Raw genomic sequence first — 57,671 nt, 5'->3', positions numbered from 1 at the left:
GCGATGGTGTGATTGTTGAGAAGCTGCTCGATTTTAACTGGCGTCAGTTCAGCTTGTTTGGAAATAAAACGATCGTATGAGGTTAGAATACTGATTGATGTTGTCACCGGAACCAGATGCTCAGCCCACTCGGGGTTATCCCACATTGAAATATCAATCCATTTATCTCTAAGTGCTTGTGGTGTTCTTCTAACAGGAACGGTTATCGCTTTAAACTCGAAGTTATCTTGCAGCTTATTGAAAACTTTTATGATTTCAGTGCCCGCACCGCCGCCGTGTTCAAAGTAAAAAGGAGAGTGGACATTCATTCCCACTTTGATCTTGGTTTTTGCTTGTGCAGCAAGCGTGAACAAACTTAGTAGTAAGAACAAAAAAACAGGGCTTTTTAACATCGTTAGCAACCGTATTTACGTACAAATTTTTCTGATAGCGCGTGAGTTATTTCACTTCAGGCTTTTATTTTTAAGTATGTAATAAGTAGATTTAATTTACATGAGTAAAATTTAATCGTTCAATGGAACAATATTTTCTATCAAATAGTCTATTGGTGCGGTGAGATATTTGACGCTAGCCTAGTCGGGGCATAAAATACGCGCCCTTTAGTTAATTCATTACAGTCGAGCGAAGTCTATGCCAAATGAAGTTAGAGCCAGAGCAGTATTAAAAGTTGGCGCTAATAGTGACATTCCTGCAGAAATTGTATCGTTTACCGATTTTGATCGCGATAACGAGCATATTGCTATGGTATTTGGCTCAGCCGATTCTGCGCAAGATGCGCCTTTAGTGCGTATTCACTCAGAATGTTTAACAGGTGATGTTTTTCACTCATCGCGATGTGACTGTGGTGAGCAGTTAGATGAAAGTATTCAGCTAATGAGCCAACAGGGCGGTATTATCTTATACCTACGCCAAGAAGGTCGTGGTATTGGCTTATACAATAAAATTGATGCTTATGTACTACAAAGCCAAGGTATGAATACATACGAAGCTAATGAGCACCTTGGTTTTAAAGATGATGAGCGAAGCTTTGATGATGCAGTGTCTATGCTGCAAGCGATGGGGGTTAAAAAGTTAAAGTTGATGACAAACAACCCACGTAAGATAAAAGCAATGGAAGCTGAATTTGAGCTTATCGAGCACGTTTCAACGAGTATTCATTTGAAAGAAGACAATACTCAGTATCTGAAAACTAAAAAAGAACGCGGTGAGCACAAGCTAAAGCTCTAATAAAAGTGCCGGCTTTATGCCGGCATTTTTATTGGTGTCTTATTTTATTTAAACCAGTGAATTAAAACTGCTATAGGGCCTTCTATTTTTAATAAGTGATAACGCTGGCAGTTTTCTTTATCTTTAATTGAGTGACAAATGTAAACCCAGTTGTTGCGGCTATCGAGTTCAACTCGGCCTTTGGTATCGAGGAAAAAATTGCCGTAGCCAAACCGCTCTGGAATGTAAATACTATTGGCAGTTACTTTCAACTTCGAATAGGTCACAAGCTTCGGGTAGGGAAGCAAACACAAGATCAGAAAAACTAAGCCCAATAAAACCAGCTTAGTTTTGGTAAATCCTGCCTTTTTCTCAACAGCTTGCGCTTTACTTGTATCTTCAAGCTCTTGTAACGCTGCCATTTTTTCTTGAATAACGGCTTGCTGACGGGCGATTTCTGCCTGCTGCTTTTTGCGTTTTAAGTCTTGCTGAAACGCTTCCTTGTTGAGCAATTTTTCTTTAGATGCCACTACTTATCCTGTTGATTTCTAAAGTTGATGTCGCTATTTGCGACCATATAGGCAAAGGTAGCGTAAATGCTAACATTTTGCTGTAGGTTTTTTGGATCGATTTTATCTAAAGTATCTTCTTGGCTGTGATGGTAATCAAAGTAATCACGGCCATCTTGTAACCAGTTAACAACAGGCACGCCTAGCTTTGCTAACACAGATACATCTGGTCCACCTAATGCGCGATTGTGGCCACGCATTACACTTAAATGTCTCACTTTGGCCAATATTTCATCGGTGAAGCTCAGCGCTGAATGTGCTACGCGTGTATCAAAACGCCAGACATCACCTGCACCAAAGTCAGACTCAGCGGCAACAACTATGTTATCTAGTGTTTGTTCGTGTTGTTTAGCAAATGCTTTGGCGCCTTTTAAGCCAAACTCTTCATTAGCGAACAATACCACTCGAATACTGCGCTTTGGTTGCCCCAGTTGTTTTACTGCATGTGCTGCTGCTGTGACGATCGCTACGCCGGCGCCATTATCAAGTGCACCTGTCCCTAAATCCCAAGAATCTAAGTGGGCACCGAGCAATACATATTCATCGGGTGTTGTTGAACCTGTGATTTCACCGATTACGTTATAAGATGTTTTCCAGTTTTGCTCTTGGTTTTGTATGTTAAGTGCAATTTCTACACCTTTGTCGTAACTAAATAAGCGATCGAGTAACTCCGCGCTACTGACACCAATTGCTGCGGCAGGAATTTTTGCAATTTCAGGGTGATAGCGCAATGAACCAGTGTGCGGATTAGCAGAAGATGCTGTTGAAATAGAACGAATGATGACTGCTTTTGCGCCTAGTTTAGCGGCTGCAATTGCACCGTGCGTTCTTGCGCTTACTTGTTTAGCGTACGATTCACCTGTTTTGTCACGTTCCATTTTGCCTGCAAGATAAACAATTTTACCTTCAACATCTTGACGGTTTGCTTGTTGTAAATCGAGTAAGGATTCAAAGCGAACAACTGATGCTTTAATGCCTTGTTCAGGGGTCGAGATTGAGCCACCTAAAGCGCTAACATTTAACTCATGTTGATAAGGGCTGCTTACTTGTAAAGACGCTGAAACGCGTTGCCAATCTCGAACCTGGACGGGCTGTTTGTAAATTTTATCAAAGCCCAGTTCCGTCATCTTCTGATGCGCCCAATCAACGGCTTTTAAGTCATTTTCGCTACCCGCTAACCTCGGACCAATTTCTGTTGTCAGTGATGCGACGAGTTCATATGCCAAGTCTGATTGTTGGCTGTTTTGTTGCAGTTGCTTTATCGCTTTGTCATTAAATTTAGGTGCGGCAAGACAAAAAGATGAAAAGAGTAAGGTTGAGATGCCTAACAAAAGCGTTTTTTTCATATGAATCATTGATCATTATCACAGTAAGTTGACCGACATTTTATGTTGCCAAGCTAACTTTGTCTCGCCTAATTAGGTGTTTAAAGAAAATTAAATAATCTTGCACATCACATTTGAGGAGGGAGTCACGCTTAATTGATAAATTGACTCATGCCCTGTCAAAGCTGAGGTTTACTCATTTATCGCGTTTTCAAAATAAAGTTTATGACTGGTGGTCAACTTTGCACTGGTCTAATCTGTCATTTGTTTGACTTATTTCTACCATTTTTCTTTCATTTTGCCTGAATAAATTAGCTGCGTTTTTACAAACTAGCCACGAGAAATATAATGAATAACAAAAAACTTAAACTTTCTGTTTTAGCTACGGCTATTACTTTAGCGCTAACTGCTTGTGATGGTGATGACGGTGCAACGGGTGCTGTAGGCCCACAAGGTGCTCAAGGTCCACAAGGCGAACCAGCAACGGTTTCTGATACGGTTAAAGCGGTTAAAGAAGACCCATCGGTCAATAACCCAAACGCTGGTAAATTAACGCGTTTAGCAACGGTTCCTACTGGTGCAGAAGTGACAGGTATCTTCTTAACGGATGAAGGTGATTTATTCTTCAACGCTCAGCACCCAAGTGATGCAAACGTTGAAACAGATAGCTTAAACAACGTTGCCTACAACACGGGTACAGTAGGTGTTTTAGCTGGTGTTAACTTCAACGACTTACCAGAAACATTGATTGAATCACCTGTTCCTAGCAGTGAAATGGAACGTCAAACAGTTATTTCTGCTTATGGTCAATACCAAGTATTAGGTCAAACTGGCGACACATACGACGGCATGTTAGCTAAAGGTTTAGGCCATATCTATGCTATCAACAACCCTGATGAACTTTTACTAGAAAACGATATGCCTGACTTTAACGGCTATGTATCTATGGGTGAAGGTAAAGGTTATTTATTTACTAACTGGGAAATGTATCCAGGCGGTATGAGCCGTTTGATGGTTGAAAAAGATGCTATGGGTTACTGGTCAGTTACTGATGCTGAAATGATTGATTTCAGTGCGGTAAACGGTACTGCAGCAAACTGTTTTGGTTCAGTTACGCCTTGGAATACACCATTAACATCTGAAGAGTGGATTGTTAGCTCAAAGGTTGATACGACTCAATCTGCATCTTGGAATAACCCTGAAGTAGTTAATGATGCGGGTCAAATCTTAGGTAACATGTGGGCATTAACTGCACCAGCTGCACCAAACCCTTATGACTATGGCTACATTGTTGAAATTAAAGATGCAGTTGGTGAAACACCAATGCCTGTGAAGCACTTTACTTTAGGTCGTTACGAGCACGAGAATGCAACAGTAATGCCTGATGGCAAAACAGTTTACTTATCACAAGATGATACGGGGGGCGTTTTATTCAAGTTCGTTGCTGACACGGCTGAAGATTTAAGTGCTGGTACGTTATACGGTGCTAAATTGACTCAAGACGCAGGTCAAAACGACCCTGCAACAACGGGTTTTGGTGTGTCTTGGATTGAGTTAGCACACGGTGACAATGCAACAATTGAAGGTTGGATTGATGAATTCGACGGTATTGGCACAGACCAATACGTTGATGGCGAAACAAGCTACATGACAGTTGCTGATGTTGAAGCATGGGCAACAGGTGCTGCAACTTACCCTACTGTTGAAAATGGCGGTGGTAAAGTGACAGCCGGTCAACCAATGGATGATCGAGTGGCATTCTTAGAGTCTCGTCAAGCTGCTCGCCAATTAGGTGCGACAGCTGAATGGCGTAAGCTTGAAGGTATTTCTATTAACACCAAACGCGCACAAGAAGCGGTTGAGGGTGTTGATACCATTGCTGGTGAAGATGTTGAAGCGGCTTACTTATATTTAGCTATTGCGGATATCGACAAAACTCTTATCGACGGTGAAGGTGATGTTCAATTATCTAGCCGTGTTAAAGATTGTGGTGGTGTATATCGTGCAATGTTAAACGAAAACTATGACATCTCTCGCATTGAACCTGTTGTTATGGGCTCTACTTACCGTTCTAGCCTAGATGGTGCAGCGCGTTGTGATGTTGATCAGTTATCACAACCAGATAACGTGATTGTAATGGACGACGGTCGCATCATTATTGGTGAAGACGGCTTCCAAGAAAACAATACGTTATGGTTATACGAGCCAGTTGCTAAGTAACTGACGCTTTGAGTAAGGCACGAAAGACGCTTTTGGCTTTCGTGCCTATTCTCAACTGATAAAGAATAACCATTCTTTGACCTGCTTTACACGAAATAAACGAAGTCCATCATGTCTAATATGCCACGCACTCACTTATCAATGGCGTTTTCGCTATTGGCTACCTTCATCGCTTTTGGTTTGCACAATGTTGCTATTGCTAGCCAAGCTGCCGTTAACTCAATAAAAGCGCTTGATTACATTAAGCACAATGAAAAATACAACCCAGAAGCGGTTATTCCTCCTCAGTGTTACACCCGTACCGAAGGTAAAAATAATCCGTGTTATGTGTGTCATCAAACTTACTCACAAACCGAACAAAGAAGTAACTTAATGGCAGATGGCGGGTTACAAGGCGAATATGAATTTTCTGATCTTGGGATGGAAAATAGCTGGGTTAACTTGTTTACCGACCGAACAGAACAAATAAAATCACTTAGCGATGAAATGATTCAACGCTGGGTTGAGCAAGATAACTATCAAGTATTTATTGATGCAAAAGCTAAAGATACGCAATGGCGAGGTGAATACACACCGATTGAGAACTTAGCTTATCCTGACAAAGCCTTTGATGAAAAAGGCTTAGCGAAAGACGGTAGTGCTTGGGTGGCTTATAATTACAAACCTTTCCCAAGTACTTTTTGGCCAACAAATGGTTCAACTGGTGATGCGATGATCCGTCTGCCAGAGGCATTTCGTCAGCTAAACGGTCAATACAATGAAGCTGTTTATTTTGCCAACTTAGCGTTAGTTGAGATGGCAATTAAAGATAGCGAACAATTATCAACATTAACCATTGATGAAAAGCAACTTGGCCAAGACTTAAACAAAGATGGCAAACACAGTCTTGTTAATCACATTGTCAAACAGTCGCATTACCTGGGCGATGCAAAAAACGTCAAAATTGAGAAGATGTTGTACCCGCAAGGGACTGAGTTTTTACATACGGTACGTTATCTAGGCATTAATTCCCAAGGCGAGATTTACAATGCGCCACGTATGAAAGAAGTGCGCTACATGAAAAAGCATATGTTTAAGAGTGTAGCCAAACTAAAAAGTGCTTATTTTACTGAGTTTAAAGAAAAGGAATTTGAACAATTACCTAAAACGAATCACTTAGGTGATCGCGGTATTGGCAACGGCTTTGGTTGGACCATCAATGCTTATATCGAAGATGAAGCGGGAGCACTTCGTCAACAGCACGATCAAGAAATGGAATTTTGCAACGGTTGCCATAAAACTGTGGGTAGTACTATCGACCAAACGTTCTCTTTTGCCCGTAAGTTAGACGGCTTAGCTGGTTGGGGTTACATTGATCTTAAAGCCCAAAAGGATGTACCTACTATAGGTGAAGAGCAGGGGGAGTTTCTAACCTATTTACAACGTGTAGGTGGAGGTGATGAGTTTAGACAAAACCAAGAAATGTTAGATAACTGGTTCACTTCAGATGGTCAGGTTAACAAACAAAAAGTATTGGCACTTGATAACGTCTATCAACTTATTATGCCATCAAAGCAACGCGCGCTTGATTTAAATAAAGCCTACTTCACGTTAGTTAAAGAGCAGAGTTACCTTTTTGGCCGCGATGCTGTAATTGGCAAAGCTAAAAATGTATTACAACAAGTTGACGATTCACAGGCTCCGCTAGATGAAGCGAATCGTTACCAATACGATATCCGCCTTAATTGGCAACATTCGGCCTTAAATACCGCTAACGCTATCAAAGCTAAGGCACAACAAGGAGCAAAATAATCATGTTTGATTATGTTTATGCTTGCGGCTTGATGGCATTAGCGATTGGCACGGATGTGGTGATGGCCACCTTGTTGCAGCGACAAGCTCTACAAAAACATGGCTTGCTTAACACTTGGTTAGTTGGTGTGTCTTTGTCGCACACCTTATTACCTGCTGCTGGTTATTTACTTACTTTAGCGAGTATGCATTTCATTCCGACCATTACGCCTTGGGTGGGGGTTTTTGCTTTTGTTTGTATCGCTATTTTCCTTTACCAAGAGTTCACGGCAAGTGATGAAGATGTCGACAGCTTAAGCCATTTCAGGTTAATTACGTTTGCGTTGATATTAACGGTAAGTTGGGATGCACTTTGGTCCGGTCCGGCCAAATCTGCGCAAGTTGTGGGTTGGCAACAATGGCATATTATCAGTTCGTTTTTTGTCGTTGGTTTACTTGTTTGGTCGATGGCAAAATTCAGTTTGTGGGTTGCGCAATTTAAATTTCCTATTGCATCTAGTTATGGGGTTTGGTTAGGGCGCTGGTTACAGTTTTCTGTCTTGGGGTATTTCGCAGGTAAAGCCCTGGTGCTGTATACCTTAGGCTGGCAAGTCGCTGATTTAACTTTACTTGTCATTGCCAGTTTAATTGTCAAATTACTCATGTTGTGGCAATTGGCGGTTAAGACAAAACGTCCACTTCAGCTTAATTAACAGCTGTGACTTCTCTAGAGCACACTTTAATTAAGTGTGCTTGATTTATCTAAGAGAAGTTAATCAAATAAGTGATCATCACGACTCAAGTTTAACGGCTGGATAGATACGTAGCTTGGTTGTGTTGACAATGCATTTAGTTTGCTAGCGGAAAGGATGAAACGTCGGCTTTAGTGTTAATAGATATTCAGTTGAAATGATCGCTAGGTGCAGAAAAAGCAGAGGTGGTTTCGTGTCATTCTCACCTCTGCATTTTGAAGAGAAGTATTTAGTGCACTTGAATGCAGTGAAGGTAATTGGCTAATTGAAATCTTAATTTATTAGATAAACTGTCATCTAGCATCATCATCTCTAGCAATTGTGCTAAATCATCAGGTTGCTGTACAAAATCACGGTTTAATTCATTAATTAAACCAAGGCCTGCTAGTTCATTAACAATAATGTTGTGTGTTGAGTTAACCATATTATCTGCCATTTCTTTTCTCACTACTTCATGACTTGTTGGGTATTTTGAACTGGCTTTGTTAAATTAATATTAACGATGGCGTTAAGTTTTATTTCAAAATCAAAAGGTAAGCACCTTGGTTAAGTTAATTCAATACCTATTATTCGTGTTGTGCTTTTCAGTTGTTAGCTATGGCTACGGGCAATCATTATCAGCGGTTAAACAATTAGCACAGGCATATGAAAATAAGCGTTCTGATCTACAGATCCAATTTAAAGCAAGGGTCATTAAACTGTTACCTGATGATTTGAAGGGCAGTAAACACCAAAGGTTTATCGTCAAGTTAGCGTCAAAACAGACATTGTTAATTGCTCACAATATCGATCTCGCGCCAAAAATTAACTCGCTAAAAGTAGGTGATTGGGTTGAAGTTTACGGTGAGTATGAATGGAACAATAAAGGCGGAGTTGTGCATTGGACGCATCACGATCCGAAAAAACGTCACACTGATGGTTGGATTAAACACAAAAATATCTTGTATCAATAATTTATTGGTAAAAATGCTGGGTGTCTTAAAAGTGACTTTTTAAATTGCTAGCGTGGTCTACTATTTAAGCAAGATTAAGCTTAACCCATATGCCAAATAGATTGTTGCTAGATACTTTGCCTGAACTCAAGCAAATTGAGTTTATTATTGAATCCAACCGCAGCTTATTACGCAGTCAAGTTTTAGCTCATGTGCCTTATCAAAATCAGTTATTTCCTATTCATGCCATTTCTTTAGGCACAGAAAATTCAAAAGCGCCTTGTATTACTTTTGTTGGCGGTGTACACGGTCTTGAGCGCATTGGCTCTCAGGTGTTAATTGGTTTTTTAGAAACCTTATTGGGCCGAATGCAATGGGAGTTATCCATTCAGCAAATGCTGGAAACAGTACAAATTAACTTTATTCCTTTGGTTAACCCTGTTGGGGTAGCGCAGCACTGGCGTTCAAATGGTAATCATGTTGACTTGATGAGAAATGCGCCCGTAGAAAGCCAAGAAAAAACGGCCTTTTTAGTCGGTGGACAGCGATTAAGTAAACACATTCCTTGGTTCAGAGGAACAAAAAATCAGCTTGAAGTTGAATCCCAAGCCGTGACTGACTTTATTCGCAGCAATGTTTTTCAATCGCCTTTTAGCCTTGTACTCGATTGTCATTCAGGCTTTGGCTTACATGATAGGCTTTGGTTTCCCTATGCTAAAAGTAAACTGAAACCGATTCATCACATAGGTGAGGTTTATCACCTGCGCGAGCTTTTATTTCAGACCTACCCGCATTTGAGTTATGTATTTGAACCTCAAGCCAAACATTATTTATGCCATGGTGATTTGTGGGATTATTTATATGATGAGTCGTTAAAAACTGAAACAGTATTTTTACCGCTTACACTCGAAATGGGATCGTGGCGTTGGGTGAAGAAAAACCCTATTCAGTTATTAAAAGCTTTGGGCTTATTTCATCCAATGAAACCTCATCGAGTGAAGCGCGTGTTGCGAAGTCACCTTATACTGATGGATTTTTTGATGCGTGCCACCGCATCTTATAAAAATTGGCTAAATGATGGTAAGAGTTTGTCCATGGAGCAAAAAGCGACTCAGCTGTGGTACGACAACTAATGGAGCTATCTAACGAACGACCTGTATTATTAATCAGAGGTTTATTGCGCAACCAATACCACTGGGGCGACTTTCCCAAGCAGCTATCTATTCAGTTAAAACGCCGAGTTATTTGCCTCGATATTCCGGGTAATGGTCATCAATATCGAGAAGACAGCCCAAGTAGCATTTCAGCTATGCGGCAAAGTTTGTCTGTTCAATTGGATGGTCAGTTACCCAAACAACAATCTGTTGATGTAGTGGCCATTTCGATGGGAGGAATGATTGCTTTAGAGTGGGCGCAAGCCGAACCTAAAAGAATTCAATCTTTATGTTTGATTAATACCAGCTTAAAACAGTTCTCACCTTTTTATCAGCGCCTAAATTGGCAGTGTTACCCGCTTGTTACTGTGTTTCTATTTTTATCAAAAATTAAAAAAGAACACATGGTTTTTAAGTTGACGTCTAACATTAATGACAAGTATGTTAGACAGGATACTATTAACCATTGGTTAGCCATCGCCAAGCAATTTCCTGTACGCACAGTCAATGCCTTTCGCCAGTTATTCGCTGCAGCGAGTAGCCCTATCATCAAAAAACCTCAACAAAAATGCATACTTCTTGTTAGTGAAAACGATCAGCTCGTTTCAGCTAAATGTTCAAAAGCAATCGCTCAGTTTTGGTCGCTACCTATTTTGTTAAATGACAAAGCAGGCCATGACATGGCACTAGATGATGCTGATTTTGTGATAACCGCATTAAGAAGCTGGTTTGACTCAAAATGTTAGATATGCTTTTTGTTACATATTACAGTCATTTAGGGCTATCCAGTTAATTATAAATTTTTTAATCTAGGGGTTAATAGGAACTTGGTTCATTTATTGCTAACAATTTTAATCAGCAATGGGGGTCAAGTTTTTGACTTTGATGCCGAAGTTAAATTTAAAGGGATTATGCTCAAGTAAATTCATAGAAGAAAAGTACGTTTGGTTTTTTTTCTAAAAAGCTAATAAATACAGAGATATGAGCTAAACTAATTTTTAGCAAACTGATCTAATCACTCTTAATTTAGGGGTATTTTGAATGACACTACGTAAAAAAGTAGGCCTGTTAGTTGGCCTTATTTTAGCCTCATTTTTGGCAATAATGGTTGTAGGCTTATTTACGTTAAAAGTTGCAAGTAATAATGACAACAAAGCTAGGGTAGAGCAGTTATTACTCTCGACTTATAACGCTGTTGTTGAAATCGAAAAATATGCTGCTCAAGGTAAAATGACCCAAGAAGCCGCGAAAGAGCTGGCAACAGAAATACTGCGCAATAACAAATACAAAAAAGGCGAGTATGTATATGTAGCCGATGAAAATTTAGATTTTGTCGCTGCACCTTATGATCCCCAGCTTCATGGTACCAGCTTCCACGAATTTAAAGATGGTAAAGGCCAAAGTGTTGGTAAAATTCTACTCAATGCCGTTAATAAACAGCGTTCGGGTATTGCTGAATACGAATGGACACAAAAGCAAGCCGATAACTCTATTGAAAACAAATTATCAGTAGCAATCAGAACACCTGAATGGGGTTGGTTTGTTGGTAACGGTATTGGTTTCAATGAAGTTGAAGCGCGTTTTTGGAGTTCTGCACGTTGGCAGATTGGCATCTGTTTATTCTTAACTATAGTACTAGGCGGTATTTTATTAATGGCGACTTCTCGCCTGTTAAAACTACTTGGTGGCGAACCGACTGATGTATTGAGCTTAGTTAAAACCGTTGCATCGGGTGATTTAACCAATACACAAAGTGTTGATACATTTGCTGAAGAAGACTCCATCTATGGTTCGACTGTTCGTATGCGTGCATCTTTACAAGACATCATGAGTAATGTGTCGAATTCAGTTTCTCACCTTCGCAAGGAAATTGAAGCCGCGGACGAACGTACCTCAGAAATTGATGAGAAGTTCGAAGTTCAAAAATTAGAAATCGATATGGTTGCTACAGCCATGACGCAAATGTCATCTTCATCACAAACCGTCTCAGAAAGTGCGGGTTCTGCTGCAACTGCTACCCAAGATGCAGATAAAGAGGGTGAAAGAGCACACGCTATTGTTGATAGTGCCGTATCATCAATTGAAAGCTTAGCAAATCAAATTGATGAAGCGAGTGAAGTCATTACCGCTTTAGGTAGCGATGTTGCTAATATCGTATCTGTGTTAGATGTAATTCGCGGTATTGCCGAACAAACTAACTTATTAGCATTAAACGCGGCGATTGAAGCTGCTCGTGCCGGTGAGCAAGGTCGTGGTTTCGCGGTTGTTGCTGATGAGGTACGCAGTTTAGCTAAGCGTACGCAAGACAGTACTGAAGAAATTCAAAATATGATTGAGCGCCTGCAAAGCGGTTCTAAACGCGGTGTAGATGCGATGGATATGAGTAAAGAATCAAGTGCAGGCACAGTTGAGCAGACTCAACAAGCAGCACAAGCTTTAAACCAAATTGCTCAAGCTCTCAGCACGATCACTGATATGAATAATCAAATCGCAACTGCAGCTAGCGAGCAAAGCCAAGTGGGCGATGATATTTCTCGCCGAATTAATATGATCGCAGAAAGCTCACATGAGGCAGCAGACGTAGCGCGTGCAGGTAAAGACTCGACACATGCTTTAGTTGAGTTAACAGATAACCTAGAAGAGATGATGTCTCACTTTAAAATTAGTTAATCTGCAAACATTTTAGTAAGATGAAAAGCCGACGTTATGTCGGCTTTTTTGTCTTTGTAATTCATATAGTTAAGGTTAATCAATGCTGCGTTTTCTCCACTCTCCCATTTTTACTTTTCTCGTTGGTTTTGTTTTGTTATGTACAGCGGGCTACGAAACGTGGTTAACGTGGGAAGAAAGTGTTATTGGTGCTCATCATGGTGTATTACTTTATGCGTTTACCCATATTTTAAAGACGGTTCCTGAGCTTGCAGAGGGCGCTTGGCGAGTTGATGAAGCGGTTAATGAAATGAGTCCTGATTAACAGGACATAAAAAAAGCGAGTACCCATACTCGCTTTTTTTATCTATCAAAGATTACTTATTTTCTGCGCCAGCTGGTACCTGTTGCACTTTCTTCAAGAATTATCCCCATCTCGTTGAGTTTATCTCTTACTTCATCTGCTACTGCCCAGTTTTTGTCTTTACGCGCTTGGGTACGCATTTCAATTAAACGTTCAATTTCAGCTACTTCTTCATCAGATTCATCACCTTGTAAGAAGCTGTCTGGGTCTAATTGTAATACACCTAATATCTCGCCTAAGCCTTTTAAAATAGCGGCAAGCTCTGCCGCTTTTTCCAAGTTATTAGCTTTTTCTCGGTTGATGGCCTTAGTCAGCTCGAAAATAACGGCTAACGCTTCCGGCGTATTGAAATCGTCATCCATTGCTTGGCAAAAACGCGCTACATACTCATTTTCTTTATCAAGCTCAATTGTAGGAATTGTTAAATCACGCAGTGAGGTATAAATACGTTCAAGTGCTGCATGTGCTTGATCTAAATTCTCTGTCGAGTAATTGAGCTGACTGCGATAATGGCCTGATATAAGGAAATAGCGAACCGTTTCTGCATCATATTTGGCTAATACATCTCTAACCGTAAAGAAATTACCCAGTGATTTAGACATCTTAACTTGGTCAACTTGTACCATGCCTGAATGCATCCAGTAGTTCACATAGTTGGTTTTATGTGCACAACAGCTTTGCGCAATTTCATTTTCATGATGAGGGAAGGTTAAATCAGAGCCCCCTCCGTGGATATCAAAGTGACTGCCTAGTACTTTTTTGTTCATTGCCGAACATTCTATATGCCAACCTGGACGGCCTTCTCCCCAAGGTGAAGTCCAGCTAGGTTCACCTGGTTTTGCCATTTTCCACAAAACAAAATCAAGTGGGTTGCGTTTTGACTCTTCAACATCAACACGAGCACCAGCTTGTAATTGCTCTAAATCTTGGCCGCTTAGCTTGCCGTAGTCAGGGTAGCTTGAAACGTCAAATAGTACATCGCCGTTATCGGCTACATAGGCATGACCCTTGTCAACGAGTTGTGCGACCATATCGATAATTTCTTGCATATGTGTTGTAACACGAGGCTCGACATCTGCAGGTAGCATGTTTAATGCGGCAAAGTCTTCGTGCATCATAGCAATAGTGCGCTCAGTTAATTCGGCACAGGTTTCTTTATTTTCGATTGCGCGTTTAATGATTTTATCATCGACATCTGTGATGTTTCTGACATAAGTCACTTCATAGCCGCTAAAACGCAGGTAGCGAACCATATTGTCAAAGCTTATGTAAGTGCGCGCATGACCAATATGACTTAGGTCATAAACAGTGATCCCGCAGACGTATAAACCAACTTTATTCTCTTCAATTGGTTTAAATACTTGTTTTTCTCGGGCCAGTGTATTGTATATTTGCAACATGCTTTTTTCTTCGGTGCTGTTTGATTGACAAATTTGCTCTATTCTAACAAGTCGTTATTGTTACGTCTTGCTTTTATCGAGCGATGGCTTGTTTTAGAATAGGTATTTTTACACCTATCTTATTTAACGTTTACCAAAGAGAAACGAAAATGATCACTTTTAGCACAAATTTTGGCGACATCGAGATTGAATTAGATTTTGATAATGCACCTATTTCAGCAGCAAACTTCTTACAATACTGTAAAGACGGTTTTTACGAAGGTGTTATCTTCCACCGCGTTATCAAAGGTTTCATGATCCAAGGTGGTGGCATGGAATCAGGTATGTTAGAAAAAGATACACGTGAACCGATCAAAAACGAAGCTAACAATGGTTTAAAAAATGAGATTGGTACGTTAGCTATGGCTCGTACGATGGACCCTCATTCTGCAAGTGCACAGTTTTTTATCAATACAGCTAAAAATGATTTCTTAAACTTCCGCAGTGAAACTGCTGATGGTTGGGGTTATGCAGTATTTGGTAAAGTGGCTAACGGTATGGACGTGGTAGAAAAAATCGAAGCAGTTCAAACAGGTAACTATGGCTACCACCAAGATGTACCTGTTGATGAAGTGATTATTGAAAAAGTCACTGTTGCTGAGTAAGCAGTTTCAGATTGTTGTAATGTAAAGCGAGCTTAGGCTCGCTTTTTGGTATTTGAAATGGCTTATTATTTTATTTCCGATCTACATCTTGCAGAAAATCGCCCTGATATGACGCAGGCATTTTTTGATTTTTTAGCCGATATTCAAGCTGAGGCTGAGGCGCTATTTATCCTCGGTGATTTTTTCAGTTTTTGGATTGGTGATGATGATACTTCAGATTGGTTAATACCGGTGAAATCGCGCATTAAGCAGGCCAGTGAGGCTGGGTTAACGATTTATTTCATGCCTGGTAATAGAGACTTTGCGCTGGGTCAAACTTTCTGTAAAGAAACAGGTATGCAGTTTTTGTCAGATCCGACTATTGTAAACTTATACCAAGATCGGATTTTATTGGCGCACGGTGATGCTTTTTGTACCGATGATGTCGACTATCAAAGATATCGAAAGGTTATTCAGCACCCGCTTACTTTATTTGTCCTTCGTGCTTTGCCGTTGAGTTGGCGATTGAAAATTGCCCAAAAGCTCAGAGCATCAAGTAAAGAAAAACAGCAAATGGCTGACCAAAATATTTTGGATGTAAACCTTGATACTGTGTCAGATGCTATGGATGCTTGGCAGGTTGATTTATTGATACACGGCCATACTCACAAACCCAAAATCCACAATAATGCAAGAAGCTCAGCTAGAGGAACACGCATCGTATTGGGAGATTGGTACGAACAAGGTAGCTATTTAGAATTGAGCCAAGATGGCTTTCAATTGTTTAGCTTAACTTTACCAAAATTAGAAAGCTAATATATGGATTATCATATATGGTTTGGGTAATATAAGGGTAAGTTGATGGATGCATCAATCAAGCTATTTAAAGCACTTAATGATGAAACGCGTTTACAAATCGTTTTGTTATTAACTGCTAAGGCTGAATTGTGCGTATGTGAATTAACATCCGCATTGCAATTAAGCCAACCTATGGTATCTCGTCATTTATCAATTTTGAGAGATAACGTATTAGCCCACGAGAGAAAAGGTCAGTGGGTTTATTACCGTTTATCTGATGACCTAGCACCATGGCAAAAACAAGTTATCGAACTTGCCGCAGAGGCAAACCAAGACACTATTAACACTTTGACTAGTCGTTTGGAGCAAGCCGCTGTTTGTTGCTAGATTGACTAGCAACAGGAGCAACTCATGACAATTAAAGTGGGAATTAATGGGTTCGGCCGTATGGGCCGGCTCACTTTTCGTGCCGCTTACGGCAATCAAGACATTCAATTTATCAAAATAAACGACCCCGGTGGAAATGCTGAATGTTTTGCTCATCTACTTAATTTTGATTCTGTACATGGTAAATGGCACCACCAAGCCCATTTTGAGCAAGATTCAATTGTCATAAATAATGATGTCATTGCTTTTGAGCAAGCATCTAGCATTGAAGATGTTGACTGGTCTGACTGCGATATTGTGATTGAAGCATCGGGTAAAAAAAATAAAAAAACAGAACTTGAAAAGTACCTTGCTCAAGGTGTTAAAAAAGTGGTTGTTACTGCACCGGTAAAAGAAGAAGGCGTGCTTAATATTGTGATGGGGGTTAACGATGAATTATACGTTGATCAGCCTCTTGTCACAGCTGCTTCATGTACTACAAATTGTTTGGCTCCAGTGGTTAAAGTCATCCACGAAAAGCTTGGCATTAAACACGGTTCGATGACGACCATTCACGATATTACTAATACCCAAACTATTATTGATGCGCCACATAAAGATCTGCGTCGTGCACGTTCATGCGGTACAAGTTTAATCCCAACGACAACAGGCTCTGCAACCGCTATTACTCATATTTTCCCTGATTTAAAAGGTCGTTTAAATGGTCATGCTATTCGCGTACCACTGACCAATGCATCAATTACTGATTGTGTGTTTGAGGTAGAGCGAGCTACAACGGTTGAAGAAGTTAACCAGCTATTAAAACAAGCTTCAGAAAATGAATTAAAAGACATTTTGGGTTTTGAAACTCGACCTTTAGTGTCAATTGACTACAAAACTGATCCGCGTTCATCTGTGGTCGATGCGTTATCGACGATGGTAATTAATAACACTCAAGTAAAACTGTACCTTTGGTACGATAACGAGTGGGGTTATGCAAATCGCACTGCTGAATTGATGTTAAAAGTAGCGAAATCTCTGTAATTGAAAATGAAGAACCTCTCTCAAGCCGTTAAGCAGTACTTAATTGTTACAGGTAACTATTGGGCATTTACGTTGACCGATGGTGCACTTCGTATGCTGGTCGTTTTGCATTTCTATCAGCTCGGTTATGGCGGCTTAGAGATTGCGTCTTTGTTTTTGTTCTACGAGTTTTTTGGCATCGTAACTAATTTAGTGGGTGGTTGGCTAGGTGCGCGTATTGGTTTAAACAAAACCATGAATATTGGACTTGCTTTGCAAGTGATTGCATTGGCTATGCTGGCAGTGCCCAGTGAGTTTTTGATTGTTCCTTATGTAATGTTCGCCCAAGCGTTATCTGGTATTGCGAAAGACCTTAATAAAATGAGTGCAAAGAGCAGTATCAAAGGGCTCGTTAAGGATAAAGGCAACGCAGATTCTCAGCTGTATCGCTGGGTAGCTATCTTAACTGGTTCGAAAAATGCGCTCAAAGGAGCGGGCTTTTTCTTAGGTGGCGCATTACTGTCTTGGTTTGGATTTCAGCTCGCGTTAGCTATTATGGCTGGGGCGCTACTCGTGGTTTTTGCTTTCAGTCTATACGGTCTACAGGACGACTTAGGAAAAGCGAAAAAGAAACCTAAATTTAACCAGTTATTTGCTAAAAGTCGTGAGATCAATTACTTATCTGCTGCGCGGCTCTGTTTATTTGCTGCTAGAGATATTTGGTTTGTCATCGCTTTACCCTTGTATTTGGCATCAGTGTTCAGTTGGCAGCATTGGCAAGTAGGTGCCTATATCGCTTCATGGGTTATTGGTTATGGCATCGTTCAGGGGGTTGCACCTAAACTGACTCAAATCAGTTCACAGTTAAACATTAACCAAGCACTTTTTTGGGTCATCAATTTAACCCTGACGACTTTAGTATTAGCCTTGCTCATTCATTACCAAGTGAGCATTGAATGGACATTACTGATTGGCTTGATGGTCTTTGGTGTCGTTTTTGCGGTGAATTCATCTTTGCATTCATACTTGATTGTTAAGTATGCCGACAAAGATGGGACGTCATTAGATGTTGGTTTTTATTACATGGCGAATGCGGCAGGACGATTATTAGGGACTTTATTATCAGGCTATTTGTTTCAAGTTTACGGTTTTGCGGCTTGCCTTTGGGGCGCTGTGATTTTACTAACCGCTAGCGCTGTTTGTTCAATTGCTTTGCCAAAAAAAGACTAATGTTTGATGTATTTGGTTAACAATTTTTCAAAATGGTTAGCCTTATTCAACTTATCGATACTGGCCTGTATTTTCGTTTTTAGTGCGCTGGGCATTGCCAGAGAAAGTGCACAGTAGTATTTCTTCCGATTAACCTCCAATACGTCGTAGCGCTCGAGTAATGTTAAATATTGGGCCTGGATTTTACCTGTGATCACGCCATCTACTTTTGCTTGATCAAATTTTGCCAAATTGGCGCGAGTCGACATGCTATTTCTTTGATCGACTTTAAATCTGCAATTTTATTAAGTTTAACACGACTTAAAATGATATCGGGAGAGGTTAAAATGGCTTGTGACCAAGTAATGCCATTAGAATTAAACCATTTAGGGTTGGCTGTGCAGTAAAAACTCGCTCCGTTAGCAAGTAGCTCTTTTTCAATATTATTGCGATTGAGTTGCAAAAAGTTGATTTGAATTGCGGCATCAAAGGCAATGGCTTGGTAGACATCTAACAACCATCCTGAATAGATTTGATAGTTGTGATCTCTTAGTAATATGGGGGCCGTTTGTTGTTTACTGTAAATCGCTTGTATGGGAGTTGTTTCGGCTTTAGCTGTAAATATACAGATTAAACTTAACAATACGACTTTGCTTGCAATCTGGCGATAAAACATTATGGACCTTCATAAAAAATGTATCGATTTACGTAATTTGATTAATAATAATTTTGTATTGAATTCAGATACCTATCGAGACAATCACAGCAGATGAAATACTCTTTTGCAAATTAATCTACTCATCTTATTGGTTAGCACTAAAAAAATGCCAGAGTTAGCTATGCTTACTGGTAATAAGGAAAATCTATTTTAAGTTTGAAACCAACCGCACGAAGGATTCGGTGTTATTGGGTTGAGTTTTGAATCGCTAGAGGCTAAGGAATGTTACTAGCAAATAAAGTGAGAATGATGGCTGTCAGTTTTTGGGCGCTGGTGATTTTATTGTCACTGGTAATCAGCCATTTATACTACACCAAAGCCTATACAACTGCTTCTAACCAAAGCAATGTTCAGTTTACTCAGCAGCTAGAGTTGACTCTTAGCGGCCGCTCAGGGCCTGACTTTCAAAATAGCTTCAAACAACTTACACACACTTATTTACCGCAAGGACATTTTAAAAAAGCACTGTTATTTGATAGGCATTTACAGGTAATTGCATCAACCGACAGTAATTTAAATGGCCAACTTGTTGCCCAGTTAGGACTAGAGCAGATGGTCTTTAGTGCACTCAAATCAGCTCGTTCTCAAGGGCAATCCCAAGTGGTGTATTTTGATAACAGGAGCAAGGCTAACCTCAAACCTTCAGAGCTGATGACTAATCAATCCATACAACAGGTGCTAAAAGGTGCTTCTGAAATAGCCGTATCCATTACGCCAATAAATTTAGCACCAGAGCGATTGAGTTATTTGTTACTTGTTCCCGATTATGCCAATGCTAAATTAGCTGCAAAAAGGGTTACTTGGCGTTTATCGCTACTTTTATTTTTTGGTGCATTATTAGTTTTGTCTTTTTGGTTTTTTGCTATCAATAAGAACTTTCAAAAACCTATTGCGCTATTACTTAACCAACTTAACTTGAAAGATCAAAACCACTCGTTATTTGGCGCTATATCCAAGCGAGTCAATGAGTATAAAAAGCAATCAGAGCAATTTAAGCAGCTTTATGAAGATACAGAGCAATCATACAAACAAAGATTTAATGCTTTGCCTTTTGCAGTATTTCAAACTGATAGTAACGGTTTTATTCAAGCTGCTAATGATAGTGTGCATATCTATTTTGGCACTGAAGATGAGACTTTATTAATTGGCACTCAGTTGCATGAATTGTTCTTAAATACGGATCATCAGAAGTTCCAACAACTGATGAACCAATCAAATGTGCAAAGTATTGATGCATCACCAAAAAAACATCCTTCAAGCCTATTTCAAATTCAAATCAATCAAATAGAAACACCTGACAAAGCTTTTATTTTTACTGCAATTGATTTGACTAATAGCTTGCAAATCAAAAGGGACTTGGAGAGTCAACATGAAGAATTTAGGTTGCTATTTGACAAGTCTCCTGTGGGACTAATCAAAAGTGATTGGAGCGAGGTGAAAACCCTGCTGGAGTCTCAACAAGTAAATAAAGAGAGCGATTTGTTTAGCTTTCTTGCAAAGCATGCCTCTTTGCTTGCCGAGGTGATAAAAAAAGTACAGTTGGTCAATGTTAACCCTATTGCGCTTTCGATGTTTAGAGTAGAGCTGGCGCAGCAACTGTATTCGCTCATTTTCAAAGCTAACAAAAAAGCGGTGAAAACAGTTTTTAAAGAGTTTTTATTGGCTTTACTTCGCGGCGGCCAATATTTTGAAAGCGACTTGAGTATACGCTTTGAAAATGGTGAGCGTGTTCATTTCCTGATTCGTTTTTACCAAGATGGGCATCAACAAGATTGGTCAAAAGTTTATGCTGTGCTAATAGATGTGACCGAAAAACAAAAATTAGAAGATAAGCTTCAAGAACAAGCGCTTATTTTTTCTCGTTGGAAAGAGTCTAATTTTATTGGTGTACTACATGTCAAAGAGTCTGGTGAGGTTATCGATGCCAATCAAACTGCACTTAAATTATTTGGTTTTAACCAAGCTGAACTCGATAGTGGTTTGTTTAATTGGCGCCAACAAACACCGGTAGAGCATCTGGCTAGTTCTGAGGATGCTATTAAGCAAACCTTGGAAAACGGCTATTGGACACCTTTTAAAAAAGAGTATTACAACAAAGCTGGAGAGAAAATTCCGGCACTTGTCGGTGGGATGTTATTTAAAATCGAACCCAATGAATACATTGTTTTTATCATCGATTTAACAGAACAAGAAAAACTGCACAGCGAATTGAGTGTGAAGAAGCAGTTTTACGCCAAAATCCTCAACAATTTGGCTGGTGCTGTAATAGGCATTGACAAAACCGGAGTGATAAAAAGCTTTAATCATCATGCAGAAGCTATGTTTGGTTACCAGCTAGATGAAGCTTTAGGACAAAATGTAAAAATCCTAATGAATGATAATGATGCCAAACAGCATCAAAGCTACCTTCATAATTACAGTCAATCGGGTAAACGAAAAATATCACCTGATGGTAGGCAATTAATTGGTAAACGTAAAAATGGCGAGCTGTTTCCACTGTTACTCTCCATAGCCGAGCTTTCTGAATTAGATACTTATGGGGTTCACTATATTGGTATTTGCCATGATCTCAGTTCTAAGGTTGAAAAAGAAGAACAGTTAAAGCGAGCCGAGAAAATGGCTGCATTAGGGATATTATCCAGTGGGGTTTCACACGATTTTAATAATATCCTTGCCATTATTAGTGGTTACTGTGGCATTTTACAGCAGCAATTAACGGGCGATGAGAAAAAGCTAAAATACGTCAAGCAAATCGCTCAGGCTTCGGCAAGAGGTGCCCACTTAACTAAAAAATTACTCGATATATCTAAACAAGACAGTGTAGAAGTTAGCTATTTGTTTATTCATGAACACGTTCGAGTTATTGAATCAGAGTTGAAAGAGGCGTTAGGCAATAAGCATAAACTCGATTTACAGTTATCAGCGAGCATGTTGCCCGTTAAGGTTGATGTATTTGATTTTGACAATGCCATTATCAATCTTGTCATCAATGCAAAACACGCGATGAAAGATAATGGCGTGGTCAGCATTGTTTGTCGAGAGGTGAGTTTAGCAACTGAACAAGCCAGTCGGTTAAATTGTGAACCAGGGCGTTATATATGCTTGACGATAAGTGATACCGGAGCTGGGATAGAAGCTGACGTACAAGCTAAGATATTTGAACCTTTCTTTAGTACTAAAGGAGAAAAGGGCACTGGCCTGGGGTTAACACAGGTTTATAACTTTATTCGTCGCTCACATGGCGCAATAAAAGTTAGTTCTGCCCAACCAAAAGGCTGTTGTTTTGAGCTTTACTTCCCAGCGCTCAAAGTAGTAGAGCTTGTTGATGATGCCAGTAAGCAAAGCACTGCATCAGCAACTGAATTCAATGAAAACGAATTATCTAAAGATGCACATTTAAAAGATAATCGAGCAACCTCGGTCATTGTCGTTGATGATGAAAGTGAGATCGCTGCTATTGTTGAAGATGTATTAGTCACAGAAGGTTATCAGGTAAATACGTTCTTAAAAGCTGAGCATGCCTTGGAATATTTAGGTGAACACTCGGTAGATATTGTTTTATCAGATGTCAGAATGGACGGTATGAATGGTTATCAGTTATGTAATCAAATTGCTGATAACCATCCAGAAATTAAGTGCTTACTCATGTCCGGTCACAATGAGCATACCGCTTCAAGTCAATTTGAAGAAAGGTTGCAACAAAATTGTTTAGAAAAGCCATTTACCCGAGAAGCATTGTTAAACAAAGTTTCGGCTATCGCTTAAATTTATTTGAACTCTTTATTCGAAACACTCGTATACAAAATTAGCGCAGGGTTTTGCCTTTTATCACTGGCAATAATCCAACCTTAAACCATGCTTAATGGGCGCTCTCAATTAGTATGATCGTATGTGCAGTACTTACTAATTGCTGAAATTTAACTTTAGTATAGGTAGGTTTCTTATGGACTTGCATAATGAGTTAATTAAACGCCACCTCATCGACTTTGACACGGACCCGTTAGTTGGGGGAAGCGATGTCGAATTAAATGAGCTTCTAGCTATGATGTTAGAAGACGATACCCTTTCTGATAGTACCAAAACCGAAATAGCCGACTTACTTTTCCGGCTAAATTGCAATTCTAGATAACAAAGTTTGTCATTAAAGTTTAAAAAAGTAGCTTTGTCGTTTGCTCATATCGAAAACTTGTGAAAGAATCAAATCACTAACTAATTTTTATGTGAGTTAACTAGTGATTGATGCCGAAGGCTACAGAGCCAATGTCGGCATAGTCATTTGTAACCGACACGGTCAGGTTTTCTGGGCGAAACGCTTTGGTCAACACTCTTGGCAATTTCCGCAAGGTGGGGTTGATGAAGGCGAAAACGCAGAGCAAACGTTATACCGCGAGCTTTATGAAGAAGTAGGCTTAAAAAAAGAAGACGTAGAGATAGTTGCCAGTACTCGAAATTGGTATCGCTATCGCCTACCGAAGCGCCTGATTCGTCATGATTCTGAACCGGTGTGTATTGGGCAAAAACAGAAATGGTTTTTGCTTCGCTTGCGATGCTCAGAAGAGAAAATTGATTTTTTTAAATCGGCTAAACCTGAATTCGATGATTGGGCGTGGGTCAGTTATTGGTACCCCGTTCGTCAAGTTGTGTCGTTCAAACGAGATGTTTATCGCAAAGTAATGCGCGAGTTTGCATCTATGGCTATGCCTTTTAATCGTAGACGCGATAATAATAAGAAGCACAAATCAAACAAAAAAAACAAAAAGCGGAGATTTAACCGTAAATGATCACCACGCTCAAACACATTGTTGAAAGCTTTATTCAGCAACCTGTGCTTGAGCGCGCGCTTGAGCAGGTCGTAACTGACGTTAAAGTTGCGATGAAGACACAGTGTTGTTCAATTTACTTTGCTGACCACGAACAACAAGATTACCAGTTAATGGCGACAGATGGTTTAGCTCGTGAGGCCGTTGGGCACATACGAGTTGGCTTTTCTCAAGGCCTTGTTTCTTTAGTCGGTCAACGAGAAGAACCCGTTAACATTGCTAACGCACCATCCCATCCTCGATTTTTAGTGGCACCAGAAGCTAAAGAAGACGCTTACAACGCGTTTTTAGGGGCGCCAATTATTCATCAAAGGAAGGTACTTGGAGTTATTTCTGTTCAGCAGAGTGAATCTCGCCATTTTGATGAAGATGAAGTCGCCTTTTTAGTGACACTCGCCGCGCAACTTGCTTCTGTTATTGCTCATGCCAAAATTCGCGACTTATTAGAAAAACCGACCGTTACTCAACAGCATAACCATAAGTATTTAAGAGGGGTACCAGGTTCATCTGGTATCGCTATTGGCCAAGCTTATGTTCACAAACCTGTCATCAATTTTGAATCGGTTTTACAAAAAAAACACCACAATTTAGATAAAGAACTTACCAAACTAGATTTAGCACTGGCTCACACTCAAGAACAATTATCTAAATTATCCGATAAAGTCGGTATGTTATTGCCTAGCGATGCATCCGCTATTTTTGATGTATACAAGCACTTATTAAATGACCCCGTTTTTATCGAACGTATCCAATCTGAAATTAAAAGTGGCTGGAGTGTTGCGACCGCGTTAAAAACCGTTGTCGAAGAGACGGTTGAAGAGTTCGAACAAATTGATGATGAATACATCAAAGAACGCATTACGGATGTCAAAGATGTTTGTCAGCGCTTGTTGGTGAACTTGTTAGCAAAAGATATTGCTAGACGTAAGCCTCCAAGAGAGATGATCTTGGTTGCCGAAGAGGTGACAGCTAGTTTATTAGTTGAGTTATCTGGACAAAAAATAAAGGGTATATGCTCTCGATTAGGGTCGAGTAATTCCCATGCCACAATCTTAGCCCGTGCATTCGGTATTCCTGCTGTAATGGGGCTGGTTAACTTACCGGTTAATACATTAGATGGGCATGAACTGGTTTTAGATGGTTATAGTGGTCAAATTCATATTACGCCAGATGAATCAGTCGTCAAAGAGTATCAAAGACTAGCGAACGAAGAAGAAGAGCTTGCTGCCACTGTTCAGCAAACTGCTGAGTTAGAGGCTGAAACCATTGATGGCACCCAGATAGATTTGTTTATCAATACCGGCTTATCTGCCGATTTAGATTGTGCTAAAGATATACTAACCTCTGGGATTGGTTTATACCGAACCGAAATCCCTTTTATGGTAAGAGACCGTTTCCCGACTGAAAATGAACAAGTTGCGCTTTATCAGTCTGTTCTTAATGCTTATCCGCACCAATCTGTAACGATGCGAACGCTAGATGTTGGCGGTGATAAACCTTTACCGTATTTCCCTATTGAAGAGGATAACCCCTTTTTGGGTTGGCGTGGTATTCGTCTGACTTTAGATCACCCTGAAATTCAGCTTGTGCAAATTCGAGCAATGTTACGTGCCAATATGGCTACCCAAAACCTCAGTATTTTACTGCCTATGGTAACCTCAGTTGCTGAAGTTCAAGAAGCAAAACGCCTTATTCACCAAGCGCATTCGGAACTATCTGAAGAATTAGGAACTAAAGTTCCATGGCCCAAAATTGGCGTGATGATAGAAGTCCCTGCGACAATTTATCAAATTGAGCAACTGTCAAAATTGGTCGATTACTTCTCAATTGGTACTAATGACCTGACGCAATATTTACTTGCTGTTGATAGAAATAATGCCAGAGTAGCTGGGTTGTATGATTATTATCACCCCGGGGTAATTCAAGCTCTGTTAGCGATTGTAAGACAATGCCAGCAAGCTAAAAAACCAGTTACTGTATGTGGTGAAATGGCCGGTGAGCCTATTGGTTTAATCTTGTTGCTCGCCATGGGGTATAGGCAGTTCAGTATGAGCGCCCATAACTTGCTCAAGGCAAAGTGGATTTTACGCAATATATCAATCCAAGATACACTTGATATGTTAGAAGACATTGAAGCGTTATCTTGTCCAAAACAAATTAAAGATTTTATGTTTATTCGCTTAGAAAAAGTCGGTTTAGGTGGCTTTGTTCGTGCTGGTAAATAGCAGAATTGTCACATCACTTAATTAGAATTTCTCTTCATGGATATTTATTCTCTCGCCGCTACTTTCATGCTAACAGGCGTAGTAGCTGGTATCCTAGCTGGCTTTTTAGGCATTGGCGGTGGTTTAGTTGTTGTTCCCTTACTTGCTTTTGCTTTGCCATATGCAGGCGTTGCTGAGCAACATGTAATGACAATGGCCGTTGGTACTTCGCTTGCTACGATCATTTTTACTGCAATATCCTCAGTACACGCTCATCACTGGCGCGAAAATATTGTCTGGCCTGCTGTTTATAGTTTATTCCCGGGTATTTTACTCGGTAGCATGTTAGGTGCTGCAATGGGCTCTCAGCTTGAGCAGTTTTGGATGATGACGATTTTTGGCTGTTTTGCCGTTTGCATGGCGCTTTACACCTTTATCGGCGATCGCTGGATCAAGCCTGTCTGGGATTACAATCAAAGTCGTAGCTGGTTATCTTTGGTGGGGTTCATTTTAAGTGCAATTTCAGCGATTGTTGGTATAGGCGGAGGCACATTACTTGGGCCGTGGCTTATTTGGCTTGGTTTAGAGCCGAAAAAATCAATTGGAACTTCAGCGGCTTGTGGTTTGTTTATCGCCATATTTGGCTCAATGGGCTACCTCATTACTGGTAGCAGTGCGACGGACTTGCCAGAATATTCGATTGGCTATGTCTATCTACCTGCGCTTTTAGGTATCATAGCTACTTCTGTATTGACCGCACCTATTGGAGCTAAGATGGCAAGTTACTTTGCTCCTAGAGTGTTAAGAATTGGCTTAGGCATCGCACTGTTGCTAGCGGCCGGTAAAATGTTTATCAGTATTTATTAGAATTAGGACGAGATATGACAGCCGAGGCATGGCAGTTTCCACAGATTGACCCTGTGATTTTTAGCATAGGCCCTATATCACTTCACTGGTATGGGTTTATGTATTTAATTGGATTTATCGGCGCTTGGTATTTTGCTAACCGTTGGGTTGAACATGAAAATACCCCATGGAATAAAGAGCAAATCAGTGATTTACTTTTTTATGGCTTTTTAGGTGTCATTATCGGTGGACGCCTAGGTTATGTTTTCTTTTATCAGTTTGACAGCTTCATTGATGACCCACTTTATCTACTTAAGATATGGACGGGTGGAATGTCCTTCCACGGTGGTTTTTTAGGTGTTTTAGCCGCTTTTTATTTCTTTGCTCACAAGACAAGTACTCGCTTTTTTCAAGTCGCAGACTTTATTGCTCCTCTAGTGCCAATTGGTTTGGGAGCAGGGCGTATCGGTAACTTTATTAATGCTGAGTTATGGGGACGCACAACCGATGTACCATGGGGGATTGTTTTCCCAGGAGCGGGCGATTTACCTCGCCACCCTTCTCAATTGTATGAGTTTTTCCTAGAAGGTTTAGTACTGTTCATTATTTTAATGTGGTTTAGACGTACACCTCGTCCTGTTGGTGCTATCTCAGGTATTTTCTCGTTGGGATACGGTACCTTTAGATTTATGGTTGAATACGTTCGGGAACCGGACGCTCACTTGCAGAATTTTATGAACGGTTATGTCACAATGGGGCAGATGTTATCCCTGCCAATGATTATTGTCGGTATTGCCATTTTAGTTTGGGCTTATCGCAGCCCGAAGAATCAAATCAGTGAGAGTAAAGCATGAGACAGTATTTAGATTTATGCCAACGTATCGTAGACGAAGGTACTTGGGTTGAAAACGAGCGCACTGGTAAGCGTTGTTTAACTGTTATCAATGCCGATCTCGAATACCAAGTGGGAAAAAATGAGTTTCCACTGATTACTACGAGAAAAAGTTTTTGGAAAGCGGCGATTGCCGAGTTAATTGGTTATATTCGCGGTTATGATAATGCTGAGGACTTTCGTAAGCTTGGCACCAAAACTTGGGATGCAAATGCTAACTTAAACGAGGCATGGCTCGCTAATCCACACCGTAAAGGTGAAGATGACATGGGGCGCGTTTACGGGGTTCAAGGCCGTGCTTGGGCCAAACCCGATGGTGGTAGTGTTGATCAATTGAGAAAGATTGTTGATGATTTAACTCGCGGAGTTGATGATCGCGGTGAAATTTTAACTTTCTATAACCCAGGTGAGTTCCACATGGGGTGTTTGCGCCCTTGCATGCATACGCATAACTTCTCTTTACTCGGTGATACTTTGTACTTGAATAGCTTTCAACGCTCATGCGATGTGCCACTTGGTTTGAATTTCAATCAAATTCAAGTCTTTTTCTTCCTTGCCATCATGGCGCAGATCACAGGAAAAAAAGCGGGTGTAGCTTATCACAAGATAGTCAATGCTCATATTTACGAAGACCAACTGGAATTAATGCTTGATGTGCAGTTAAAACGCGAGCCTTTTCCATCTCCTAAATTGAATATTAACCCTGATATTAAGTCGTTAAAAGATTTAGAAACATGGGTAACAATGGATGACTTTGAAGTTGAAGGTTATCAACATCACGAAGCCATCAAATATCCCTTCTCTGTTTAGTTGTCATATTGGGTGATGAAATATTCGCCCATTTAAATTATATCTGTTTTGAATAATTATCAAATATTATGAAACATTTTTGTAACTTTTGTATCGTAATATTTACAAATTTATTTTTTTTGCCTTTTTTAAGAGCTGGTCTTTCCAGTTAATTTATCTAATAAATTTATATTTTTAGATAAATATTCTGAAAATATGAATTTAAAGAAACAATATTCTAAATCTTCAATTGGCTTTTCAGTGTTTTTCCATTCTGAGTAAATGTTAATTTTATTTTAACCACTGGCTAAGTCTGTTTATTTATTGTCCACTTTATTGGTTGCTCAACTTTAACTAACATTTCAATGTTGGTGTGGCAACCTTGCCACTCGACGATAAAACAATAAAAACAATAGAAAAATAAATAAATCGATTGGAGCAAACATGAAACTAACTAGATTAATCGGCGTGCTCGCTATGGCTTATGCCGTGCCAGTATTTTCAGCTGATATTGCAAACACTAATTTAACTGAATTTACCAGTACTGAATCAATAACGGATATTGGTAAAAAGCAGTTATCCGAAAGGTCAATTAATAGCCAGTTGTCATCAACGGACACTTTCTCTCAACCTGGAGCTAGTTTTATTAAACTGCATTTTAAAAACTTAGTTATTCCCGAAGGTGCAAAGGTTATTGTACGTAATACTGAGGGAACTGAGCGCTATGAGTACACAGCGCAAAGTAGTAACGAGTTAACTCTTAGCAGTAATGATGACGGTTCATCATCGTTTTCAGCTATGTCTATTACAGGATCTACGGCTGTGGTTGAGTACCTAACAGTAGATGCTGAACAAACTATCACAGGGCAAGTGGATTACTTTTACTATGGAGATGAGAGCGAGCCGCAGTTCGAACCATTATCGACGTGTGGAGTAAACGAGCGCGTTGATGTGCAATGTTGGGCTAATAGCCATCCAACCGAGGTTGATCGCAGCCGTCCAGTTGCTCGCTTACTGATTGGTGGTAGAAGTTTGTGTACGGCATGGCGTGTAGGTGATAGTAATCATATGTTCACTAATAACCACTGTGTGGAAACTGCTGCGGAGTTAGCTTCAACTGAGATCTGGTTCAACTATCAAAGTAAAACTTGTAATGGTTGGGAAAAAGAAACCGTTGTTAAAGTGACGCCAAAAGACTTCTTAAAAACTGATATCACGTTGGATTATACTCTTTTCACCATCAACAATTTGGCATCTGTGAGTCAGTTTGGTTATTTGGGTTTAGATGTGCGCAATGCTAATCAAGGCGAACGTATTTATATACCTCAGCATGGTTCAGGTAATCCAAAAGAGCTATCGATTGAATCGGATAGAGATTCAAATGGCTTATGTCAGGTTAACGATCCTACGGTCAATGGCGGAGGTTACAATACGGACATTGGTTATTATTGTGACACAATTGGTGGTTCATCAGGTTCTCCAGTTATTGCTGCATCAACTAATAATGTTATTGCGCTTCATCATTTAGGTGGCTGTTACAACAAAGGTGCACAAATTTCGCGTATTTGGCCGCAAGTTTCTAGTTTCTTTGGTGGTGTGATCCCTAAAGGTGACAACGGCTCAACACCGACTAAACCAATAGCTGATATCAGTGCAAACTGTAACGCACTCACTTGTAGCTTTGATGCTACTGGCTCTTCATCGCCTGACGGTGCAATCGCTGCTTATTCTTGGCAATTTGGCGATGGTCAATCATCAAATTCAGCGACACCAAGTCACAGCTATGCAAGCTCTGGTAGTTACACAGTAAGTTTAACTGTCACTGATACGAAAGGCCTATCAAGTCAGACAACTCAATCGGTAACGGTTCGTTCTGCCAGCGACTCTGTATTGAAAAAAGGTGTGGCAAAAACTGGTTTGACGGGCAGTAAAGACAGTGAAACTTTCTATACTTTTGAAGCACCAACAGGTGCGAGCAATGTCCAAATTAATACCTCATCAGGTACTGGCGATGTTGATTTATATGTAAAACGCAACGCTAAGCCAACGACTTCAAGCTATGATTGCCGACCTTATAAGAATGGCAATAGTGAATCTTGTGCGCTGACAACAGGGGCCGGAACTTACCATGTTATGTTAAAAGGTTACAGCAGTTACAGTGGCGTTCGTTTAGTGGCTGACTACACGTTGGGTGGGACGAATCAGGCACCTGTTTCTGACTTTAGCTTCAGTGCCAATCAACTTTCAGTAAGCTTTACTCAGCAAGCTACGGATGATAAAGCTGTTACTGCTTATCAGTGGAGTTTCGGTGATGGTAGTCAAAGTACTCAAGCATCTCCGACTCATTCTTATGCACAAGCGGGTAGCTACCAAGTTAGTCTTGTTGTTACAGATGCTGATGGTGCAACAGATACCAGCACAAAAACGGTAACGGTTACCAGTAGTGGTAATGGTGGTACAGGCTGTTCTGGTATTGAAACGTGGAGTAGCTCTGCTGTTTATACTAAAGACGATACCGTTAGTTACAATGGTACTAAGTATCAAGCTAAATGGTGGACTAAAGGGGATAACCCTAGCACTAACTCAACAGAGTGGGCAGTTTGGAAAGATTTAGGTAGCTGTAACTAAGTCTACTTAATCGTGTTATTGGTATTAAAAAGCCCGGCTTATACCGGGCTTTTTTACGACTTATTTACTTCGCTTTTTTTACTGCTTTTTTGAGCTTTTTAATTTTTGCCTCGTGCTTTGCTACTTTAGCTTTGCGAGCTTTGATTTCTTTTTTAAGTGCTTTAACTTTCTTAGCCATGATATGACTCCTTTATAGTGATTATTTGCCAAAAGGCACCATTGATACGCATTGAGCGTAAATAACGTCAGTATCACTAATTATCATTTGACCTGTGTTGCTTAGTAAAATCACGAATAAATCTGCGTATTTCGCGTGCAGCACTGGTATCTAAATCATCACATAGCGCCACAAAGTCATCGCGTTCTTGGCCATTTATCCTAATGATAAGCTGGCTATCTTTTTTCGTGTTTTTCTTTTTCGTTTTTTTATCAGTCATATGTAAATTAGATATACTTTGTATATACAAAGTATATCTCTATTTGTTGCCTGTCAAATTTAATACATTCTAGTTTTCAGGCACAAAAAAGCCCAGCATTAGCTGGGCTTTTAGTTTTAAATTTTGCGCTGTGGATTAAGCAAAAGCATCTTGCAGTGGTGGTACAACTTGCTTCTTACGACTTAATACACCATCTAACCATACTTTATTGTCAGTTAGGCTAGTTTCATAAGCTTTCTCAACAATTGAAGCGTCATCACTGGCTACCAGTAGCTCAGAACCTTCTTTCATGATATCTGTTAATAATAAAATAACAGTGTGGCGTTCACCTTCAGCTTTAAGTTTTGCAATATCCGCTTCTAAGTCAGCTTTCATTGCATCAAGCATTGATAAATCAATCACTTCTAATTGGCCGATACCAACAGTATTGCCATTCATGTTGAAGTCTTTAAAGTCACGAAGTACTAAATCACGAGCTGGTGTACCTTCTACCGCTGATTTTACTTTAAACATTTCCATGCCAAGTGCTTGCGCATCTTCAATACCGGCAATTTCTGCTAATGCTTCAACACATTTAATATCGGCTGTTGTTGTTGTTGGCGACTTGAAGATAACTGTGTCTGATAAAATTGCACACATCATTGCACCAGCGATGTCTTTTGGAATTTCAACACCGTGGAAATCATACATCATTTTGATGATAGTGTTTGTACAACCAACAGGACGGATCCAGCACTCAAGCGGAGTTGATGTAGTGATATCACCTAATTTGTGGTGATCGATAATACCCAATACCGTTGCTTCGTCTAAATCATCTGGACCTTGAATTTTATCTGAGTGGTCCACGATATAAACTTCTTCACCCGCATAGCTTAATTTTAATTCTGGTTGCTCAAAACCAAACTTATCCAAGATAAATAAAGTTTCAGGTGATAATTCACCTAATCGAGCTGGAACGGTTGGTTCACCAATCGTTGTTTTTAAGTATGAAAGCGCGATGGCTGAACAAATCGAATCTGAATCTGGAACTTTATGTCCCACTACATATGCTGGCATATCATTAATCTCCGTAATTTTAAGCGCTATTCTAGCAAAGAGTCAGGCGGTTGGAAAAGTAGCAAATATAACCAAAATTAGAGAATTCACTTAGTTGTCATAACTGCATTTAATTAAAAATCTAGGTCTGCTAGTTTCTTTTTCGAAGCCCTAAGCTCAGTCTCCTCGTATTATTTATTGTCACTAAATGGCATTACTGCTGATGAACTGTGCTATCTACTAATCTATCTGTTAATAGTTTTTGATGAGATGTTGAGGTGGTTTAATCCATTTGTTGGCGTCTTTATTATTTTGGAAAAGCGCTTTAGGGGCATAGTTAATAAAATCAACTTGTTTAACAATTAATAGGTTTTCATCAAAGGTTAACCAAGTTGTAAAGTGCCACGGACCAAGTTTTAAACCATCATAGCGAAAAGGCATGAAATAGCCTTTTAATACTGCATTTGGGCCGTCCACTGCGATGTTTTCAACCACTAGGGTGACTTGAGATTTATCAAGTGAGAACTTTTTATCTGGCCAATTAAAAAAAGCACTTATCGCTTTTTTGCCTACTTTTTTATCGCCATTAATAATATCTTCAACAACTGCGTCTTGTGCATAAAAGCGCATAAAATGATTGAAGTCGTCTCTGAGTGAGTAAGCTAATACGTACTCCTGAACAACTTGCTTAATTTGCTTTTGATTAAATTGGTTTTGTTTGGTTTGCGATGTCGGCTCTGATGTCAGCTGGCAAGCACTCAAAAAGGGAAAAATAAATAAGAAAAGTGGAATGAAACGCTTTTTAGACATAGTAAAGTAGGAAAAAATAAAGCCACAAAATGTGGCTTTATTTTAGTGATTTAAATGCTGTGAGCAAGTTAGGCTTTACTTGCTACCCAAGCATCAACATTCTTTTCCAATACATTAAGTGGTACTGCACCGTTTTTCAGAACTACATCATGGAACTGACGGATATCAAACTTATCACCAAGTTTAGCTTTAGCGCTTTCTCTTAATTCTAAGATCTTGATCATACCCACTTTGTAAGCTGTTGCTTGTGATGGCATCACTACATGACGCTCAACCATTTTAACGGCATCCGTTCTTGGGTTAGGTGTATTTTGCGCGTAGTATTCAATACCTTCATCACGCGTCCACTTCATTGCGTGAATACCTGTATCGACAACTAATCGACAAGCGCGCCATAGTTCCATAGCTAAACGGCCAAAGTCTGAATAAGGGTCTTCGTATAAACCAATTTCTTTTGGTACTAGCTCAGAATATAAGCCCCAACCTTCAATATAGGCAGTGTAACCACCGAAACGACGGAACTTAGGCATATTTTCTAGCTCTTGAGAGATTGCGATTTGCATGTGATGACCAGGAAGGCCTTCGTGATAGGCTAGGGCTTCCATTTGGTAAGTTGGCATATCTTTCATGCGATAAAGGTTGGCATAGTAAAGACCTGGGCGAGAACCATCTTCAGCGGGCTGCTGATAGAAAGCTTTACCAGCCGATTGCTCACGAAAAGCCTCAACTGCTTTAACGTGTAACTCAGCTTTTGGTTTAGTAATGAATAACTCGTCTAGGCGCGTTTTCATGTTATCGATTAACGCTGTTGCCTCTGCTAAATACTTAGCTCGACCTTCTTCTGTATCTGGGTAGTAAAATTGGTCATCTTCACGCATGAACGTCATAAAGGCTTTCAAGTCACCTTCAAAGCCGACTTTTTCTTTAATGGCGCGCATTTCGTTGTGAATACGTTCAACTTCAGCTAAACCAATGTTGTGAATTTCTTCTGCCGTTAGATCAGTTGTTGTTGTGCGTTTAAGCTCAACATTATAAAACGCTTCACCTTCTGGGAATTTCCATACACCATCTTGGGTATCCGCTTTTTTCTCTAATTGTCCAAGGTGAGCGATGAGTTTTTCATAAGCAGGTTTAACCGACTCTAAAAGCGCTTTTTCTGCCGCTTGTAAAAATGCATTGAGTTGTTGTTGCTCAATATTGCCAGCAGAACGTGCCGTTTGACCTGTTTCTCCACCAGCGGTTGCATTAGGGAATAACTTAGTCACCTTAGCTTTGAAATCAGCATAGATAGTGCTGTCTTCTGCGTCTTTTTCAAACGGGTACCCTTTTAAGATGTTTTGACTGTCGCGTATAACATGTGGGAAGACAAATTTAGGCGCAATGATCCCTGCTTCTGCACGTTGTTCTAAACCGTGAATTAACTGGTCGAAAAAGTTAGGAATGCGGTTTAAACGAGTGATGTAAGCCTGTGCATCGTGTTTAGAGTCAACTGAGTGTTGGTTGATCAGTAATGAAGGAACACTTGAATGGTAACCAAACATTTGATTGACAGGGTAGTCGTACAAACGCCATTTGAAATCTTCAATTTCTTCTTCAAGCTGTTGACGTAATAAGCGGTAACTAACTTGTGTGTTTTCGTCTAACTTAGATAAATCTAACTGCTTTAATAGCATTAAATGTTTCTTGTATAGCGTTTGAGTTTCTAACTCATAGCTTTCTGTTAAGTTATCCCACTTGTCGTTGTCTGTTTTACGGCCCATGTAAGCAAGGCCCATTGGGCTTCTAGCTAATTGCTCTTCAAAAATGGTATCGAAAAGTTGGCTAGCTTTAGCTGATTCTTCAGCAATTTGCTCTGGTGTCGCCAATGGTGTTTTCGCAGCAGGTGCAGCAGGTGCAGCAGTTGAAGCTGATTTAGGTGCTTCACCACAAGCTGTGATGAATAAAATCGAAGCGGCAATCGCTGATAGTTTTAATTTCATAGTGCTTCCTAATATTTGTTCTAAAAGGATGCGTGTAAGTGGTAATTCTTATTTTTATAACACGCTTATTTATTATTTATGTATTAGCGCTAGGCTATAGCAACTCGCTTAGAGTAGCATTGACAACAGCTCATTTAAATACCTATAGCCTTGCGATGTGACTTGCCAGTTTTTTTCCGTATTTTCCATCAATCCTTTTGATACGGCCTGATTGATAAATGGTTCAATATCTTGTTCGGTTAAACCCGTTCTGCTAATGAACTCGGCTTTTGGGATAGGTTCAAATAAACGACATCGGTTAATAAAGTAATCAAAGGACCTTTCTTCTATCGGAACTAAATGCTGTTTGAACAAATAATCTTTAGTTAAATCCAGGTATCCCGTTGGGTGTTTAACTTTCTCTGTTCTTAAAATTTCACCACTTTCGGCTAGTGTTATTTTACCGTGTGCACCACAGCCAATACCTATGTAGTCACCATAACGCCAGTAATTAAGGTTGTGGCGACAGCGATGGTCAAATGTTTTAGAGGCATCTTGGTTAACTTGGCGATAAGCTGAAATTTCATATTGCTCGTAACCATGTTTTGCCAATAACGCTTGCCCTTGCTCTTGAATTGCCCACAGCGTCTCGTCTTCTGGTAAAACAGGAGGTTTAGAGCCAAATAAAGTATTGGGCTCAATGGTCAATTGGTACCAACTAATGTGTGGCGGCTTTTTGTCAATTGCAGTCGTTAAATCGGCCAAGGCATCTTCTAAGCTTTGATCGGGTAAACCGTGCATTAAATCTAAATTAAAGCTATTCAGGTCAAGGTTAGTTGCTAAATCCGCTGCATTTAAGGCTTCATCAGGGTTGTGGATGCGACCTAGCTTTTCAAGTTTACTCGATTGTAACGATTGAACGCCAATTGAGATGCGGTTGATTCCCGCTTGTTTAAATCCTGCAAACTTAGCTGCTTCGACTGTCCCTGGGTTGGCTTCTAATGTGATCTCACAATTTTCAGCTAGCTTAACCGTATTTCTCACGCCTATCATGAGCTTGCTTATTGCTTCAACGGACAGGATACTTGGGGTCCCACCACCGAAGAATATACTCTCAATTTCTCTTCCTTGAAGGTATTGCGTATCGCGCTTTAAGTCATCCAAAAGACAAGCGACATAGGCCATTTCAGGCAGTTCTGATTTATGGGTATGAGAATTGAAGTCACAATAGGGGCACTTTTGCACACACCAAGGAATGTGAATATATAAACTTAACGGGGGCAGGGATAGCTTCATTTATTTCAACTGTTCCATTAATTGAGCAAGTGCTTTTCCGCGGTGACTCATCGCATTTTTTTGCTCATAAGCTAAATCAGCTGCTGTACAGTTTAATTCAGGTTGGAAGAATATTGGGTCATAGCCAAAGCCATTTTCACCCGAAATGTCTTCGGTGATCGTGCCTTCCCAACTGCCTTGGCAAATAATAGGTGTTGGGTCATCTGCGTGCTGCATGTAAACAATGACGCACTGAAAGCGAGCGGTTCTATCTTGAGCAGGCACGCCTTTTAATTCTGTTAGTAGTTTTTCTAGATTGGCGCTATCAGATGCACCTTCTCCGGCATAACGGGCTGAATAAATACCTGGAGCACCCTTTAGGTAATCAACCTCAATACCAGAATCATCTGCAATGGCAGGTAGCCCTGTTGCTTTTGCTGCATTTCTTGCTTTGATAATGGCATTTTCGACAAACGTTGTACCGGTTTCTTCGGCTTCAACTACGTTAAATTCGCTTTGTGGTAATACTTCAAAATTCAAAGGTGCAAGGATCTTCGATAGCTCCTTAACTTTACCCTTATTGCCTGTTGCTAGAACAATTTTTTGTGCAATAGTCATTTCGATTCTCTTATAAAAAAAGGGAGCTTAGCTCCCTTTTTAGCTTAAATTTTGTAATTGTTTAGTGTTTTGTAGAAGAGCAATTTGAGTCGCCGCAACAATCATCTTCTGCTGCTTCAGCTTGGCTACCACAACCGCCTTCACCATGAACGTGGCCATGGGCAATTTCTTCTTCCGTGGCTTGGCGAACTGCTACAATTTCAACGTCAAATTCAAGGTTAACACCAGCTAATGGATGGTTTCCATCAACTGTCACCGTTTCATCTGTTACATCAACAACAATAACCGTTTGTTCACCTTCATCAGTACCGGCTCTTAGCTGCATACCAACGTATACTTCTTCAATTCCTTCGAATAACGTTTTTGGTACTTCTTGTACTAGGGTATCGTGACGCAAACCATAGCCATCTTCGGCACTCACTGCAACACTGAACTTGTCACCCGCTTCATGGCCAACTAATTTATCTTCTAAGCCTGAAATTAAAAAGCGAGTACCTTGAATAAATTCTAGCGGCGCACCATCGAATGATGAATCAATGTCGACACCTTCGCTGTCTTTTACTAGGTAGTGCATACTGACAACAGTGTTATTTGCAATTTTCATTAAGATTCCTTGTATTCAAGAGAGTAAGGTAAAGGCGATAAAGATAACTGACTGTTATCGTCATCCTTTACTCGTAATTGGCTGTCAATTGCGATGTCTGCTGCAACAACGGCTAAACCAAAAAATTGTTCGCCTTTCTGAGCTAAACACACAACCGTACCTGCACGTCGCCATGCATCGCCATTCTTTAATTCTAACGTATCATCAAGCTTTAAGCTCGTAGCTGTGCCACTAAAAGGCATTAGAGCGCGTTTATTTTTACCAAGGTAGCGCATACGGGCAATTGTTTCTTGTCCCATATAACAACCTTTCTTAAAGCTTATACCGTCTAAGGCATGCAGGTTTAGCATTTGTGGTACATATTCAACTTGATGTTGTTGGTGTAAAAAGCCAATACCTGCTTGAATAAGCGCATGTTCAAAATCGACTTCTTCACCTTGAGTGAGTTCTGACAAAGAAGCGGGTAACTTACTGTCTGGTGTCAGCGCAATAAGGTCGATGTGTTCGGCAAGTTGTACTCTATAAACACCGTCTTCATTGAAAACTTGATGGAGTGGTGCTTTAGGTGCATTGATAATGGCATACCAAGCGAGTATGTCACTGTCATCTGTTATGTCTGTTTTAGAAAAAACGCCATATTTATTCAATTCGCCTGCTGATCGTTCAATGGTATTTTTACGTTGAAACAATTGCAGTGCATCACCAATAGGCACTAAATAAAAGTGTGACCAACTTTTACCTTTGGCATCCGTATGAGCAGAAAAGCTAGCTTGATCTTCAGCAAGTTCTTTCACTGCGCAGGTAACTTGGCTGTTTAAGTAAGTTTGGCTATCTTCACCAACTAAGCCAATTGAACCGAAATTGTCGAGTTTAATAATCAATGGGTGCGTTTCAGACATGAGCGTATAACGTTATAAATTCATGTTGCTATATATTGGGACAAATTATTGAACATCAAGCTCGAGTATAAATAAATCAGACGACAACTTGAGTTTAAGTTAAACTAGCTACAGTTAAGTAGTTCAAACCCGTGTTAGAGAAATATGTCTACAAACGAAATTATCAAAGATACAGCAGAAGTGTTACCGCGATTACGTTGGGCAGCCCGAAGAGGCATGTTGGAGCTCGATGTTATTTTACGTCCATACATCGATAACCATTACTTAGACAGTTCAGTAGAGCAGCAAATGACATTTAAGCTGTTACTGACCCGCGATGACCCAGAGTTATTTGCTTGGTTTATGGGGCACGAAGTTCCGGATGATCCTGACTTCGTCAATTTAATTCGACACATCCATGAACAAAACGGCGTCGTCTTACGCGATTAATTTTACCCCAAGTTGGCAGTGGTCATTGCTCAATACCGCTGCTTACTTATTACTTTTATATTATTGCTTGAGTTTTTCAGGCCTTTCTTTTTCTGCTCTTCAATCTTTTTCGACGATGTACACCCTTGGCTGCATAGTTGCTATCACGCTGTTAACATTGCATAGCCAAAAACTCATTTCTTTGCGTAAAAAACAGCAAATAATGCTGCAAGAGAACGGCTGTTTGTTAATGTCAGGTAATAGCTATACTTTATCACCGCAATCGATAAAAGTCGGGCGATGGTATTGCTTGATATTTACCAAAGTGCTCAGCACTCGAAGAGAGTACTTACTGATTTCGCCAACTGAAATCAGTCCAGAAAGTCACATAAGACTCAGCCGGCTCTTGAAGAAATTAAGTGCCGGCTGAGATGTTCCAACTCAAAATAGTAACTTGCTGTTAGTTACTCATTACCTGGCGTTAAAACTGTAGGTTGGCTGTTTTCCTGCTGGTTAGGGTAATCAAGCGTGTAATGAAGACCACGGCTTTCTTTTCTTTCCATAGCACATTTTACTATAAGCTCAGAAACTTGTAGTAGGTTTCTCAATTCAAGTAAGTTATTACTTACTTTGAAGTTAGAGTAGTAGTCATGTACTTCTTGATTAAGTAGTTCGATCCTTCTTAATGCGCGTTCTAAGCGCTTAGTTGATCGCACGATACCAACATAATCCCACATAAATAATCTTAGCTCGTGCCAGTTGTGTTGGATGATTACTTCTTCGTCAGAGTTTGTCACTAAGCTTTCATCCCATGCTGGAATGTCTACATCTTCACGCGCCTGTTGATGACTAGTGTTGATGTGTGTAGCCGCGGATTCGGCAAACACTAAGCACTCTAACAGCGAGTTACTGGCCATGCGATTAGCACCGTGCAGACCTGTGTAAGCCACTTCGCCGATAGCGTATAAATTGTCCAAATCGGTTTTACCGTTTAAATCAGTTACGACACCACCGCATGTATAGTGTGCGGCAGGAACAACTGGCATAGGCTCTTTGTGGATCTTGATACCTAATTTTCGGCACTGACGATAAATAGTAGGAAAATGTTTTTTGATAAAGTCTTTGTCTTTATGACTAATATCAAGATACATGCAGTCGGCACCTAAGCGCTTCATTTCATAATCTATTGCACGAGCGACAACATCTCTTGGTGCTAATTCGGCTCTTTCATCAAAGTCAGGCATAAAACGCGTGCCATCAGGGCGAAGTAATACCGCACCTTCACCTCTGAGTGCTTCGGTCAATAAGAAGTTTTGTGCATCCGGGTGATACAAGCTGGTCGGATGAAATTGGTTAAATTCCATATTGGCCACTTTACAGCCTGCGCGCCAAGCCATTGCAATACCGTCACCACTAGCGATATCTGGGTTGGAGGTATACTGATAAACCTTACTGGCTCCACCTGTTGCTAGCACCACTGTTTTGGCTTTAATCACTTCAACTGATTCGCTATTGCGATTCCACACATAGGCACCATAGCAGTGTTTGCCTTCGCGTTTTAAATGTTTGTCCGTGATTAAATCAACAGCATTGTAGCGTTCAAACAGGTGGATGTTATCGTGCTCTTCTACGGCTTTATTTAACGTTTTTTGCACCGCTTTACCTGTTGCATCGGCAGCATGCAAAATTCGGCGATGGCTGTGACCACCTTCGCGTGTTAAATGAAATTTCTCTTCACCATCTTGATCGGTTTCTTTATCAAAAGGCACACCATAATTGATGAGGTTTTCTAAACTTTTTCGCGCATTTTCTGCCGTGAAACGAACCGTTTTTTCTTCGCAAAGTCCATCACCTGCAATTAAAGTGTCATCGACATGTGAGTCAATACTGTCACTTTCATCAAATACAGCGGCAATTCCGCCTTGGGCGTAATAAGTTGAACCTTCATTTAATTTGGCTTTGCTTAAAACAATGACGTTTGCATCGGCTGCAAGCCTTAGTGCTAGGGTCAATCCTGCAGCACCGGCACCAATTACTAAAACATCACAATTATGTTCAACTTTTTGCTGTGTCATATAGCATCTTCAACTAGAATAAGCGTTATAGGTAACTTTTGATTAAAAGATAATCAAAAATAATAAATTTACCTGTATTTTGACATTTTCTTTAAATTTTTAGAACTTTTTTGAAATGCCGGAGTCTACCAATACGAATTAAGACAAACTTGCGTTCAAAAAACTATAAAAGACAAGATGGGGAGTACCGACTCGAGATGAGTGTCGGATTGACAGATCAACAATTAGTCGAACGTGTTCAACGTGGCGACAAACAAGCTTTTAACTTGTTGGTACAAAAGTATCAGCACAAAGTTATCAACTTGATTTCTCGTTACGTAAAGCAGCCTGGAGATGTAGCTGATGTTGCACAAGAAGCTTTTATCAAAGCTTACCGTGCGATCGCTAGTTTCCGAGGTGACAGCGCTTTTTATACTTGGCTTTACCGCATCGCTGTCAACAGTGCGAAAAATTATATTACCGCTCAGCAAAAGCGAGTAGCGGCCAGTGATATCGATGTAGATGAAGCTGAATTTATCGATAGCGCAAGTGCTTTACGTGTAGCAGAAACACCAGAGAACTTGTTATTGAGTTCAGAGATTAAAAAAGTAGTTTTCGACACTATCGAAAACTTGCCAGATGATTTAAAAACGGCTATCACTTTACGTGAAATTGATGGCTTAGCTTATGAAGAAATTGCAGACATTATGGAATGTCCTGTCGGCACGGTGAGATCGCGTATCTTCCGCGCTCGCGAAATAATTGATAAAAACTTAAAACCATTATTAAGCAAAGCTTAATTCAGGTTTTATACATTATAAATTTACAGTAAACGCTAACAAAAGAGTTGTAGGTATGAGTCAAAAAGTTAAACAACAGCTGTCAGCTTTGGTTGATAACGACAAAGTATCAGGTGATGTCATTGACAAGATAAAGCAAGACAAGGCGTTAAGTGATACGTTTGGACGTTATAATCTCATCGGTGATGTGATGCGCAATGATGTGCCAGAGCAAATTCACTTAGACATCGCAGATTCCATTGCTGATGCAATCGAAAAGGAACCTGTTGTATTAGCACCTAACCGAGAATTCTCAGCTGCTGTTTCTGAAAAGCAAGAAGCGCAAGAAGAAACGAAAGAACGTTCAAATAATGTTGTTTCACTGTTCAAACCATTAATGCAATACGGCTTAGCTGCTTCATTTGCCGCGGCTTTAGTGGTGGGTTTCCAAACTGAGCAAACGGATACGTTAGTACCACAATCTCAACTTACCCCTGTACCAATCGCTGGTCAGTTAGACCCCGTTAGCATCGAACAATCAACGCCAGTAATGAATCGTCAATCAATTCAAGAACAACAACGTCGTGTTAACTCCTATATTTTGGATCACGAGCAACAGTTAAAAAATCGTCAGTTCGCATCTTTTGATACTACAGATGCAGAACCTGTAGAAGAAAGCAACTCGACTGATATAGAAGAATAACTCTATTTTGACTCTTACCTCATACCTCAACCCATTAAGGTTGAGGTTTTTGTTGTTTATTGCCAGCTTTTTTATTTGCCTACCCGGGTATGCAGACGCTTTGACTGCAAAACAGTGGCTAGAACAAATGCGCCACTCCATTACCTCAAAAAATTACGATCTCTCTTTTGTTGTTATTTCTGAAAATAAAGCTAACCCTTGGCACTGGCTTCACGGAAAACACGAAGGCCAAGAGTTAGAAATTTTAACCTCTCTAAATGGCCCCATTCAGCAAATTGTGCGCAAGGGTGATGTTGTTACTTACATAGATAAACAGCGCAGTGTCTACTCAGTTAAAGACTCAATGACTGATAGTCCCATGCCTGATATCATCCGTGCAGATTTAAAAAAAATAGAGCAAAGCTACACTTTCACACTTGTCGGTAAAAGTCGGGTAGCAGGTTATAAAACTCAGTTAATTCGCGTAATTCCAAAAGATAGCTCTCGTTATGCTTTTTGGCTTTGGTTACACGTCGATACGGCATTGCCATTAAAAACGGCCATTGTCAATAAAAAAGGGGATGTATTGGAACAAATCCAAGTAGCTAGCTTCCACCTTTTAGAGGACGTTCCTGTTGCGCTGTTAGATTTAAAACAAGCTCAATTACCCATAGCCAGCAAAGTGGGCGCTTCGACCGATATTGCTGAATTTGACTGGCAAGTTAACTGGGTGCCCAATGGTTTTAGCCCAACACGTATTAACCGACACCGACTTTATGCCTCACAACAAGAAGTAGATTACTTGATGCTCAGTGATGGCTTGGTGTGGTTTTCAGTCTATATTCGAAAAATTGGTGATTCAGAGCAATTACTTGACCCTAACACTTATCTTCACTCCGGGGCGGATACCTACCTTACTCAGAAAGTAGGGCCTTTCGAAGTGACTGTCATCGGCGAAATCCCACCTGCAACCGCGAAACGTTTAGCGCAATCTGTTACTATTAAGACTAATTTTAGCCGCTAGGTTATTGCTATGCTGTTTGAAAAAGCGCGCTATTTATCGCGAATTGATGAAAATACCGTTTGGGTAGAAACGCGTATTAAAACCAGTTGCCAGTCATGCCAACACAATTCATCGTGTGGAACTGGGGTTATCGCTCGAGCTTTTAGTGGTAAAACCAACCGAGTAAAGGCAATTTGTCGTCACTCTGTTAAACCTGATGAAATTGTTACTTTACAAGTGGCAGAACAAAATATTATCCAGGCCGCTTTTATTTTATACGGCATCCCCTTGTTGAGCATTATAATCAGTGCGGTATTGCTCGATCATTTCTTCACTGCTCAACCCAATGATGACTTTTATACCTTAATTGGCGTTTTCTTAGGTGGTGTCCTAGGGTTCAAATTTGCAAAATACCAAGCAGATAAAGTTGCGGCATTACCTCAAGTAATTGAACAAGCTGAAGTGAAAATATTCAGTTGTGTTGAAGAATAGTCCCCAATCGTCGCTTTTTATAGCTTATAAGGCCGATATCTAGTAAAATCGCCGCCATTTAAAATTGACTTCAATTTCAGACTTTTTGGTATTTATCCATTTATGAAACACGAACACATTCGTAACTTTTCTATCATTGCTCACATTGACCATGGTAAATCGACGCTTTCAGACCGTTTAATTCAATTCTGTGGCGGTCTTTCAGACCGTGAAATGGAAGCTCAAGTACTTGATAACATGGAGCTAGAGCGTGAGCGTGGTATTACAATCAAAGCGCAATCAGTTACGCTTAATTACACTGCTCAAGATGGTGAAACGTATCAATTAAACTTCATCGATACTCCTGGCCACGTTGACTTCAGTTACGAAGTGTCGCGTTCGCTTGCCGCCTGTGAAGGTGCGTTATTAGTCGTGGATGCGGGGCAAGGTGTTGAAGCACAAACATTGGCTAACTGTTACACAGCCATTGAAATGGATTTAGAAGTTGAACCTATCCTAAACAAAATTGATTTACCGCAGGCCGACCCCGATCGCGTTGCAGAAGAAATTGAAGACATCGTTGGTATTGATGCTACAGATGCTGTTCAGTGTTCGGCTAAAACCGGTATCGGTATTGAAAATGTCCTAGAAGCCATCGTAAAGAAAATCCCATCACCTGAAGGTGAGATCGATGCGCCATTACAAGCGCTTATTATCGACTCTTGGTTTGATAACTACCAAGGGGTTGTATCACTGGTTCGCGTTAAACACGGTGAGATCAAAAAAGGCGACAAGATGAAAGTCATGTCGACTGGACAAATTCACATAGTTGATAAAGTGGGTATCTTCTCTCCAAAGCAAACAGATACTGGTGTACTTAGAGCCGGTGAAGTAGGTTTCGTTATTGCGGGTATCAAAGATATTCTTGGTGCACCTGTAGGTGATACTATCACACTTGCACAAAATTCTGCAGAAGCTCAATTACCGGGTTTCCAGAAAGTTAAGCCGCAAGTATATGCAGGTATTTTCCCTGTATCGAGTGATGATTATGAAAATTTCCGTGATGCGCTGGGTAAATTAAGCTTAAACGATGCGTCGTTATTTTATGAGCCAGAGTCATCTACGGCACTCGGTTTTGGTTTCCGCTGTGGCTTCTTAGGCATGCTTCACATGGAAATCATCCAAGAGCGCCTTGAACGCGAATACGATTTGGACCTTATCACTACGGCACCAACGGTAATCTATAAAGTGGTGACGACTAAAGGCGAAGAACTGATGGTCGATAACCCTTCTGATCTTCCACCAGTAAATGATATTGAAACTATTTACGAACCCATAGTTGAAGCCAACATCTTAGTGCCACAGGAGCACTTAGGTAATGTTATTACGCTTTGCATCGAAAAACGCGGTGTACAAACCAAGATGAGCTACCACGGTAATCAAGTCGCGGTTACATATGAGCTGCCTATGGCTGAAGTGGTACTTGATTTCTTTGACCGACTTAAATCGACCAGTCGTGGTTATGCTTCACTTGATTACAACTTCAAGAAATTTGAAGCAGCGGACATGGTTCGCGTAGATATCTTAATTAACGGTGATCGCGTTGATGCACTGGCTGTTATTACGCACAAAGAAAACTCTCAAACACGTGGTCGCCAATTAGCCGAGGCATTGCGTGAGTTAATTCCAAGACAGATGTTCGACATTGCAATTCAAGCGGCAATTGGAACGCACGTTATTGCACGTTCAACAGTTAAGCAGTTACGTAAAAACGTAATCGCTAAATGTTACGGTGGTGATATCAGTCGTAAGAAGAAGCTACTACAGAAGCAGAAAGAAGGTAAGAAACGTATGAAGCAGCTAGGTAATGTTGAAGTACCTCAAGATGCGTTCTTAGCTGTACTGAAAGTCGGTAGCGGCAGTAAATAATTTAAAGGATGATGTAATACATGGCGGGTTACTTTTCGATTTTTTTAACTTTTGCAACTTTGATCACAGGTGTGATCTGGGCAATTGACTATTTTGTTTATGCTCCGAAACGTAAAGAAAAGCTCGCGGCGGCCATTGCTGGCAACCCTGAGTTAGCCAATGTCGATGAAGAAACCAAGGCAAAAATTGCACCGCAAAATGCTGTAGCAGAATTTGCTGAAGGTATCTTCCCGGTTGTTGCTTTCGTGTTTGTATTACGTTCATTTTTGTACGAACCATTCCAAATCCCATCAGGTTCCATGATGCCAACCTTGCTCGTTGGTGATTTTATCTTGGTAGAAAAGTACGCATATGGGCTTAAAAACCCGGTAACGGCAAAAAACATCGTTGAGTTTGATGGACCTGAAAGAGGCGATATTGCAGTTTTCAAATACCCAGAAAACCCAACGTTAGATTATATTAAACGCGTTGTAGGTTTACCTGGTGATCGCATTATCTACCGCAACAAACACTTATTTGTTTTACCAAAGTGTGATGCAGATGCAACCGATTGTTCGCGTAATTACATACAAGCAAAATTAGAACCAACGGATGAACAAGGCGCATTTTTCCAAGGTCCTTATCCACTTGAGCAGTACGAATCTAATTTGTTAGATGTTGAGCACAATATCTTAGTGAACCCTGCTGTTGCAGATCGCGTGGGGGCATACTTCCAGCAGCCTTCTACTCAACAAGATGAGTGGGTTGTTCCAGAAGGGCAGTACTTTGTATTAGGTGATAACCGAGATAACTCAACTGACAGTCGTTTTTGGGGATTTGTGACTCGTGAGCAACTTGTCGGTGAAGCGGTCGCTATTTGGATGAGTTTTGAATTTAATCGTCCTTCAGATGATTGGCTGCCAGGTTTTGTACCAAGTGATATCCGCTTCAGCCGTTTAGGTGGCATAGAAAATGGCGCAAAATAAACTCAGATTAGTTTCTTACAAGCCTTTATATCAAGCGATTGGTTATCAGTTTAATGACCAGTCGCTTTTGGTGACCGCGCTTACACATCGAAGTGCAAAAGGTGATCACAACGAAAGACTTGAGTTTTTAGGCGACTCAATTCTTAGTTATGTGATTGCTGAAGTGTTATTTGAGAAATTCCCTCGTTCAGATGAAGGTGAATTAACGCGTATGCGCTCGACTTTAGTCAGAGGCGAAACGCTGACTCAAATGGCAAATGACTTTGGTTTGAGCGAGTATTTAATACTTGGTCCAGGTGAAATGAAATCGGGTGGCAAGCGCCGCTCATCTATTTTAGAAGATGCATTTGAAGCCATTATCGGGGCTATTTATCTCGATTCAGATATGGTGCAAACGAAGCAGAAGATTTTAGATTGGTATCAAGAAAAACTGGCTACCATTCAACCAGGGCAATCGCAAAAAGATAGCAAAACTCAGTTGCAAGAATGGTTGCAACAAAGAAAACATGCTTTACCTGTATACGAAGTGACTCAAATTACCGGCCAAGAGCACAATCAGACTTTTACAGTGAGTTGTAGTGTCGACGACTTAGGACATAAGGTTCAAGCCAAAGGAACCAGTCGTCGAAAAGCAGAGCAAGAAGCTGCTCGCTTAGTATTACAACAAATCAATCAGGCCAATTAAATGACTGAAAATTTTGAAAACGAGAACCAAGCAGAGCAAACTTATGCAGGCTTGGTTGCCATTGTTGGCCGCCCCAATGTCGGCAAATCAACTCTTCTTAATCAAATTATTGGCCAAAAGGTCAGTATCACATCACGCAAACCGCAAACGACACGCCATCGTATTGTTGGTATAGATACGGTTGAAAACTATCAAACTGTTTATGTCGATACTCCCGGTCTTCACTCTGAAGAAAAGCGTGCCATTAACCGTCTGATGAACCGCGCTGCGAGTACATCACTAGCCGATGTTGAACTCATTTTATTCTTAGTTGAGGGGACTCACTGGGAAAAAGATGATGATATGGTGCTTAAGAAAATCAAAGACAGTGGTTTGCCTTGTGTACTTGTGATCAACAAAGTGGATTTAGTACAAGATAAAGATGAGCTATTACCTCATTTGTCTGAGCTTTCTCAAAAGCATGATTTTTTACAAATTGTGCCTATCAGCGCAACTAAAGTGCAATCGATTGAGCCATTAACTGAGCTGGTTCGAAGTCACTTAAAACCCTGTGAGTTTTTCTTCCCTGAAGAGTATTTTACTGATCGCTCAACACGCTTTATGGTTAGTGAAATTATTCGTGAAAAACTGATGCGCAATACAGGTGAAGAGCTGCCCTATGATGTAACCGTTGAAATTGAAGGCTTCCAATACGAAGATAACGGCGTTTGTTATATCAATGCTTTGATCTTGGTTGAGCGAAAAGGCCAAAAAGCCATTGTTATTGGTAACAAAGGTGAGCGTATCAAAGCCATTGGGCGTGATGCGCGTCGTGAAATTGAACACCTGATTGATTACAAAGTGCACCTTGAACTTTGGGTTAAAGTTAAATCCGGTTGGGCGGATGATGAGCGCGCGCTTCGAAGCCTAGGTTATGGTGACGATTTTAAAGCTTAATATCTAAAAAAGGTTAGCGCTTGCTAACCTTTTTTGATTAATCATTTTTCTACGCTTGTTTCTAAATATCGATTGAGCTAAAAGCAGGCCGCAATACTTTATTTGTTTTTCACTTTCCGTTAGGCTTTGTTGATACTTACCTAAGCTAGCTTTTATGCCATCTTCAGTTTTGCAACAAGCGTACGTACTGCACGCTAAACCATATCGAGAAAAATCACTGATATGTGATTTATTAACTGAGCTCAATGGCCGTGTTACGGTCATGGCACATAAGCAAAAATATACCAATCCTTTTCAAGTTTTTACGCCGTTGCAGTTAAGTTTAAAAGCTGGGCAGGGAGATTTGTATTTTGTTGAGCAACTCGAGCAAGTAGGTGAGAGTTTAGCTATTCAAGGTGAACGTTTTTATTCTGCGTTTTATTTAAATGAGTTGTTGGTCAAGTTAGTTAAACAAACATTTGATCCAGAAAACTTATTTCATCTGTATCAAATAACACTGAATCGACTCAATTCAGATGAAGCTCTGGAGTTGATTTTACGTGAGTTTGAATTTGAACTACTCAATGACCTTGGCGTGTTACCCGACTTTTTGCAAACAGCAGATGATGGCGTTGACATCCAAGATGACAAGTATTATGTCTGTTTACCCGAGCAAGGCTTTGTTAACGCTTATCCTCATGCAAGGTATCAATATTTAGGTCAGGTGATAAAAGCTATTGCCGAGCAAAATTGGGCAAGTGATAATACGCTCAAACACGCAAAACAGTTAATGCGCCAGTTGGTGCAATATCATTTAAAAGGTCAGGTGTTAAAAAGTAGGGAGTTGTTTAACCCTATATTGAAAAAACATCCTAGCAAAAAATAAGGTTTATCAAGATGAAAGACATCTTACTCGGTGTGAATATCGATCATATTGCTACATTAAGAAACGCACGAGGGACTGATTATCCCGATCCTGTCCACGCTGCATCGGTTGCAGAGCATGCGGGTGCTGACGGTATTACTATTCACTTAAGAGAAGACAGACGTCACATTAAAGATAGAGATGTTCGTATTCTTCGTGAGACGCTAGGTACACGAATGAATCTAGAGATGGCCGTGACAGAAGAAATGCTATCTATTGCTGAACAAACTAAGCCTGAGTTTTGTTGTTTAGTGCCTGAAAAGCGCGAAGAGTTAACCACTGAAGGTGGCTTGGATGTAGCTGGGCAGTTAACAAAAATAACGGATGCGGTTGAGCGTTTAGAGGCAATTGGCACCCAAACATCATTATTTATTGATGCTGATAAAGCACAAATTGATGCTGCCAAAGCGACAGGTGCGCCTTATATTGAAATTCATACCGGCCAGTACGCCGAAGCAACAACAGAAGCTGAGCAAGAGGCTGAATTAGCCAAGTTAGTCGAGGGTATTGAATACGCTGATGCGATTGGACTAAAAGTAAATGCCGGTCATGGTTTGCATTACCATAACGTTAAGCCTATTGCCGCTATTCCTCAAATCATTGAGTTAAACATAGGGCATGCAATTATTGCTCGGGCTGCGTTTGATGGCCTAGCAAAAGCGGTAGCCGATATGAAACGCTTGATGTTAGAGGCAAGACAAGCCTAATGGCCATTTTTGGAATAGGTACTGATATTGCTGAAATCGTTCGTTTTGAAACGGTTTCAGCTCGCTTTGCCGAACGCGTGTTAGCAAAAGAAGAACTTGTTGAGTATCAAAACAAGAAGCAGCCTCATCGCTATTTAGCTAAACGCTTTGCGGCAAAAGAAGCCGCTAGTAAAGCGCTTGGCACAGGCATCGCACAAGGCATTAGTTTTCACGATTTTATCGTTGCCAATAAAAGTTCTGGTCAGCCGTATTTAATTGTTCAAGGCAAAGCCAAAACAATAATGGATGATGCAGGTATCGTGCATTGTCATCTATCTATTAGTGATGAAAAACACTATGCGGTGGCTACTGTCTTACTCGAAACTGATTAATTTACTTGTTTAGCGTCTTACCTAATTTACGCTTTACAGCTTTGCGTGGAATAGTATTTACAGCTTGTTAATCTGTAAAGCAAGCCCCACTAGATTGCCCTATGATAGACTCGTTGTTGTAAAAACAATGACAGATTAAAAGTTAAGGTGATCTTAATGTCTTCAGTAAAGCTAGACAAAAAACTGGCCGATTTATCGCCAAAGCCGCTTTGGAATTGGTTCCAACAAATTTGTGATATTCCTCACCCTTCAAAACATGAAGCTAAATTAAAAGCGCACATCCAAGCTTGGGCTGATAACAAGGGCATTACTTGTGTCGAAGATAATATAGGTAACCTGATATTACGCAAGCCTGCAAGCCAAGGTATGGAAGACCGTAAAACGGTTGTGATTCAAGCCCATTTAGATATGGTGCCACAAGCTAACTCTGATACGCCGTTCAACTTTGAAACCGACGCTATTTTACCTTACGTGGTAGAAGATACAGATACTGACGGTACAACCGATGAATGGGTTAAAGCGACAGGAACGACATTAGGTTCAGATAACGGTATCGGAATGGCCTCAGCACTTGCTGTACTTGAAGCGGATGATATTGCTCACCCTAAACTCGAGGTGCTATTAACGGTTGATGAAGAAGCGGGCATGACAGGGGCTTTTGGTTTGGAAGCTGGCACGCTTGAAGCTGAAATTCTAATCAATACCGATTCAGAGCAAGAAGGTGAAGTTTACATGGGCTGTGCCGGCGGTTGTGATGCCCAAGTCACTGTCCCTGTTGAATATCAAGCTGCCCAAGCCGGTCTCAGTTACAGCTTAGCGATTTCAGGTCTTAAAGGTGGCCACTCAGGCTGTAACATTCATATGGGCCGTGGTAATGCGATCAAATTACTATCGCGCTTTGCTTATGGGCATCATGTTGAGCTTGGACTACAGCTTACTTCGATAACAGGCGGAACATTGAGAAATGCCATCCCGCGTGAAGCACAAATGCAATTTGTAATCGCTGAAGATAAAAAAGCCGATCTTGAGCAAGCACTTGAGACATTTAAAGCGATTATTGATAAAGAATATGCAATTGCAGAAGGTGGCATTGAATTATCATTAACACCTGCTGATGCACCAGAACAGGTATTCACTCAGGCTGCACAAGCTAAGTTATTGGCATTTTTACACGCGAGTCCAAATGGCGTAACGCGTATGAGTGATGAAATTGAAGGCGTGACAGAAACGTCTTTAAATTTAGGTGTATTAACGATTACTGATACACAAGCTCAAGCACTATTTTTAGTCCGTTCACTTGATGACAACGCCCGTGATGGCGTAGTGAACTCATTGGCTGCTTTAGCCGAGTTAACGGGAGCTGAATTTGAATCTAACGGGGCTTATCCTGGTTGGAAACCTGATAATAGTTCACCTGTGATGGCAATTGTTCGAGATGTTTACGATGGCTTATATGGCCACAAACCAAATATCATGGTTATTCACGCAGGTTTAGAGTGTGGTTTATTCAAAGAACCTTACCCTGAAATGGATATGGTTTCGATTGGTCCAACTATCCGTTTTCCACACTCACCTGATGAGAAAGTTAACGTAAGAACAGTTGGTTTGTATTGGCAGTTGTTACTAGCGGTACTTGAAAATATTCCAAGTCGTAATAGCTAAGTATCAAATTTTACACGTGATTTTAAAAAGCGAGTCAGTAATTACTGCCTCGCTTTTTTTGTTTCGGCTTGACTAAAAGCGACTAAAATTGAGCGGTTAGGCGAGCTTGAATTGTACTCGCATCTGAATCATCTGTGTTATTAACGTATTCAGCTGCAACTGCCCAGTTTCTCGTAAAATAGTGTTGAGCTCCTGCTGTGTAGTTGTCATTGTCATCAGCACCTAAATAAACTGATGTCATGGCATTGAAATAAAAATCCCCTCTAGCTGACCAATAAGTATCATAGTCGGTATCAACCATATCGAGCTGCGCTTTTACATATTGGCTATTTTGCAATGCTGCAAAATAATAAGATGAAAGGCTCACTAAATCAGTATCGTCATCGGTTGAGAAGGTAAAACCGAGGTAATCAACACCCTCTAATTTGTGTACGTATTGCGCTTGGAAAATAAAATAACTATCGCCATATTCAGGGTCATAACCCGTTACTTTGAACTTGATGTTATCGCCCATTAAGTAACCAACGCTGGCAGAGAAGGTGTCCGAGTCTGAAAAGTCGGTATCGCTATAGTCATAACCTGCACCGACTAAAAAACGGCCAAAAAAGACTTCTGCATCTACACCAACATTATCGACATTGTCTGTTGTTGAGAAATAGCCACCAAAGTTAGTGTCTGTATCCAGGTAACCTGTTTCATCAAGTGGCCCTAATGTTTCTTGATCTGCTAGATAGTAACGTGTGTTGATGAGGGTGATGTCACCATAATCATTATCTGCATAAGATAAGTTCGAAAAAGAACGGTAACTTTCTGCGGCCATTGTACTGCTAGACGCTAATACTAGAGCGGCTAAGATCTTAAATTTCATTGTTTATTCCTGTGATTGGAAGATTTTAATATTTTAAAAGATTAGATAAGTGTTTTGTTAAATAAAAAACTGCAAAGCAACGCCAACAACAATAACACTGCTGATAAAAATTAATTGGCTGGTGAATAAAGGTTCTTTTTGCTGCCATAAATGTTTAAACAAAGCAAAACCTACCAGCTTATTTTGTGTTTTCAGTTGAGAGAAAACATAGCGCGACATTTCTTGGCTATCAAATAATTTCATCTGTCCGTGTGCAATCGGCATACAAATTTGTTTAGTGATTAAGTAAGTTGGCGAGTAGCGCACTTGATTAAGTGCTAACAAGTCTTCTTTTTCACCTTGTTTTACGATTAGCTGATCGCCTTTCACTCCAATTTCTGCCAGGTTGAGTCTATTGGTTAATGTCAGCATCATTTTTAGCATGATAAACATAAAGAGTGACAGAATGAGTAGAGGGATGAGGCTATGATCGAGCGCTCCTGTTGCCAAATTGTGCTGATATAAAGCGATGGCAAAACCAACTACACTGATAAATAGCAGTGTTGAGAAAGCAAATAAAAACAGCATGATACGCTTTTTATATTTAACCACTCGGTTAGTGACCCAAACGGTTTTCGCATTTGATAAGGCAGGCTGCGGCTCACTGTTATCCCTTTGTGCTTGCTCTATCGCTAAATCGGTCGCATTTTTTGTCAGCTGTTTAAAAGTGTATTTTGTTTGCTCATTTTCTAATTTAAACGCAGCAATAAATCCACCTATGAGTACAAAACCAAACAGCACTGCACCGTATAAACTGACCTCTTCTCCTTTCGTTTTTTGCGCTTGTGCTGTTTTTTCAAGTTCAATAAATTCAGGCAATAAAAATATCCCTAAGCTTTGATCTTGCATACTGATACGCTCAATTCGACCCGTTTCAAAATCAGTTAACCAAACTTGCTGTTGCCAAAATGTTAGGGCAAATGGATCGGGGCTTAAAGGTAAATGAACGGTTTTTACTTGGCGACCATTTACATCAAACTTAGCTATCTGGCCAAAAGCCATATTGGAATCGGCAATATTGACCCAAAAATGTTCTCCATCAAAAGTAAACTGATGCGGCCAACGTCGCTTATTTGTTGTTGCAATAAAGCTAAATAGAGGCTGGCCAAAAGTTAAATCTGCATTATCTATTTTGACGATTCGATGGTTATTGGTATCAGCAACAAATACTTGGTTGTTTATCAAGCTAATTTGATTTGGAAAAGTAAATTCATTATCGGCAGACATACCTGTAATCATGCCTTGGGCATTGATTTTATATATTTGATGAGCACTAGTATCAGCCAAATAGACGGTATCTTTAAATCTATCTATCGCTATGCGAAAACTTCTAGAGAGTTTAGGCAAACCAGTGCCAAAAGGCGCACATTGAAATGTTTGAGTGTCACAGCGGTAAAAACCTTCTTCACCCATTTGGTGTGTTGAACTTTGATATTGTGTTTGTTTTCGCAAACGCAAAAGTTGCGCGATACCAGTGAAAAAATCGTGCCGGGCTTGTCGGTGATAAAGCAGAATGTCGCCATTGTTGAAAAAGTCGTAATCGCCGAATTTATTGAGCTTGAATGTTTGATTGATATCGAGTTTTCGGCTTATTTTGTTTTGCTCATTTAACCAAAAAACGTGTTGACCATGAGTAATGATCAGATGTTGGTTATGTTGCTTGAAAAAACCAAAGCGCTCACTTTGGGTTTGTAGAATATTACCCGTTTGCCAAATAATGAAACTTAATATCGCGCCAGTTACGATGGCGACAGCGGCAATCAGTGATTTCCCTTCCACTTTTTACTTCCTTGAACTGTCAAATAAACAATATTTTTTCATCCTCTGAGTTAAATGACAAGCAAGAAAATCACATAGTTTTTACATTAAATGGTTTTTTGTTAACTTTTATTTAACTTTTTGCACTGCTGAAAAGGTGTGTGTTGTTCTCGGTTAAACGGCTTTAACTGTCTGATAAATAGTCTATTTGCTTGCCTGTTGGTTGCCCTGCGACAATTTGTCGCATTTTCAAAGTCACATACCTACTTATAATGCGGGCTTAGAAATGTAACTAAATTTTAACAATTATAAATTTGTATGAAAACTCAACTGACGCCAATTACTTTTGCCATCTTAATGGCTTCTTCTACATACGCTGTTGCCGAGGACGCGCGCGACGAAGTTGATAATAATGTCATGGAACGCATTGTTGTAACCACGACGCGAGAAGCAAAACCCACTGTCGAGTTAACTGAATCGGTAGGGGTCATTGATGAGCAAGCATTAAAAGAAATCTCTCCTGCCCATCCTTCTGAAGCGTTAAACCGCATTGCTGGTGTGCACATTAATAGTACAGGTGGTGAGGGGCATATGACAGCCATTCGTCAGCCAATAACCACATCTGGTGTTTACCTTTTCTTAGAAGATGGTATTCCAACCCGGCCAACAGGTTTTTTTAATCACAACGGCCTATACGAAATTAACATTCCGCAATCAAGTCGCATTGAGGTGATAAAGGGCCCAGGTTCTGCTCTATACGGCAGTGATGCTATTGGTGGGGTGATTAACAGTATTACTAAAGCCGCCCCAGAAAGCTTAGCTGTCGAGACCAATTTAGAAGTAGGCGAGAATGGTTGGACACGAGGCTTATTTTCAATTGGTAATGCAATCACAGAAGATACTTCGGCACGCATTGATTTAAATATCACTGATAACGAAGGTTATCGCGATGATGCTGAGTATGATCGCATGTCATTTACGTCTCGAGTTGATAGTCAGTTATCTGAAAATTGGGATAACAAAACAGTGTTTAGCTACACCGATGTAGATCAATCGGGCTTATCGTCACTTGAGTACGATGATTATAAAAATAACCCTAAACAAAACTACTATTTAAATGATTTGGGTTATCGCGAGATGACAGCAATTCGTCTTTCGAGTGAGTTTAGTTACCAAGTCAATGATGATGCGTTATTCACAGTTACGCCATTTTATCGCAATAACGATATGGATATGATGCCAAGCTGGATGATGAGTTATGACCCTAATTTGCGCAATTATGAATTTGAATCTTTCGGCTTAATGACCAAATATCGCCAAACTGAGCTTGACGGTGCTTTTGAATGGATTGTCGGTGTTGATATGGATTACACGCCTTCAAGCTATACCGAAGACAAGATTGACGTGACAAAAGAAGGCGATTACTACGTCGATTATACGAAAACGGGTGTGCAAAATTACGCGTTTGATGCAGACCAAACGAGTATCTCTCCATATGTGCATACTGAATGGCAGGCAACAGAGCATTTTCGCGTAACTGCGGGGGTGCGTTATGATTATTTTGAAGTGGACTACACCGACAAGTTGGCGGCCAGCCAGTTTGATTATTCACACCTTCGACCTGAATCTCAAAAAGTTGATTACGACAACTTCAGCCCAAAACTGGGTGCTGTTTATCAATTCAATGATGATCACAACGTTTATTTTAGTTACCGCCATGCGTTTCGTGCCCCTACAGTTGGTGCGTTATTCCGTCCTGGTTCAGCTAAAGAAAGCACAGAACTTGAACCGGTGACAAGCACTAGCGTTGAAATAGGTTTTAGAGGTCAAATTAATAATCGCTTTAGCTATGAAGTTGCGATTTATGACATGACGATTGAAGATGAAATCTTAAGTGTCATTGAAGATGATACGCGAGTTGCGCGAAATGCAGGTGAAACTGAGCATAAAGGCATTGAGCTTGGTTTTGATATCGAACTGACTGAAGAGTTGCAGTTTGGTATTTCGGGAAGCTACACCGAACAAACATATGAAGACTTTGCTTATGTGTATTTCTCAAGGGATTGCTTCTGTAGCAAATCATTAAACTTCGCTGGAAATGATGTCAGTAAAGCGCCAGAAACCATGGCAAATGCGCGTTTAGCTTATTATCCAAAGTACGCTGAAGGCTTGCGTGTTGAATTAGAAGTCAGTCATTTAGGTGAGTACTACACAGATCAAACCAATACGCAAAAGTACGGTGGCCATGATTTGGTCAACTTAAGAGCGCGTTATGAAATTGATGATAATTGGGCTGTTTACTTCAGAGGGATTAACCTCGGTGACAAGCTATATTCTAATTGGACTTCAAATCAGGTGGGGTCAACTAAGTTAACCTATCGCCCAGGTTTACCTCGTACTTTCTACGCTGGATTTAACTATCAATTTTAGTAAAAGCAATATTAGCCCCGTTTTGGGGCTAATTGCCTTTCACGGAGAACTAAAATAATGGATATCAGACGTTTAAGCCTTAATTGGCATAATAAGTTGGCATGGTATGGTGCCATCGGTGTATTGG

Annotated in this window: 56 protein-coding genes (2 of these 56 cut by a window edge); 38 read left to right on the top strand and 18 right to left on the bottom strand. The window is 40.3% G+C overall.

Going from position 1 to position 57,671, the window contains the following annotated elements; translation table 11 throughout:
• On the bottom strand, positions 1-392 hold the 5' portion of the coding sequence (locus tag HR060_RS06255; protein WP_174199430.1) for a substrate-binding periplasmic protein. 379 nt of this gene lie to the left of the window's left edge; 392 of the gene's 771 nt are visible here — the first part of the coding sequence; the start codon lies at positions 390-392; the stop codon falls past the left edge of the window.
• Between the two features lie 238 nt (positions 393-630).
• On the opposite strand from HR060_RS06255, the gene HR060_RS06250 reads away from it, so the two are divergent.
• On the top strand, positions 631-1,227 hold the full coding sequence (locus HR060_RS06250; RefSeq protein ID WP_174199429.1) for a GTP cyclohydrolase II: 597 nt from the start codon (positions 631-633) through the stop codon (positions 1,225-1,227).
• 44 nt (positions 1,228-1,271) lie between these two features.
• Here the strand turns inward: HR060_RS06250 and HR060_RS06245 are convergent, their stop codons facing one another.
• Together HR060_RS06245 and HR060_RS06240 are read right to left on the bottom strand one after the other, a co-directional pair.
• Positions 1,272-1,736, bottom strand: a complete 465-nt coding sequence (locus HR060_RS06245; RefSeq protein WP_174199428.1) for a hypothetical protein — start codon at positions 1,734-1,736, stop codon at positions 1,272-1,274.
• Positions 1,736-3,121 carry a M20/M25/M40 family metallo-hydrolase gene (locus HR060_RS06240; RefSeq protein ID WP_246283094.1) on the bottom strand — a complete coding sequence of 462 codons (1,386 nt, stop codon included), beginning with the start codon at positions 3,119-3,121 and terminating at the stop codon, positions 1,736-1,738. Before HR060_RS06240 ends, HR060_RS06245 begins: the two co-directional genes overlap by 1 nt.
• Positions 3,122-3,448: 327 nt before the next feature.
• Here HR060_RS06240 and HR060_RS06235 point away from each other — a divergent pair, with 327 nt between their 5' ends.
• The 3 genes from HR060_RS06235 (at position 3,449) to HR060_RS06225 (ending at position 7,803) form a co-directional block, all read left to right on the top strand.
• Complete coding sequence (locus HR060_RS06235) at positions 3,449-5,320, top strand: alkaline phosphatase PhoX (RefSeq protein WP_174199426.1); 1,872 nt, start codon at positions 3,449-3,451, stop codon at positions 5,318-5,320.
• 120 nt (positions 5,321-5,440) lie between these two features.
• Positions 5,441-7,111, top strand: a complete 1,671-nt coding sequence (locus HR060_RS06230; protein ID WP_425487454.1) for a hypothetical protein — start codon at positions 5,441-5,443, stop codon at positions 7,109-7,111.
• Positions 7,112-7,113: 2 nt separating this feature from the next.
• Entirely contained in the window at positions 7,114-7,803 is a 690-nt protein-coding gene (locus HR060_RS06225; RefSeq protein ID WP_174199424.1) for a hypothetical protein, read from the top strand.
• Positions 7,804-8,071: 268 nt separating this feature from the next.
• Here the strand turns inward: HR060_RS06225 and HR060_RS06220 are convergent, their stop codons facing one another.
• Positions 8,072-8,278, bottom strand: a complete 207-nt coding sequence (locus HR060_RS06220; protein ID WP_174199423.1) for a hypothetical protein — start codon at positions 8,276-8,278, stop codon at positions 8,072-8,074.
• A gap of 106 nt (positions 8,279-8,384) precedes the next feature.
• On the opposite strand from HR060_RS06220, the gene HR060_RS06215 reads away from it, so the two are divergent.
• From HR060_RS06215 to HR060_RS06195, 5 genes are all read left to right on the top strand, one after another.
• The gene (locus HR060_RS06215) at positions 8,385-8,795 is read left to right on the top strand and encodes a DUF3465 domain-containing protein (RefSeq protein WP_174199422.1); all 411 of its coding nucleotides are present in this window, start codon (positions 8,385-8,387) and stop codon (positions 8,793-8,795) included.
• An 89-nt stretch (positions 8,796-8,884) separates the two neighbouring features.
• Positions 8,885-9,907, top strand: coding sequence for a M14 family zinc carboxypeptidase (locus HR060_RS06210; protein WP_174199421.1), 1,023 nt, complete (start codon positions 8,885-8,887; stop codon positions 9,905-9,907).
• A complete protein-coding gene (locus HR060_RS06205) occupies positions 9,907-10,674 on the top strand; it encodes an alpha/beta fold hydrolase (RefSeq protein ID WP_174199420.1) in 768 nt (255 codons plus the stop codon). Before HR060_RS06210 ends, HR060_RS06205 begins: the two co-directional genes overlap by 1 nt.
• A gap of 295 nt (positions 10,675-10,969) precedes the next feature.
• A complete protein-coding gene (locus tag HR060_RS06200; protein ID WP_174199419.1) occupies positions 10,970-12,598 on the top strand; it encodes a methyl-accepting chemotaxis protein in 1,629 nt (542 codons plus the stop codon).
• A gap of 82 nt (positions 12,599-12,680) precedes the next feature.
• Entirely contained in the window at positions 12,681-12,902 is a 222-nt protein-coding gene (locus tag HR060_RS06195) for a hypothetical protein (RefSeq protein WP_174199418.1), read from the top strand.
• Between the two features lie 56 nt (positions 12,903-12,958).
• Here HR060_RS06195 and cysS read toward each other — a convergent pair whose 3' ends face one another.
• A complete protein-coding gene (gene cysS / locus HR060_RS06190; RefSeq protein ID WP_174199417.1) occupies positions 12,959-14,341 on the bottom strand; it encodes a cysteine--tRNA ligase in 1,383 nt (460 codons plus the stop codon).
• A 149-nt stretch (positions 14,342-14,490) separates the two neighbouring features.
• Between cysS and HR060_RS06185 the strand changes: the two genes are divergently transcribed.
• The 5 genes from HR060_RS06185 to arsJ are packed head-to-tail and all read left to right on the top strand — an operon-like array spanning position 14,491 to position 18,381.
• The gene (locus HR060_RS06185) at positions 14,491-14,985 is read left to right on the top strand and encodes a peptidylprolyl isomerase (protein WP_174199416.1); all 495 of its coding nucleotides are present in this window, start codon (positions 14,491-14,493) and stop codon (positions 14,983-14,985) included.
• 57 nt (positions 14,986-15,042) lie between these two features.
• Positions 15,043-15,780 carry a UDP-2,3-diacylglucosamine diphosphatase gene (locus HR060_RS06180; RefSeq protein WP_174199415.1) on the top strand — a complete coding sequence of 246 codons (738 nt, stop codon included), beginning with the start codon at positions 15,043-15,045 and terminating at the stop codon, positions 15,778-15,780.
• A 45-nt stretch (positions 15,781-15,825) separates the two neighbouring features.
• Positions 15,826-16,149, top strand: a complete 324-nt coding sequence (locus HR060_RS06175; RefSeq protein WP_174199414.1) for a metalloregulator ArsR/SmtB family transcription factor — start codon at positions 15,826-15,828, stop codon at positions 16,147-16,149.
• Positions 16,150-16,173: 24 nt separating this feature from the next.
• Positions 16,174-17,172, top strand: coding sequence for an ArsJ-associated glyceraldehyde-3-phosphate dehydrogenase (locus tag HR060_RS06170; RefSeq protein WP_174199413.1), 999 nt, complete (start codon positions 16,174-16,176; stop codon positions 17,170-17,172).
• A 6-nt stretch (positions 17,173-17,178) separates the two neighbouring features.
• The gene (arsJ, locus tag HR060_RS06165) at positions 17,179-18,381 is read left to right on the top strand and encodes an organoarsenical effux MFS transporter ArsJ (protein WP_174199412.1); all 1,203 of its coding nucleotides are present in this window, start codon (positions 17,179-17,181) and stop codon (positions 18,379-18,381) included.
• Here the strand turns inward: arsJ and HR060_RS06160 are convergent.
• Both HR060_RS06160 and HR060_RS06155 read right to left on the bottom strand, forming a co-directional pair.
• Positions 18,378-18,629, bottom strand: a complete 252-nt coding sequence (locus HR060_RS06160) for a hypothetical protein (protein WP_174199411.1) — start codon at positions 18,627-18,629, stop codon at positions 18,378-18,380. The genes arsJ and HR060_RS06160 overlap by 4 nt on opposite strands.
• Positions 18,584-19,036, bottom strand: a complete 453-nt coding sequence (locus HR060_RS06155) for a hypothetical protein (protein WP_174199410.1) — start codon at positions 19,034-19,036, stop codon at positions 18,584-18,586. The genes HR060_RS06160 and HR060_RS06155 overlap by 46 nt, the downstream gene beginning before the upstream one ends.
• Positions 19,037-19,300: 264 nt before the next feature.
• On the opposite strand from HR060_RS06155, the gene HR060_RS06150 reads away from it, so the two are divergent.
• The 8 genes from HR060_RS06150 (at position 19,301) to HR060_RS19615 (ending at position 31,257) form a co-directional block, all read left to right on the top strand.
• Entirely contained in the window at positions 19,301-22,843 is a 3,543-nt protein-coding gene (locus HR060_RS06150; RefSeq protein ID WP_174199409.1) for a PAS domain S-box protein, read from the top strand.
• Between the two features lie 178 nt (positions 22,844-23,021).
• A complete protein-coding gene (locus HR060_RS06145) occupies positions 23,022-23,207 on the top strand; it encodes a hypothetical protein (protein WP_174199408.1) in 186 nt (61 codons plus the stop codon).
• A 103-nt stretch (positions 23,208-23,310) separates the two neighbouring features.
• Entirely contained in the window at positions 23,311-23,859 is a 549-nt protein-coding gene (gene rppH / locus HR060_RS06140; protein ID WP_174199407.1) for an RNA pyrophosphohydrolase, read from the top strand.
• Positions 23,856-26,123 carry a phosphoenolpyruvate--protein phosphotransferase gene (gene ptsP / locus HR060_RS06135; RefSeq protein ID WP_174199406.1) on the top strand — a complete coding sequence of 756 codons (2,268 nt, stop codon included), beginning with the start codon at positions 23,856-23,858 and terminating at the stop codon, positions 26,121-26,123. The genes rppH and ptsP overlap by 4 nt, the downstream gene beginning before the upstream one ends.
• Before the next feature lie 36 nt (positions 26,124-26,159).
• The gene (locus HR060_RS06130; protein ID WP_174199405.1) at positions 26,160-26,969 is read left to right on the top strand and encodes a sulfite exporter TauE/SafE family protein; all 810 of its coding nucleotides are present in this window, start codon (positions 26,160-26,162) and stop codon (positions 26,967-26,969) included.
• Between the two features lie 14 nt (positions 26,970-26,983).
• Positions 26,984-27,802 (top strand): prolipoprotein diacylglyceryl transferase, encoded by an 819-nt coding sequence (gene lgt, locus HR060_RS06125; protein WP_174199404.1) that lies wholly within the window; start codon positions 26,984-26,986, stop codon positions 27,800-27,802.
• Positions 27,799-28,650 (top strand): thymidylate synthase, encoded by an 852-nt coding sequence (locus HR060_RS06120; RefSeq protein WP_174199403.1) that lies wholly within the window; start codon positions 27,799-27,801, stop codon positions 28,648-28,650. Before lgt ends, HR060_RS06120 begins: the two co-directional genes overlap by 4 nt.
• A gap of 423 nt (positions 28,651-29,073) precedes the next feature.
• Positions 29,074-31,257, top strand: a complete 2,184-nt coding sequence (locus HR060_RS19615) for a PKD domain-containing protein (protein ID WP_174199402.1) — start codon at positions 29,074-29,076, stop codon at positions 31,255-31,257.
• A 254-nt stretch (positions 31,258-31,511) separates the two neighbouring features.
• Here the strand turns inward: HR060_RS19615 and HR060_RS06110 are convergent, their stop codons facing one another.
• The 8 genes from HR060_RS06110 to ygfZ all read right to left on the bottom strand — a co-directional run bounded on the left by HR060_RS06110 (position 31,512) and on the right by ygfZ (position 38,893).
• Entirely contained in the window at positions 31,512-31,694 is a 183-nt protein-coding gene (locus HR060_RS06110; protein ID WP_174199401.1) for a hypothetical protein, read from the bottom strand.
• A 135-nt stretch (positions 31,695-31,829) separates the two neighbouring features.
• On the bottom strand, positions 31,830-32,750 hold the full coding sequence (locus HR060_RS06105; RefSeq protein WP_174199400.1) for a manganese-dependent inorganic pyrophosphatase: 921 nt from the start codon (positions 32,748-32,750) through the stop codon (positions 31,830-31,832).
• Positions 32,751-32,981: 231 nt separating this feature from the next.
• Complete coding sequence (locus HR060_RS06100) at positions 32,982-33,539, bottom strand: nuclear transport factor 2 family protein (RefSeq protein ID WP_174199399.1); 558 nt, start codon at positions 33,537-33,539, stop codon at positions 32,982-32,984.
• A gap of 68 nt (positions 33,540-33,607) precedes the next feature.
• On the bottom strand, positions 33,608-35,518 hold the full coding sequence (locus tag HR060_RS06095) for a DUF885 domain-containing protein (RefSeq protein ID WP_174199398.1): 1,911 nt from the start codon (positions 35,516-35,518) through the stop codon (positions 33,608-33,610).
• A gap of 108 nt (positions 35,519-35,626) precedes the next feature.
• A complete protein-coding gene (gene hemW, locus HR060_RS06090; RefSeq protein ID WP_174199397.1) occupies positions 35,627-36,793 on the bottom strand; it encodes a radical SAM family heme chaperone HemW in 1,167 nt (388 codons plus the stop codon).
• Entirely contained in the window at positions 36,794-37,390 is a 597-nt protein-coding gene (locus HR060_RS06085; protein WP_174199396.1) for an XTP/dITP diphosphatase, read from the bottom strand.
• Positions 37,391-37,451: 61 nt separating this feature from the next.
• Entirely contained in the window at positions 37,452-37,994 is a 543-nt protein-coding gene (slyD, locus tag HR060_RS06080; RefSeq protein ID WP_174199395.1) for a peptidylprolyl isomerase, read from the bottom strand.
• Complete coding sequence (gene ygfZ, locus HR060_RS06075) at positions 37,994-38,893, bottom strand: CAF17-like 4Fe-4S cluster assembly/insertion protein YgfZ (protein WP_174199394.1); 900 nt, start codon at positions 38,891-38,893, stop codon at positions 37,994-37,996. Before ygfZ ends, slyD begins: the two co-directional genes overlap by 1 nt.
• Positions 38,894-39,037: 144 nt before the next feature.
• Between ygfZ and HR060_RS06070 the strand changes: the two genes are divergently transcribed.
• A complete protein-coding gene (locus HR060_RS06070) occupies positions 39,038-39,322 on the top strand; it encodes an FAD assembly factor SdhE (protein ID WP_174199393.1) in 285 nt (94 codons plus the stop codon).
• Entirely contained in the window at positions 39,291-39,731 is a 441-nt protein-coding gene (locus tag HR060_RS19855; RefSeq protein WP_425487453.1) for a protein YgfX, read from the top strand. The genes HR060_RS06070 and HR060_RS19855 overlap by 32 nt, the downstream gene beginning before the upstream one ends.
• A 34-nt stretch (positions 39,732-39,765) precedes the next feature.
• On the opposite strand, the gene nadB is transcribed toward HR060_RS19855, so the two are convergent.
• Positions 39,766-41,376 (bottom strand): L-aspartate oxidase, encoded by a 1,611-nt coding sequence (gene nadB / locus HR060_RS06065; protein ID WP_174199392.1) that lies wholly within the window; start codon positions 41,374-41,376, stop codon positions 39,766-39,768.
• A gap of 197 nt (positions 41,377-41,573) precedes the next feature.
• On the opposite strand from nadB, the gene rpoE reads away from it, so the two are divergent.
• The 12 genes from rpoE (at position 41,574) to HR060_RS06005 (ending at position 52,449) form a co-directional block, all read left to right on the top strand.
• The gene (rpoE, locus tag HR060_RS06060; RefSeq protein WP_174199477.1) at positions 41,574-42,155 is read left to right on the top strand and encodes an RNA polymerase sigma factor RpoE; all 582 of its coding nucleotides are present in this window, start codon (positions 41,574-41,576) and stop codon (positions 42,153-42,155) included.
• A 55-nt stretch (positions 42,156-42,210) separates the two neighbouring features.
• Positions 42,211-42,837, top strand: coding sequence for a sigma-E factor negative regulatory protein (locus HR060_RS06055; RefSeq protein ID WP_174199391.1), 627 nt, complete (start codon positions 42,211-42,213; stop codon positions 42,835-42,837).
• Between the two features lie 49 nt (positions 42,838-42,886).
• On the top strand, positions 42,887-43,840 hold the full coding sequence (locus tag HR060_RS06050; protein ID WP_174199390.1) for a MucB/RseB C-terminal domain-containing protein: 954 nt from the start codon (positions 42,887-42,889) through the stop codon (positions 43,838-43,840).
• Positions 43,841-43,849: 9 nt separating this feature from the next.
• Complete coding sequence (locus HR060_RS06045) at positions 43,850-44,311, top strand: SoxR reducing system RseC family protein (RefSeq protein ID WP_174199389.1); 462 nt, start codon at positions 43,850-43,852, stop codon at positions 44,309-44,311.
• A 102-nt stretch (positions 44,312-44,413) separates the two neighbouring features.
• Positions 44,414-46,219, top strand: a complete 1,806-nt coding sequence (lepA, locus tag HR060_RS06040) for a translation elongation factor 4 (protein WP_174199388.1) — start codon at positions 44,414-44,416, stop codon at positions 46,217-46,219.
• 20 nt (positions 46,220-46,239) lie between these two features.
• Positions 46,240-47,184, top strand: coding sequence for a signal peptidase I (gene lepB, locus HR060_RS06035; protein WP_174199387.1), 945 nt, complete (start codon positions 46,240-46,242; stop codon positions 47,182-47,184).
• Positions 47,171-47,869 (top strand): ribonuclease III, encoded by a 699-nt coding sequence (rnc, locus tag HR060_RS06030; protein ID WP_174199386.1) that lies wholly within the window; start codon positions 47,171-47,173, stop codon positions 47,867-47,869. The genes lepB and rnc overlap by 14 nt, the downstream gene beginning before the upstream one ends.
• Positions 47,870-48,805 carry a GTPase Era gene (gene era, locus HR060_RS06025; RefSeq protein WP_174199385.1) on the top strand — a complete coding sequence of 312 codons (936 nt, stop codon included), beginning with the start codon at positions 47,870-47,872 and terminating at the stop codon, positions 48,803-48,805. It abuts the gene before it with no gap.
• Positions 48,806-48,959: 154 nt separating this feature from the next.
• Positions 48,960-49,670, top strand: a complete 711-nt coding sequence (recO, locus tag HR060_RS06020; protein ID WP_174199384.1) for a DNA repair protein RecO — start codon at positions 48,960-48,962, stop codon at positions 49,668-49,670.
• An 11-nt stretch (positions 49,671-49,681) separates the two neighbouring features.
• Positions 49,682-50,416 carry a pyridoxine 5'-phosphate synthase gene (gene pdxJ / locus HR060_RS06015; protein WP_174199383.1) on the top strand — a complete coding sequence of 245 codons (735 nt, stop codon included), beginning with the start codon at positions 49,682-49,684 and terminating at the stop codon, positions 50,414-50,416.
• Entirely contained in the window at positions 50,416-50,787 is a 372-nt protein-coding gene (acpS, locus tag HR060_RS06010) for a holo-ACP synthase (protein ID WP_174199382.1), read from the top strand. Before pdxJ ends, acpS begins: the two co-directional genes overlap by 1 nt.
• A gap of 156 nt (positions 50,788-50,943) precedes the next feature.
• Positions 50,944-52,449, top strand: a complete 1,506-nt coding sequence (locus HR060_RS06005; protein WP_174199381.1) for an aminoacyl-histidine dipeptidase — start codon at positions 50,944-50,946, stop codon at positions 52,447-52,449.
• 82 nt (positions 52,450-52,531) lie between these two features.
• Here the strand turns inward: HR060_RS06005 and HR060_RS06000 are convergent, their stop codons facing one another.
• Positions 52,532-53,317, bottom strand: coding sequence for a putative porin (locus tag HR060_RS06000; protein ID WP_174199380.1), 786 nt, complete (start codon positions 53,315-53,317; stop codon positions 52,532-52,534).
• Between the two features lie 57 nt (positions 53,318-53,374).
• Entirely contained in the window at positions 53,375-55,135 is a 1,761-nt protein-coding gene (locus tag HR060_RS05995) for an NHL repeat-containing protein (protein WP_174199379.1), read from the bottom strand.
• A 297-nt stretch (positions 55,136-55,432) separates the two neighbouring features.
• Here HR060_RS05995 and HR060_RS05990 point away from each other — a divergent pair, with 297 nt between their 5' ends.
• Both HR060_RS05990 and HR060_RS05985 read left to right on the top strand, forming a co-directional pair.
• Positions 55,433-57,544: a TonB-dependent receptor gene (locus HR060_RS05990; protein WP_174199378.1), complete on the top strand. Its 2,112-nt coding sequence runs from the start codon at positions 55,433-55,435 to the stop codon at positions 57,542-57,544.
• Between the two features lie 57 nt (positions 57,545-57,601).
• A protein-coding gene (locus HR060_RS05985; protein ID WP_174199377.1) for a PepSY domain-containing protein crosses the window boundary here: on the top strand, positions 57,602-57,671 show its beginning. It continues 1,451 nt past the right edge of the window; 70 of the gene's 1,521 nt are visible here — the first part of the coding sequence; the start codon lies at positions 57,602-57,604; its stop codon lies beyond the right edge, outside the window.

This window comes from Marinifaba aquimaris, from assembly GCF_013328345.1.
Taxonomy (GTDB): Bacteria; Pseudomonadota; Gammaproteobacteria; order Enterobacterales; family Alteromonadaceae; genus Marinifaba; species Marinifaba aquimaris.
This window is presented reverse-complemented; position numbering and strand designations above follow the sequence as displayed.

Bases quoted from the DNA above. Each gene is read 5' to 3' on its own strand.
- rpoE (WP_174199477.1), top strand. From the start codon at position 41,574: ATGAGTGTCGGATTGACAGATCAACAATTAGTCGAACGTGTTCAACGT.
- HR060_RS06205 (WP_174199420.1), top strand. From the start codon at position 9,907: ATGGAGCTATCTAACGAACGACCTGTATTATTAATCAGAGGTTTATTG.
- ygfZ (WP_174199394.1), bottom strand. From the start codon at position 38,893: ATGTCTGAAACGCACCCATTGATTATTAAACTCGACAATTTCGGTTCA.
- HR060_RS06155 (WP_174199410.1), bottom strand. From the start codon at position 19,036: ATGTTTTATCGCCAGATTGCAAGCAAAGTCGTATTGTTAAGTTTAATC.
- recO (WP_174199384.1), top strand. From the start codon at position 48,960: ATGCCATCTTCAGTTTTGCAACAAGCGTACGTACTGCACGCTAAACCA.
- HR060_RS06005 (WP_174199381.1), top strand. From the start codon at position 50,944: ATGTCTTCAGTAAAGCTAGACAAAAAACTGGCCGATTTATCGCCAAAG.
- lgt (WP_174199404.1), top strand. From the start codon at position 26,984: ATGACAGCCGAGGCATGGCAGTTTCCACAGATTGACCCTGTGATTTTT.
- HR060_RS06130 (WP_174199405.1), top strand. From the start codon at position 26,160: ATGGATATTTATTCTCTCGCCGCTACTTTCATGCTAACAGGCGTAGTA.
- HR060_RS05990 (WP_174199378.1), top strand. From the start codon at position 55,433: ATGAAAACTCAACTGACGCCAATTACTTTTGCCATCTTAATGGCTTCT.
- HR060_RS19855 (WP_425487453.1), top strand. From the start codon at position 39,291: ATGAACAAAACGGCGTCGTCTTACGCGATTAATTTTACCCCAAGTTGG.
- acpS (WP_174199382.1), top strand. From the start codon at position 50,416: ATGGCCATTTTTGGAATAGGTACTGATATTGCTGAAATCGTTCGTTTT.
- HR060_RS06100 (WP_174199399.1), bottom strand. From the start codon at position 33,539: ATGTCTAAAAAGCGTTTCATTCCACTTTTCTTATTTATTTTTCCCTTT.
- lepB (WP_174199387.1), top strand. From the start codon at position 46,240: ATGGCGGGTTACTTTTCGATTTTTTTAACTTTTGCAACTTTGATCACA.
- HR060_RS06110 (WP_174199401.1), bottom strand. From the start codon at position 31,694: ATGACTGATAAAAAAACGAAAAAGAAAAACACGAAAAAAGATAGCCAG.
- pdxJ (WP_174199383.1), top strand. From the start codon at position 49,682: ATGAAAGACATCTTACTCGGTGTGAATATCGATCATATTGCTACATTA.
- HR060_RS06210 (WP_174199421.1), top strand. From the start codon at position 8,885: ATGCCAAATAGATTGTTGCTAGATACTTTGCCTGAACTCAAGCAAATT.
- cysS (WP_174199417.1), bottom strand. From the start codon at position 14,341: ATGTTGCAAATATACAATACACTGGCCCGAGAAAAACAAGTATTTAAA.
- HR060_RS06230 (WP_425487454.1), top strand. From the start codon at position 5,441: ATGCCACGCACTCACTTATCAATGGCGTTTTCGCTATTGGCTACCTTC.
- HR060_RS06180 (WP_174199415.1), top strand. From the start codon at position 15,043: ATGGCTTATTATTTTATTTCCGATCTACATCTTGCAGAAAATCGCCCT.
- HR060_RS06170 (WP_174199413.1), top strand. From the start codon at position 16,174: ATGACAATTAAAGTGGGAATTAATGGGTTCGGCCGTATGGGCCGGCTC.
- HR060_RS06175 (WP_174199414.1), top strand. From the start codon at position 15,826: ATGGATGCATCAATCAAGCTATTTAAAGCACTTAATGATGAAACGCGT.
- HR060_RS06160 (WP_174199411.1), bottom strand. From the start codon at position 18,629: ATGTCGACTCGCGCCAATTTGGCAAAATTTGATCAAGCAAAAGTAGAT.
- HR060_RS06240 (WP_246283094.1), bottom strand. From the start codon at position 3,121: ATGAAAAAAACGCTTTTGTTAGGCATCTCAACCTTACTCTTTTCATCT.
- nadB (WP_174199392.1), bottom strand. From the start codon at position 41,376: ATGACACAGCAAAAAGTTGAACATAATTGTGATGTTTTAGTAATTGGT.
- HR060_RS06185 (WP_174199416.1), top strand. From the start codon at position 14,491: ATGATCACTTTTAGCACAAATTTTGGCGACATCGAGATTGAATTAGAT.
- HR060_RS06150 (WP_174199409.1), top strand. From the start codon at position 19,301: ATGTTACTAGCAAATAAAGTGAGAATGATGGCTGTCAGTTTTTGGGCG.
- HR060_RS06225 (WP_174199424.1), top strand. From the start codon at position 7,114: ATGTTTGATTATGTTTATGCTTGCGGCTTGATGGCATTAGCGATTGGC.
- HR060_RS06055 (WP_174199391.1), top strand. From the start codon at position 42,211: ATGAGTCAAAAAGTTAAACAACAGCTGTCAGCTTTGGTTGATAACGAC.
- HR060_RS06195 (WP_174199418.1), top strand. From the start codon at position 12,681: ATGCTGCGTTTTCTCCACTCTCCCATTTTTACTTTTCTCGTTGGTTTT.
- HR060_RS06095 (WP_174199398.1), bottom strand. From the start codon at position 35,518: ATGAAATTAAAACTATCAGCGATTGCCGCTTCGATTTTATTCATCACA.
- HR060_RS06120 (WP_174199403.1), top strand. From the start codon at position 27,799: ATGAGACAGTATTTAGATTTATGCCAACGTATCGTAGACGAAGGTACT.
- arsJ (WP_174199412.1), top strand. From the start codon at position 17,179: ATGAAGAACCTCTCTCAAGCCGTTAAGCAGTACTTAATTGTTACAGGT.
- ptsP (WP_174199406.1), top strand. From the start codon at position 23,856: ATGATCACCACGCTCAAACACATTGTTGAAAGCTTTATTCAGCAACCT.
- HR060_RS06250 (WP_174199429.1), top strand. From the start codon at position 631: ATGCCAAATGAAGTTAGAGCCAGAGCAGTATTAAAAGTTGGCGCTAAT.
- hemW (WP_174199397.1), bottom strand. From the start codon at position 36,793: ATGAAGCTATCCCTGCCCCCGTTAAGTTTATATATTCACATTCCTTGG.
- rnc (WP_174199386.1), top strand. From the start codon at position 47,171: ATGGCGCAAAATAAACTCAGATTAGTTTCTTACAAGCCTTTATATCAA.
- slyD (WP_174199395.1), bottom strand. From the start codon at position 37,994: ATGAAAATTGCAAATAACACTGTTGTCAGTATGCACTACCTAGTAAAA.
- HR060_RS06045 (WP_174199389.1), top strand. From the start codon at position 43,850: ATGCTGTTTGAAAAAGCGCGCTATTTATCGCGAATTGATGAAAATACC.
- HR060_RS06220 (WP_174199423.1), bottom strand. From the start codon at position 8,278: ATGGCAGATAATATGGTTAACTCAACACACAACATTATTGTTAATGAA.
- HR060_RS06000 (WP_174199380.1), bottom strand. From the start codon at position 53,317: ATGAAATTTAAGATCTTAGCCGCTCTAGTATTAGCGTCTAGCAGTACA.
- HR060_RS06145 (WP_174199408.1), top strand. From the start codon at position 23,022: ATGGACTTGCATAATGAGTTAATTAAACGCCACCTCATCGACTTTGAC.
- HR060_RS06105 (WP_174199400.1), bottom strand. From the start codon at position 32,750: ATGCCAGCATATGTAGTGGGACATAAAGTTCCAGATTCAGATTCGATT.
- HR060_RS19615 (WP_174199402.1), top strand. From the start codon at position 29,074: ATGAAACTAACTAGATTAATCGGCGTGCTCGCTATGGCTTATGCCGTG.
- era (WP_174199385.1), top strand. From the start codon at position 47,870: ATGACTGAAAATTTTGAAAACGAGAACCAAGCAGAGCAAACTTATGCA.
- HR060_RS06200 (WP_174199419.1), top strand. From the start codon at position 10,970: ATGACACTACGTAAAAAAGTAGGCCTGTTAGTTGGCCTTATTTTAGCC.
- lepA (WP_174199388.1), top strand. From the start codon at position 44,414: ATGAAACACGAACACATTCGTAACTTTTCTATCATTGCTCACATTGAC.
- HR060_RS06235 (WP_174199426.1), top strand. From the start codon at position 3,449: ATGAATAACAAAAAACTTAAACTTTCTGTTTTAGCTACGGCTATTACT.
- HR060_RS06085 (WP_174199396.1), bottom strand. From the start codon at position 37,390: ATGACTATTGCACAAAAAATTGTTCTAGCAACAGGCAATAAGGGTAAA.
- HR060_RS06070 (WP_174199393.1), top strand. From the start codon at position 39,038: ATGTCTACAAACGAAATTATCAAAGATACAGCAGAAGTGTTACCGCGA.